The sequence below is a fragment of the Celeribacter naphthalenivorans genome (assembly GCF_020524585.1).
GTDB lineage: Bacteria > Pseudomonadota > Alphaproteobacteria > Rhodobacterales > Rhodobacteraceae > Celeribacter > Celeribacter naphthalenivorans.
Genome location: NZ_JAIVLK010000006.1, coordinates 228,380 through 284,458, shown reverse-complemented (window position 1 = coordinate 284,458; position 56,079 = coordinate 228,380). Strand labels below are relative to the sequence as shown.

At 58.9% G+C, this 56,079-nt stretch carries 55 protein-coding genes, 1 tRNA gene and 2 pseudogenes (2 of these 58 only partly in view); 28 read left to right on the top strand and 30 right to left on the bottom strand.

Features of this window, described 5'->3' with window-relative positions; all coding sequences use genetic code 11:
• A protein-coding gene (locus LC094_RS14775) for a hypothetical protein (protein WP_226553556.1) crosses the window boundary here: on the top strand, window positions 1-223 show its 3' portion. 8 nt of this gene lie to the left of the window's left edge; the window shows 223 of its 231 coding nt (coding positions 9-231); its start codon lies off the left edge, out of view; the stop codon is at window positions 221-223.
• 190 nt (window positions 224-413) lie between these two features.
• Window positions 414-1,043, top strand: a complete 630-nt coding sequence (locus tag LC094_RS14770) for a helix-turn-helix domain-containing protein (RefSeq protein ID WP_226553555.1) — start codon at window positions 414-416, stop codon at window positions 1,041-1,043.
• Here the strand turns inward: LC094_RS14770 and LC094_RS21605 are convergent.
• Genes LC094_RS21605 through LC094_RS14765 form a run of 3 tightly spaced genes read right to left on the bottom strand, consistent with a single transcriptional unit; the run spans window position 1,036 to window position 3,158 of the window.
• Window positions 1,036-1,158 (bottom strand): hypothetical protein, encoded by a 123-nt coding sequence (locus LC094_RS21605; RefSeq protein WP_264186510.1) that lies wholly within the window; start codon window positions 1,156-1,158, stop codon window positions 1,036-1,038. The two genes, LC094_RS14770 and LC094_RS21605, sit on opposite strands and share 8 nt — an antisense overlap.
• Before the next feature lie 3 nt (window positions 1,159-1,161).
• On the bottom strand, window positions 1,162-1,290 hold the full coding sequence (locus LC094_RS21600) for an ECN family pore-forming entericidin (protein ID WP_167600358.1): 129 nt from the start codon (window positions 1,288-1,290) through the stop codon (window positions 1,162-1,164).
• Window positions 1,291-1,340: 50 nt separating this feature from the next.
• On the bottom strand, window positions 1,341-3,158 hold the full coding sequence (locus tag LC094_RS14765; protein ID WP_226553554.1) for an extracellular solute-binding protein: 1,818 nt from the start codon (window positions 3,156-3,158) through the stop codon (window positions 1,341-1,343).
• A 377-nt stretch (window positions 3,159-3,535) separates the two neighbouring features.
• Between LC094_RS14765 and LC094_RS14760 the strand changes: the two genes are divergently transcribed.
• On the top strand, window positions 3,536-4,309 hold the full coding sequence (locus LC094_RS14760; protein ID WP_226553553.1) for a 3-hydroxybutyrate dehydrogenase: 774 nt from the start codon (window positions 3,536-3,538) through the stop codon (window positions 4,307-4,309).
• Window positions 4,309-5,364, top strand: a complete 1,056-nt coding sequence (locus tag LC094_RS14755; protein ID WP_226553552.1) for a patatin-like phospholipase family protein — start codon at window positions 4,309-4,311, stop codon at window positions 5,362-5,364. The genes LC094_RS14760 and LC094_RS14755 overlap by 1 nt, the downstream gene beginning before the upstream one ends.
• A gap of 15 nt (window positions 5,365-5,379) precedes the next feature.
• On the opposite strand, the gene LC094_RS14750 is transcribed toward LC094_RS14755, so the two are convergent.
• The 3 genes from LC094_RS14750 to LC094_RS14740 form a co-directional block, all read right to left on the bottom strand.
• Entirely contained in the window at window positions 5,380-6,132 is a 753-nt protein-coding gene (locus LC094_RS14750; protein WP_226553551.1) for a DUF502 domain-containing protein, read from the bottom strand.
• Between the two features lie 120 nt (window positions 6,133-6,252).
• Window positions 6,253-7,164: a pseudouridine-5'-phosphate glycosidase gene (locus LC094_RS14745; RefSeq protein WP_226553550.1), complete on the bottom strand. Its 912-nt coding sequence runs from the start codon at window positions 7,162-7,164 to the stop codon at window positions 6,253-6,255.
• Complete coding sequence (locus LC094_RS14740; RefSeq protein ID WP_226553549.1) at window positions 7,161-8,057, bottom strand: PfkB family carbohydrate kinase; 897 nt, start codon at window positions 8,055-8,057, stop codon at window positions 7,161-7,163. The genes LC094_RS14745 and LC094_RS14740 overlap by 4 nt, the downstream gene beginning before the upstream one ends.
• A 265-nt stretch (window positions 8,058-8,322) precedes the next feature.
• On the opposite strand from LC094_RS14740, the gene rpsB reads away from it, so the two are divergent.
• Both rpsB and tsf read left to right on the top strand, forming a co-directional pair.
• Entirely contained in the window at window positions 8,323-9,093 is a 771-nt protein-coding gene (rpsB, locus tag LC094_RS14735) for a 30S ribosomal protein S2 (protein WP_226553548.1), read from the top strand.
• Between the two features lie 108 nt (window positions 9,094-9,201).
• Window positions 9,202-10,077 (top strand): translation elongation factor Ts, encoded by an 876-nt coding sequence (gene tsf, locus LC094_RS14730; protein WP_226553547.1) that lies wholly within the window; start codon window positions 9,202-9,204, stop codon window positions 10,075-10,077.
• 390 nt (window positions 10,078-10,467) lie between these two features.
• On the opposite strand, the gene LC094_RS14725 is transcribed toward tsf, so the two are convergent.
• Both LC094_RS14725 and LC094_RS14720 read right to left on the bottom strand, forming a co-directional pair.
• A complete protein-coding gene (locus tag LC094_RS14725; RefSeq protein ID WP_226553546.1) occupies window positions 10,468-11,202 on the bottom strand; it encodes a helix-turn-helix transcriptional regulator in 735 nt (244 codons plus the stop codon).
• 132 nt (window positions 11,203-11,334) lie between these two features.
• Entirely contained in the window at window positions 11,335-11,769 is a 435-nt protein-coding gene (locus tag LC094_RS14720) for an Lrp/AsnC family transcriptional regulator (protein WP_226553545.1), read from the bottom strand.
• Window positions 11,770-11,906: 137 nt separating this feature from the next.
• On the opposite strand from LC094_RS14720, the gene rocF reads away from it, so the two are divergent.
• Window positions 11,907-12,836 carry an arginase gene (gene rocF, locus LC094_RS14715; RefSeq protein ID WP_226553544.1) on the top strand — a complete coding sequence of 310 codons (930 nt, stop codon included), beginning with the start codon at window positions 11,907-11,909 and terminating at the stop codon, window positions 12,834-12,836.
• A complete protein-coding gene (locus tag LC094_RS14710; protein ID WP_319003299.1) occupies window positions 12,833-13,885 on the top strand; it encodes an ornithine cyclodeaminase in 1,053 nt (350 codons plus the stop codon). The genes rocF and LC094_RS14710 overlap by 4 nt, the downstream gene beginning before the upstream one ends.
• 48 nt (window positions 13,886-13,933) lie before the next feature.
• On the opposite strand, the gene LC094_RS14705 is transcribed toward LC094_RS14710, so the two are convergent.
• Both LC094_RS14705 and LC094_RS14700 read right to left on the bottom strand, forming a co-directional pair.
• Window positions 13,934-15,388, bottom strand: a complete 1,455-nt coding sequence (locus tag LC094_RS14705; RefSeq protein ID WP_319003298.1) for an NAD-dependent succinate-semialdehyde dehydrogenase — start codon at window positions 15,386-15,388, stop codon at window positions 13,934-13,936.
• A gap of 1 nt (window position 15,389) precedes the next feature.
• Window positions 15,390-16,664 (bottom strand): 4-aminobutyrate--2-oxoglutarate transaminase, encoded by a 1,275-nt coding sequence (locus LC094_RS14700; protein ID WP_226553543.1) that lies wholly within the window; start codon window positions 16,662-16,664, stop codon window positions 15,390-15,392.
• Window positions 16,665-16,808: 144 nt separating this feature from the next.
• On the opposite strand from LC094_RS14700, the gene LC094_RS14695 reads away from it, so the two are divergent.
• Window positions 16,809-17,390 carry a cupin domain-containing protein gene (locus LC094_RS14695; protein WP_226553542.1) on the top strand — a complete coding sequence of 194 codons (582 nt, stop codon included), beginning with the start codon at window positions 16,809-16,811 and terminating at the stop codon, window positions 17,388-17,390.
• 102 nt (window positions 17,391-17,492) lie between these two features.
• Here the strand turns inward: LC094_RS14695 and LC094_RS14690 are convergent, their stop codons facing one another.
• From LC094_RS14690 to LC094_RS14680, 3 genes are all read right to left on the bottom strand, one after another.
• Window positions 17,493-18,302 carry a capsular polysaccharide synthesis protein gene (locus tag LC094_RS14690; protein WP_264186507.1) on the bottom strand — a complete coding sequence of 270 codons (810 nt, stop codon included), beginning with the start codon at window positions 18,300-18,302 and terminating at the stop codon, window positions 17,493-17,495.
• Window positions 18,299-18,958 carry a hypothetical protein gene (locus LC094_RS14685; protein WP_404815018.1) on the bottom strand — a complete coding sequence of 220 codons (660 nt, stop codon included), beginning with the start codon at window positions 18,956-18,958 and terminating at the stop codon, window positions 18,299-18,301. The genes LC094_RS14690 and LC094_RS14685 overlap by 4 nt, the downstream gene beginning before the upstream one ends.
• Before the next feature lie 94 nt (window positions 18,959-19,052).
• Window positions 19,053-20,195, bottom strand: coding sequence for a hypothetical protein (locus LC094_RS14680; RefSeq protein WP_226553539.1), 1,143 nt, complete (start codon window positions 20,193-20,195; stop codon window positions 19,053-19,055).
• A 462-nt stretch (window positions 20,196-20,657) separates the two neighbouring features.
• Between LC094_RS14680 and LC094_RS14675 the strand changes: the two genes are divergently transcribed.
• The 3 genes from LC094_RS14675 to LC094_RS14665 are packed head-to-tail and all read left to right on the top strand — an operon-like array spanning window position 20,658 to window position 24,807.
• The gene (locus tag LC094_RS14675) at window positions 20,658-22,040 is read left to right on the top strand and encodes an aspartate aminotransferase family protein (protein WP_226553538.1); all 1,383 of its coding nucleotides are present in this window, start codon (window positions 20,658-20,660) and stop codon (window positions 22,038-22,040) included.
• A 4-nt stretch (window positions 22,041-22,044) separates the two neighbouring features.
• Window positions 22,045-23,346, top strand: coding sequence for an NAD(P)/FAD-dependent oxidoreductase (locus tag LC094_RS14670; RefSeq protein ID WP_226553537.1), 1,302 nt, complete (start codon window positions 22,045-22,047; stop codon window positions 23,344-23,346).
• 21 nt (window positions 23,347-23,367) lie between these two features.
• Window positions 23,368-24,807, top strand: a complete 1,440-nt coding sequence (locus LC094_RS14665) for an aldehyde dehydrogenase family protein (RefSeq protein WP_226553536.1) — start codon at window positions 23,368-23,370, stop codon at window positions 24,805-24,807.
• Between the two features lie 2 nt (window positions 24,808-24,809).
• Here the strand turns inward: LC094_RS14665 and LC094_RS14660 are convergent, their stop codons facing one another.
• The 8 genes from LC094_RS14660 to LC094_RS14625 all read right to left on the bottom strand — a co-directional run bounded on the left by LC094_RS14660 (window position 24,810) and on the right by LC094_RS14625 (window position 33,267).
• On the bottom strand, window positions 24,810-25,487 hold the full coding sequence (locus LC094_RS14660) for a GntR family transcriptional regulator (protein WP_226553652.1): 678 nt from the start codon (window positions 25,485-25,487) through the stop codon (window positions 24,810-24,812).
• 163 nt (window positions 25,488-25,650) lie between these two features.
• Window positions 25,651-26,340 (bottom strand): phosphate regulon transcriptional regulator PhoB, encoded by a 690-nt coding sequence (gene phoB / locus LC094_RS14655; protein ID WP_226553535.1) that lies wholly within the window; start codon window positions 26,338-26,340, stop codon window positions 25,651-25,653.
• On the bottom strand, window positions 26,340-27,065 hold the full coding sequence (gene phoU, locus LC094_RS14650) for a phosphate signaling complex protein PhoU (protein ID WP_226553534.1): 726 nt from the start codon (window positions 27,063-27,065) through the stop codon (window positions 26,340-26,342). The genes phoB and phoU overlap by 1 nt, the downstream gene beginning before the upstream one ends.
• A gap of 11 nt (window positions 27,066-27,076) precedes the next feature.
• On the bottom strand, window positions 27,077-27,874 hold the full coding sequence (gene pstB, locus LC094_RS14645) for a phosphate ABC transporter ATP-binding protein PstB (RefSeq protein WP_226553533.1): 798 nt from the start codon (window positions 27,872-27,874) through the stop codon (window positions 27,077-27,079).
• A 17-nt stretch (window positions 27,875-27,891) separates the two neighbouring features.
• Complete coding sequence (pstA, locus tag LC094_RS14640) at window positions 27,892-29,250, bottom strand: phosphate ABC transporter permease PstA (protein ID WP_226553532.1); 1,359 nt, start codon at window positions 29,248-29,250, stop codon at window positions 27,892-27,894.
• On the bottom strand, window positions 29,250-30,716 hold the full coding sequence (pstC, locus tag LC094_RS14635) for a phosphate ABC transporter permease subunit PstC (RefSeq protein ID WP_226553531.1): 1,467 nt from the start codon (window positions 30,714-30,716) through the stop codon (window positions 29,250-29,252). Before pstC ends, pstA begins: the two co-directional genes overlap by 1 nt.
• Window positions 30,717-30,848: 132 nt before the next feature.
• On the bottom strand, window positions 30,849-31,880 hold the full coding sequence (locus LC094_RS14630) for a substrate-binding domain-containing protein (RefSeq protein ID WP_226553530.1): 1,032 nt from the start codon (window positions 31,878-31,880) through the stop codon (window positions 30,849-30,851).
• A 319-nt stretch (window positions 31,881-32,199) separates the two neighbouring features.
• Entirely contained in the window at window positions 32,200-33,267 is a 1,068-nt protein-coding gene (locus tag LC094_RS14625) for an ATP-binding protein (RefSeq protein ID WP_226553529.1), read from the bottom strand.
• Window positions 33,268-33,620: 353 nt separating this feature from the next.
• Between LC094_RS14625 and LC094_RS14620 the strand changes: the two genes are divergently transcribed.
• The gene (locus LC094_RS14620; RefSeq protein WP_226553528.1) at window positions 33,621-33,893 is read left to right on the top strand and encodes a hypothetical protein; all 273 of its coding nucleotides are present in this window, start codon (window positions 33,621-33,623) and stop codon (window positions 33,891-33,893) included.
• 41 nt (window positions 33,894-33,934) lie between these two features.
• Here the strand turns inward: LC094_RS14620 and LC094_RS14615 are convergent, their stop codons facing one another.
• Complete coding sequence (locus LC094_RS14615; RefSeq protein ID WP_226553527.1) at window positions 33,935-34,465, bottom strand: gamma carbonic anhydrase family protein; 531 nt, start codon at window positions 34,463-34,465, stop codon at window positions 33,935-33,937.
• Window positions 34,462-35,124 carry a guanylate kinase gene (gene gmk / locus LC094_RS14610; RefSeq protein ID WP_226553526.1) on the bottom strand — a complete coding sequence of 221 codons (663 nt, stop codon included), beginning with the start codon at window positions 35,122-35,124 and terminating at the stop codon, window positions 34,462-34,464. Before gmk ends, LC094_RS14615 begins: the two co-directional genes overlap by 4 nt.
• A 602-nt stretch (window positions 35,125-35,726) precedes the next feature.
• On the opposite strand from gmk, the gene LC094_RS14605 reads away from it, so the two are divergent.
• Entirely contained in the window at window positions 35,727-36,452 is a 726-nt protein-coding gene (locus LC094_RS14605) for a PAS domain-containing protein (protein ID WP_226553525.1), read from the top strand.
• Between the two features lie 145 nt (window positions 36,453-36,597).
• Window positions 36,598-37,002 (top strand): GNAT family N-acetyltransferase, encoded by a 405-nt coding sequence (locus LC094_RS14600; protein WP_226553524.1) that lies wholly within the window; start codon window positions 36,598-36,600, stop codon window positions 37,000-37,002.
• A gap of 65 nt (window positions 37,003-37,067) precedes the next feature.
• On the opposite strand, the gene LC094_RS14595 is transcribed toward LC094_RS14600, so the two are convergent.
• Both LC094_RS14595 and LC094_RS14590 read right to left on the bottom strand, forming a co-directional pair.
• The gene (locus LC094_RS14595; RefSeq protein WP_226553523.1) at window positions 37,068-38,438 is read right to left on the bottom strand and encodes a class II 3-deoxy-7-phosphoheptulonate synthase; all 1,371 of its coding nucleotides are present in this window, start codon (window positions 38,436-38,438) and stop codon (window positions 37,068-37,070) included.
• A gap of 180 nt (window positions 38,439-38,618) precedes the next feature.
• Complete coding sequence (locus LC094_RS14590; protein WP_226553522.1) at window positions 38,619-39,722, bottom strand: PQQ-dependent sugar dehydrogenase; 1,104 nt, start codon at window positions 39,720-39,722, stop codon at window positions 38,619-38,621.
• 312 nt (window positions 39,723-40,034) lie between these two features.
• On the opposite strand from LC094_RS14590, the gene LC094_RS14585 reads away from it, so the two are divergent.
• The 7 genes from LC094_RS14585 to LC094_RS14555 all read left to right on the top strand — a co-directional run bounded on the left by LC094_RS14585 (window position 40,035) and on the right by LC094_RS14555 (window position 46,289).
• Window positions 40,035-41,207, top strand: a complete 1,173-nt coding sequence (locus LC094_RS14585) for an ABC transporter substrate-binding protein (RefSeq protein ID WP_226553521.1) — start codon at window positions 40,035-40,037, stop codon at window positions 41,205-41,207.
• A 100-nt stretch (window positions 41,208-41,307) separates the two neighbouring features.
• The gene (locus tag LC094_RS14580) at window positions 41,308-42,096 is read left to right on the top strand and encodes an ABC transporter ATP-binding protein (RefSeq protein ID WP_226553520.1); all 789 of its coding nucleotides are present in this window, start codon (window positions 41,308-41,310) and stop codon (window positions 42,094-42,096) included.
• Window positions 42,093-42,800 (top strand): ABC transporter ATP-binding protein, encoded by a 708-nt coding sequence (locus tag LC094_RS14575; RefSeq protein ID WP_226553519.1) that lies wholly within the window; start codon window positions 42,093-42,095, stop codon window positions 42,798-42,800. The genes LC094_RS14580 and LC094_RS14575 overlap by 4 nt, the downstream gene beginning before the upstream one ends.
• 4 nt (window positions 42,801-42,804) lie before the next feature.
• On the top strand, window positions 42,805-43,179 hold the full coding sequence (locus LC094_RS14570; protein WP_226553518.1) for a hypothetical protein: 375 nt from the start codon (window positions 42,805-42,807) through the stop codon (window positions 43,177-43,179).
• Window positions 43,179-44,189: a branched-chain amino acid ABC transporter permease gene (locus LC094_RS14565; RefSeq protein ID WP_226553517.1), complete on the top strand. Its 1,011-nt coding sequence runs from the start codon at window positions 43,179-43,181 to the stop codon at window positions 44,187-44,189. Before LC094_RS14570 ends, LC094_RS14565 begins: the two co-directional genes overlap by 1 nt.
• A complete protein-coding gene (locus LC094_RS14560; RefSeq protein ID WP_226553516.1) occupies window positions 44,186-45,514 on the top strand; it encodes a branched-chain amino acid ABC transporter permease in 1,329 nt (442 codons plus the stop codon). Before LC094_RS14565 ends, LC094_RS14560 begins: the two co-directional genes overlap by 4 nt.
• A gap of 187 nt (window positions 45,515-45,701) precedes the next feature.
• Window positions 45,702-46,289, top strand: a complete 588-nt coding sequence (locus tag LC094_RS14555; protein WP_226553515.1) for a nucleotidyltransferase family protein — start codon at window positions 45,702-45,704, stop codon at window positions 46,287-46,289.
• Window positions 46,290-46,473: 184 nt separating this feature from the next.
• Here the strand turns inward: LC094_RS14555 and LC094_RS14550 are convergent, their stop codons facing one another.
• Window positions 46,474-49,254: a Hint domain-containing protein gene (locus LC094_RS14550; protein ID WP_226553514.1), complete on the bottom strand. Its 2,781-nt coding sequence runs from the start codon at window positions 49,252-49,254 to the stop codon at window positions 46,474-46,476.
• A 954-nt stretch (window positions 49,255-50,208) separates the two neighbouring features.
• Between LC094_RS14550 and LC094_RS14545 the strand changes: the two genes are divergently transcribed.
• Together LC094_RS14545 and LC094_RS14540 are read left to right on the top strand one after the other, a co-directional pair.
• Window positions 50,209-51,558: a hypothetical protein gene (locus tag LC094_RS14545; RefSeq protein WP_226553513.1), complete on the top strand. Its 1,350-nt coding sequence runs from the start codon at window positions 50,209-50,211 to the stop codon at window positions 51,556-51,558.
• Between the two features lie 42 nt (window positions 51,559-51,600).
• Window positions 51,601-51,913 (top strand): annotated as a pseudogene (locus tag LC094_RS14540) (transposase); the annotation flags it as partial.
• On the opposite strand, the pseudogene LC094_RS14535 reads toward LC094_RS14540, so the two are convergent.
• The 3 genes and pseudogenes from LC094_RS14535 to ypfJ form a co-directional block, all read right to left on the bottom strand.
• Window positions 51,912-52,214, bottom strand: a pseudogene (locus LC094_RS14535) (IS481 family transposase); the annotation flags it as partial. The pseudogenes LC094_RS14540 and LC094_RS14535 sit on opposite strands and share 2 nt — an antisense overlap.
• A gap of 290 nt (window positions 52,215-52,504) precedes the next feature.
• A tRNA-Leu gene (locus tag LC094_RS14530) sits at window positions 52,505-52,591 on the bottom strand.
• 141 nt (window positions 52,592-52,732) lie between these two features.
• Window positions 52,733-53,596: a KPN_02809 family neutral zinc metallopeptidase gene (gene ypfJ, locus LC094_RS14525; protein ID WP_226553512.1), complete on the bottom strand. Its 864-nt coding sequence runs from the start codon at window positions 53,594-53,596 to the stop codon at window positions 52,733-52,735.
• Between the two features lie 156 nt (window positions 53,597-53,752).
• Here ypfJ and LC094_RS14520 point away from each other — a divergent pair, with 156 nt between their 5' ends.
• From LC094_RS14520 to LC094_RS14510, 3 genes are read left to right on the top strand one after another with little or no spacing between them, the layout of a single operon-like run.
• Window positions 53,753-54,331, top strand: a complete 579-nt coding sequence (locus tag LC094_RS14520; RefSeq protein WP_226553511.1) for a YqaA family protein — start codon at window positions 53,753-53,755, stop codon at window positions 54,329-54,331.
• Complete coding sequence (locus tag LC094_RS14515; protein ID WP_226553510.1) at window positions 54,328-54,831, top strand: disulfide bond formation protein B; 504 nt, start codon at window positions 54,328-54,330, stop codon at window positions 54,829-54,831. Before LC094_RS14520 ends, LC094_RS14515 begins: the two co-directional genes overlap by 4 nt.
• Window positions 54,832-54,873: 42 nt before the next feature.
• Window positions 54,874-55,059, top strand: coding sequence for a hypothetical protein (locus tag LC094_RS14510; RefSeq protein WP_226553509.1), 186 nt, complete (start codon window positions 54,874-54,876; stop codon window positions 55,057-55,059).
• 6 nt (window positions 55,060-55,065) lie between these two features.
• Here LC094_RS14510 and LC094_RS14505 read toward each other — a convergent pair whose 3' ends face one another.
• Window positions 55,066-55,353 (bottom strand): usg protein, encoded by a 288-nt coding sequence (locus LC094_RS14505; RefSeq protein ID WP_226553508.1) that lies wholly within the window; start codon window positions 55,351-55,353, stop codon window positions 55,066-55,068.
• A gap of 232 nt (window positions 55,354-55,585) precedes the next feature.
• On the opposite strand from LC094_RS14505, the gene gyrA reads away from it, so the two are divergent.
• Window positions 55,586-56,079 carry the beginning of a DNA gyrase subunit A gene (gene gyrA, locus LC094_RS14500; RefSeq protein ID WP_226553507.1) on the top strand. 2,248 nt of this gene lie beyond the right edge of the window, so only the first 494 of its 2,742 coding nucleotides appear in the window; its start codon is at window positions 55,586-55,588; its stop codon lies off the right edge, out of view.

Below are 56,079 nucleotides of genomic sequence, written 5' to 3'. Positions count from 1 at the left end.
GCAGGACACCAATCACTTCACCACATTCCAGGGCCGTTCGCTTCAGGCGACGCTCTCCGCGAAACATCGTCGATTTCAGGTGCCGGTGGCCACGCTGGTGCTGGGCTTTATCGCCGCGGTTGCGATTGCCGCTGGCGCTCTTGATACGCTGGTCGCGCATCAGGTGACGGGCGGTTTGACGGATGTCGAGTTCCTCATCGCCCCCCTGCCGGATCTCGAGTGATCCTTTCAGATTAGGGCAGGTAAAAAACCTCACGAGCAGTCCCCCCAACTGACCCTGCCCAAAGCGTCTCATCTCATGGCCCATGAAGGTTTGAGTGGGGCGTTTAAAGAGCCCCCGAAGATGCGGTAACAGCATCCGGGGGCTTTCTTTTGCCTTTTCCTTTTTCTCTTTGGCGCGCTAAAAGACCGCCATGCAAGACGATCATACACCCAGCCTCATCCGTTTGGCCCGCGAGGGCGTCGAAGGCGCCCCCGATGAGGCGCGGCCTTTGGATTTGGGATTGCGGGTGCGCGATCTGCGCAAAGCGCGTGGCTGGACTTTAGAGCAGGCGGCAACGCAGGCGGGTCTCGCGCGATCTACGCTGTCGAAGATCGAAAACGGCCAGATGTCCCCCACTTATGACGCGCTCAAAAAGCTCGCCGTGGGGCTGGAGATTTCCGTGCCGCAGCTTTTCACCCCGCCGCAGAAGGCGCAGATTTCGGGCCGGATGGCGGTGACGAAATCGGGCGAGGGTGCCGCCCATCCGACGGCGACTTATGAGCACGAAATGCTGGCAGGCGCGCTGACCAAGAAGTCCATGCTGCCCTATCGCGCCACCATTCGCGCACGCAGTTTCGAGGAATTCGACGGCTGGGTGCGCCACGACGGCGAGGAATTCCTCTACGTGCTGACGGGCGTCATCAAGCTGATCACTGAGTTCTATGAGCCGGTCGAAATGCGCCGCGGCGACAGCGCCTATTACGACGCCTCGATGGGGCACAATGTGATTTCGGTCAGCCCGGAAGATGCGACGATCCTCTGGGTGACATCGCTCAGCTGATCACGCGGGCAGTTGTCTTGACCGTCGCTTTCGTGGCTTTGGCGCCGACGCGGGCGACCGCACAGCCGGAGAGGCTGGCGATCACCAGAACCGTGACAGTCCAACGTAAAATCACCGATCAGAACCAGCCCTGAACCGTGCGCGAGGCGCCTGTGATGTCTTCGCCGACACCTGCGACGGTGCCGCAGGCGGTCAACGTGGAGGTGAGCGTGAGGGTGAGGAGGAGGGCGACTGCTGCTTTTTTCATGTTCATTCTTCCCATGTCTCTAAAGGGTTATTTTCTTCGGGCCTGAAGGATTATTCTTCCCAGTACCACGTCATTTCCCGCCACATGATCCAATCGCCGTACAAAGGCAAGGGCTCAGGATAGTGCAACTCCTTCACATGTGCGTTGAAGCTTTCGTTCCAGGCGTAGAGCGGGATGGCGTAGCGCCCTGCGGTCAAGAGGCGGTCGAGCGCGCGGGTGGCGGCGAGGCTGTCTTCGCGGTCGCTGGCGTCGAGCATCTTGGCGATCATCGCGTCCACCACCGGGTCCTTGACGCCCGCGATGTTGCGCGAGCCGGATTGATCGGCGGCGGCCTGACCGAAATAGGCATATTGTTCGTTGCCAGGGCTGAGCGACGTGCCGTAGCGCACCGGCGTCATGCCGAAATCGAAGTTGCCCGTGCGCTGGATATATTGCGGTTTATCAACCACGGAAATTTTCGGCTGAATACCCAACTGGTTGAGCATCTGCGTGTAGGTGTCGATGATCGATTGGTTTTCATCGTCGCCCACCATGAGCAAGATTTCAAAGGTGAAGAGATCACCATTGGCGTTCTTCATCTGGCCATTGTCGATGGTCCAGCCCGCCTCTTCCATCAGTCCAAGCGCGCGGCGCATCGCGCCCCGGTCGATCTCGCGGCCCGAGGTCTCGGGCAGGGTGTAGCCCTCCATCACGCCCGGCAAAAGATCGTCCTGATAGGGCTCCAACAGCTCTTTGACACGTCCCTCGGCAGGCCCCGGCCGCATGCCCAGAGGCGAGTTGGAGAAGTAAGAGGTGATGCGGGTCTGCTGGTTCTCGGTCTGGGCCTCGTTGATATAGTTAAAGTTGAAGGCCTCGATCATCGCTTGCCGGACGCGCCAATCGGCAAATTGCGGCAGGCGGGTGTTCATCGCAAATCCGGTCATGCCGGTGGGGCGTTGGTGCGGAATTTCTGATTTGATCACATCGCCGCGGGTCACGGCGGGGAAGTCGTATTGATCCTGCCAGGTCTGCACATTGAATTCGCGGTGCGCGTTCAGCTCTCCGGCTTTGAAGGCCTCGATCACCAGCGAGGGATCGGCGAAAAACTCAAACCGGATGGTGTTGAAATTTGCCTGACCCTGCATCACCGGCAGGTCCTTGCCCCAATAGTCCGGGTTGCGGGTCATCTCGATGAACATGCCGGGATTGGCGTTGGTCACCACATAGGGCGCGGAGGTCACCGGGATCTGGTCCATGCCGGATTTGGTGAACTCCTTGTCGTCCCAATAGGCCTTTTTCAGGATCGGACGGGTGGCGACCAAAAGCGCCAATTCGCGGTTTTCCGTGTTGAAGGTGAATTTCACGGATCTGTCGCCGGTCTGCTCGACGCTGTCGATCTGATTCCAGAGCAAGCCGTAGCGGTCATGGCCAACGGTGCCCAGCGTCTCAAAAGACCACATCACATCCTCGACCGTTACCGGCGTGCCGTCGGAGAACTTCGCCTCGGGCCGGAGCGTAAACTCGACCCAGGTGCGATCTTCATCCGTATCGACCGTCTCACAGAGCAGACAGTAGAGCGAGAAAGGTTCGGAATAGGCCTGAATCATCAGGCTTTCGGCCATCATGTAGCGCAGCTGCCAGGGCACATTGCCTTTGTCGATAAAGGGATTGAGGCTATCAAATGTGCCGCCTTCGCCGGTGACGATCTTGCCGCCCTTGGGTGCGTCGGCACGGACATAGGGCAGGGCGGTGAAGTCGGCGGGAAGCTCAGGGGCGCCATACATGGCCAGCCCATGCGAGGGCTCCGCCAGCGCCGTGGTGCTGAGCATGGGGATCAGGGTCAATGCGGCTGCGCCGGTCTTGACCAGATGAAGATACTGCTGTGCCATGGGTGCCTTCGCTCGTTTTGTCGTTGTGCACCAAACTATGCCGCCGCGAATGTGTTTTCAAACTTTTAGCTTGGAGTACGGCGTGGAACCGCGTATAAAGAAGTCACTGCTCGATAGGTTTCTTGCCTGTATGAAACCTGCCTCAATAACTCAGCGCCCGCCTCGTGCGGGCGTTTTTTTTGGTTCAAAATTGGCTGTATTTCCAAGCGGGCTTGGTCAAAAGCGCCTTTTGAACAGGCAGATAAAAATCTTATCCGTCAGCATCTTCCCGCAAATCTGTCGCCGAATTTACCGATTCTCATACGGTTACGGCGATTCTCCCCTTTGATTTGCAGATGCAGCATCTAAAGTCGTGAGCAAAGACATGGGAGAGATAAATGACTGTTCAAGGTAAAACCGCTGTGATCACCGGGTCGAATTCGGGAATCGGGCTTGGTGTGGCGCGCGAATTGGCGAAAGCGGGCGCGCATGTGGTGCTCAATTCCTTCACCGATCGCGACGAGGATCACGCGCTGGCCGAGGAGATCGGCAAAGAGTTCGGCGTCACCGCGCGCTATATCAAGGCGGATATGTCGAAGGGCGACGAATGTCGGGCACTCATTGAGAAGGCCGGGACCTGCGATATTCTCGTCAACAATGCGGGCATTCAACACGTCGCGGGGATCGACGAATTTCCGGCGGCGAAATGGGATGCGATCATCGCGATCAACCTCAGTTCCGCCTTTCACACCACGGCGGCGGCTCTGCCGATGATGCGCGCGGCGGGCTGGGGCCGGGTGATCAACATCGCCTCCGCGCATGGCCTGACCGCCTCGCCCTATAAATCCGCTTACGTGGCCGCGAAACATGGCGTGGTGGGGCTGACCAAGGTGACCGCACTTGAGACCGCTGAGGAACCGATCACCTGCAATGCGATCTGTCCGGGCTATGTTCTGACCCCGCTGGTGGAGGCGCAAATCCCGGATACGATGGAGAAATACGGCATGGACCGCGAGACGGTGATCCGCGAGGTTCTGCTCGACCGTCAGCCGTCGAAACAATTCGCCACGGTCGAAGAACTGGGCGGCACCTGCGTCTTCCTCGCCTCTTCGGCGGCCAATCAGATCACCGGCACGACGATCTCCGTGGATGGCGGCTGGACCGCGCTCTGATGGCAAAGAAGGCGCCCAAAACTGTCAAAAAGATCAACCTCGCGCTTCAGGGCGGAGGCGCGCATGGCGCCTTCACCTGGGGCGTGTTGGATCGCATGCTGGAGCATGAGGAGGTGGAAATCGCCGCGATTTCCGGCACCTCGGCGGGGGCCTTGAACGGCGCGGCATTGAAATCCGGCCTCGTGCAGGGCGGGCGTGCGGGCGCCAAGGCGGCGCTCGACGGCGTCTGGGCGCAGATGGGCGCGGTGTCGGACATGCGGCTCAACGCCTGGATGTCGCAATTCGGTCCCACGACCGAGCTCTTCACCAAGATGATGCAATACACCGTGCCTTTTGCCTTTCTCGATTCCATTGCCACGGTGACCAGCCCCTATGTCTACGGCGCCTTTTATCAGAACCCTTTGAACGATGTGGTCGAAGAGCTGAATTGCAGTGTTTTGGGCGCCGAAGACGGCCCGGCGCTGTTCATCTCCACCACCAATGTGCGTACCGGAAAAATCCGGGTGTTTTCCGGCGATGAGGTGAACACGGATGTGATCCTTGCCTCTGCATGTCTGCCAGAGCTGTTCCAAGCGGTGCAGATCACTGACCCGGTGACCGGCGTGACAGATCCTTACTGGGACGGCGGCTATACCGGCAACCCGGCGCTGTTTCCGTTGTTCGAAAAAGATTTTCCGTCGGATGTGGTGATCGTCAACATCAACCCTCTGGAGCGCCCCGGCACGCCGAAAACACCCGAGGAGATTCAGAACCGGATCAACGAGATTTCGTTTAATTCCTCGCTGTTGCGCGAGCTGCGCGCGGTGCAATTCGTGCGCGAATTGATTGCCGCCGAACGCCTGCCACATGGCACGATGAAGGATGTTCTGGTGCATATGATCGCCGATGACACGCTGATGCAGGAGCTGTCGGCGCGCACCAAACTGGTGCCATCGCCTCTGATCCTGTCACGGTTGAAAGCGGCGGGCAGGGCGGCCTGCGATACGTTTCTGGCGGAGCATTTCGACGATCTGGGCGAACGCGCCAGCGTCGATTTGCATGAGATGTTCGCCTGAAACCTTACGGATACCTTACTGGGGCGTATCCGGGAGCTGCTCAGCCGGCGGCTGCGTCGGGTCCTTTGGGTTCGGGTAGACCAGTCCGGCAGAGATCACCAGTTTCGCGGCATCCTCGACCGTCATGTCGAGCAGGATCACATCGCTCTCCGGGAAGAACAGCAAAAAGCCCGAGGTCGGGTTCGGCGTGGTCGGCACAAAGACCGACAGGTATTTCTCATCCTCGGGCGTGCGCCGCGCCACTTCGCCCTTGGCTTTGGTGGACACGAACCCGATGGCCCAAATCCCGCGACGGGGATATTCGATCAGACAGGCCTTGTCGAAAGAGGTGCCGGATTGCGAAAACACGGTTTCCGCGATCTGTTTCACGCCATTGTAGATCGACCGCACCACGGGCGTGCGGTCCACAAGGTTCTCCGCCCAGCGAATGAGCGAGCGGCCCACGAGGCCCTTGGCGATCCAGCCGACCACCACGGTGAAGATCAGGAAAATCACCACACCCGCGCCGCGCAGGTTGATGTGAATTTGCTCGCCCGGCTCGGTGTAGCCCAGGAAGCGGTTGATCAGCGCATCCGGGTGGTAGCTCGAGGGCACAAAGGTCAAAACCCAGCCATCGACCCAGCCGATCACGGTCCAGATCACATAGGCCGTCAGCCCGATGGGCGCGACCACGACAAGCCCCGTGAGAAACGCCGCACGCAAATGCGCGAAAAGCCCCGGCTTGCGCGGTTGGGGCGGGTGGGTTTCGTCTTCGAAGGGGTTGTTCATTCTAGGGGACTGACCGTGTAAGAGGCGCGATTGAGAGGGAACTTAGGGGGGCATGTGTTAAGACACAATAAGCCGCTGGTCGATTTTCCGTTCTCAATCGCGATTTGCATGTCTCTTCGGTTATTTGGCGGTCAATTCAGAGGCTATTTGGGCCGCAAGCCGCGCGTTGTTGCGCACCAATGCGATATTGGCGACCAGAGATTTGCCCTCGGTCAGCTCGAACATGCGCTGCAACAGGAAGGGCGTGACCTCTTTCGCGGCAATGCCCTTGTCCTCGGCCTCTTTGAGGGCGGTTTCGACATAGGGCATGATCACCTCGCGCGGAATCTCATCCGCTTCGGGGATCGGGTTGGCCACCAGTTGACCGCCCTTAAGCCCCATCGCGGCGCGCATCTCCATGGCGCGCGCGATCTCACCGGCGCTGTCCATGCGCAACGGCGCGGGCAGGCCAGAGGCCCGCGACCAAAACGCCGGGATCTCGTCTTGTCCATAGGCGATCACCGGCACGCCATGGGTTTCCAGAACTTCGAGCGTCTTCGGAATGTCGAGGATGGCTTTCGGCCCGGCAGCCACAACGGTGACGGCGGTTTCGCCCAGCTCCAAAAGGTCGGCGGAGATGTCAAAGGTCTCTTCGGCACCGCGATGCACGCCGCCGATGCCGCCGGTGGCAAAGACTTTGATCCCGGCAATCTCAGCCGCAATCATAGTGGCGGCCACGGTGGTCGCACCTGTCGCGCCGCGCGCAATACAGACCGGAAGGTCAGCGCGGGACACTTTCATCACGCCCGTCGCCTGACCAAGCGCTTTGAGCTGTGTCTCGGTCAGGCCGATATGGAGCACACCGTCGAGCACCGCGATGGTCGCAGGAACGGCGCCTGCGGCCCGGATGTCTTCTTCGACCGTCTGGGCGGTTTCGACGTTTTGCGGGTAGGGCATGCCATGGGTGATGATCGTGGACTCGAGCGCCACGACGGGACGGCCCGCCTCCAGCGCGTCGGCAACTTCGGGGGCATACATCATCGGCAGGGTCATAGGGGGGTATCTCCGGAAACATAGTGAGCGGCCGCTTCTAGCGCCGCAGTCAAAGCGTCGGCGGCATTCGCGCCACGCATTTCGGCGGCAATATGCGCCGCCATGAAGGTATCGCCCGCGCCGGTCACACGTGCGACCAGAACTTCGGGCGGGGTTTGGGTCAGGACCTCTCCATTGCAGGCCATCGAGGCATCTTTGCCACCATTGGTGACCAAGACCCGATGCGCACCACGGTCTTCGACAAGAACCTTCGCAGCCTCCGCCGAGGTCTCGAACTGGGTCTGGGCCAAAAGCCCGGCCTCTTCGAGATTGACATAAAGCGTTGCCCGCGGGTGATCCAACAGCGGCACCAACCGCTCGGCCTTGCCCGGCGAGGCGGGCGCGACGCGCAGATCGGCTCTGGCAAACAAGGGCGACTGCGCAATCTCCCGCAACAACTGGGTGGTCAGATTGCCATCGAGCGCCACCGGGCCCTCGTAAGGTGCGTTGACCGTGCCCAGACGCCCATCGGCCAGAGGCCGCAGGATTTTATCGCCCGCGCGCTCCAAGGAGTGCGCATCGGCGATGGCGGCGATCAACCCGTTGGCGCCTTCGACAGCCATATAGATGTCTGTCGGCAGGTCCTCAGAGAGATAGACGTGATCCGTGCCAATGCCGCGCACACGGGCCGCCTCGATCAACTCGGCGCCTGCCGGATCGCGTCCGATGGCGGTCAAGAGATCGGGCACCATGCCGAACCGCGCCAGAGCCATGGCGATGTTCATCGCCACACCGCCCGGCACCCGCACGATGCGTCCCGGTACGTCAGAGCCCACACGCATCGAACGATCCGTGCGGCCGATCACGTCCCAAAGCACCGAGCCGATGCAAAGAATGTCATGTGATTTGTCCATAGGACTATTGCGCCTGTTTTTGACCAAATGGCAAGAGATGCTATGCGGGGTCGACTGGGCTTTGCGTCTCCTTTGCTGTAAAAAATACTCAAGGCCGACCCTGATCAAGGCGCAGGGGTTGCCAAGCCCCACATTCCTCTCTATATGCGCGAACACTTCACAGGCGGAGGCGGGTCCTCGGGGGAGACATCCCTGAAAGATCCACCGGTTGGGGCATATGCCCTGAGACCCTCCGCTCAGGCGTTAAACCGGAAAGGAAACACGAATGGCGCTTCCCGATTTCTCCATTCGTCAGCTCTTGGAAGCTGGCGTCCACTATGGCCACCAAACTCAGCGTTGGAACCCGCGTATGCAGGAGTTCATCTACGGTGAGCGCAACGGCATCCACATTTTCGACCTGACCCAGACCGTCCCGATGCTGGACCAGGCTCTGCAGGTCGTGCGCGACGTTGCTGCCAAAGGCGGCCGTATTCTCTTCGTCGGCACCAAACGTCAGGCTGCTGGCGCGATCGCTGAATCCGCTGAGAAATGTGCGCAGTACTACATGAACCACCGTTGGCTCGGCGGCACGCTGACCAACTGGAAAACCGTGTCCCAGTCGATCCAGCGTCTGAACGCCATTGATGAGACCCTCGCCTCCGGCGCAGAAGGCCTCACCAAGAAAGAGCGTCTGAACATGGAACGCGACCAGCAGAAGCTTCAGGCTTCTTTGGGCGGCATCCGTGAAATGGGCGGCGTGCCGGATCTTCTCTTCGTCATCGACGTGAAAAAAGAAGACCTCGCCATCCTCGAAGCCAAGAAACTGGGCATCCCGGTTGTGGCTGTTGTGGACTCCAACTGCTCCCCGGCGGGCGTGGACTACATCATTCCGGGCAACGACGACGCGTCCCGCGCGATCTCGCTCTACACCGATCTCGTCGCACGTGCGGCGCTTGACGGCATGACCGCTCAAATGGGCGCAGCCGGCGTGGACATCGGTGCCTTCGAAGAAGCGATCGCTGAAGAAGCCGTCGCAGAAGAGTCCGCTGAGGCCTGATTTTTTCGACCGTGACGGGCTAAACCCGACGCGGTCGTTACAAAATTGATACGGGGGCAGGGTATCCCGCCCCCGATACGTGTATCTTAGAATTCGAGGAGAGCCGACATGGCAATCACTGCTGCTCAGGTGAAAGAACTGCGCGAATCCACTGGCGCGGGCATGATGGACGCGAAAAAAGCGTTGGTCGAAACCGATGGCGACATGGAAGCCGCCGTTGACTGGCTGCGCACCAAAGGTCTGGCGAAAGCCGCCAAGAAATCCGGCCGTACCGCCGCAGAAGGCCTCGTGGCCGTTGCTGTGAACGGTGGCGTGGGGGTCGCTGTCGAAGTGAACTCCGAAACCGACTTCGTTGCGAAAAACGCCGAATTCCAGACCATGGTGAACGACATCGCCGCGGCCGCTCTGGGCGTGTCCGACGTCGAAGCCCTCAAAGACGCCAAAGTCGGCTCCAAGCCGGTCTCCGAGCTGATCACCGACAAGATCGCCACCATCGGCGAGAACATGTCCGTGCGTCGCATGGCGAAAATCGAAGCTGAAACCGTTGTGACCTATGTCCACAACGCAGCGGCTGACGGTCTCGGCAAAATCGGTGTGCTCGTTGGCCTCAAAGGCGACAACGAAGCTTTCGGCAAGCAGGTTGCGATGCACATCGCAGCGGCCAACCCGCAGGGTCTTGGCGAAGCTGATCTCGACCCGGCTGTGGTTGAGAAAGAAAAGCAGATCCAGATGGACATCGCCCGCGAGTCCGGCAAACCGGAAAACATCATCGAGAACATGATCAAAGGCCGGATGGCGAAATTCATCGCCGAATCCACCCTTCTGGGTCAGGCTTTCGTGGTGAACCCCGATCTGACCGTCGAGAAAGCCGCAGCAGAAGCAGGTGTTGAAATCACCGGTTTCGTGCGTCTCGAAGTTGGCGAAGGCATCGAAAAAGAGACCGAAGATTTCGCTGCTGAAGTCGCGAAAGCGATGCAGGGCTGATCTGTTTCAGGTCTGATGAGTTTGAGGGGGCTGCCTTTGGGCGGCCCTTTTTTGTTGCCTGAGAGCTCTGTGCTGAAAGGCCGCGCGATCCAGAAAGGGCCAGCCCGCGAAGGTGTGTAAGCTGTTGAAAGAGAAGAATTAAGGGCCGCAAAGTTGACTATAAACCCGCGACCCTCATGAAGTATCGGTAAGCCCAATGACTCTGGCGATCCCGTCACCCCTGTCCCAAAAGGCCAAGCCTCAGAAAGCCGGAACGGGCCCAATGTCTCGTCCTGATCGTATTTGTGCAACTACGCACATCCTTACCTTTGGCTAAAAATTAACCAATGTTACCTATGGGTTACGTAAGGTCATCTTGGGCGCGCGCTCAGAAAGGGCCGTGTGACCGGATCAGAATGTGAAAATTTGATTGTGCATCGCCGCTTTCAGCACAGCCTGAGCGGTGGTTTCCACGCCCAGAGATTCGCGTGCGAGCCGCAGGTGCTTTTCCACGGTGGCCTTGTTCAGCCCCATGATCTGCGCCGTGTCCGCCACGGTTTTTCCGTCGCCGATCCATTCCAACACCTCGCGCTGGCGCTTGGTCAAAATGCGTTTCGGCAAAGGAAGGCTGATCAATTTGAGATGCGCAACACCGCAGATCACTTCAAGCTCACTGCCGTGACGCGCCCAAATCTCATCAGCCTCAGCCTGTGTGCCCACATGCGGCTCGAGAGACAAGCCAATCGCACCCTTGGCGCGTTTCAGCGAGTGTGGAAAGGCGATGGTGTAGCCGCTGGTGACGCCAGAGGCCTGATTGAAGGCCACGACGTCGCGCTCTTCTTCGGTGAGGTTTTCGAGGTTGTCTCTGATCCAACTCCAAGGGCAGGCGCCGGTATTTTCGACAGACCAACGCACCATGGGACCATGGCGATAGCGGCCTTCGAGGAAATAGCCCTGCATGTACTCCGCGTTGAAATTGGTCAGGAACAAATGGTCCTTGTCGTCGCCAAAGCCGGAGGAGGTGTGAAAACGGGTGAACCCGTAGAGGGCGTGGTTAAAGCCGACCTCCATCAGGCAGGAGAGCAAATGGTCCCAGACCTCCGCAACGGTCGTGGCGGAGAGAATGTCTTGAATTTTATCTTTCAAGTGTGTGTCCCCCATAAGTTGAACGTAAAAAGAACGACCCCGCAACGCAAGATGTCCCATCGATTAACCGGGCAGCGCGTTTTTGCATAGCTCAAGAGTCTGTGCCTGTTTTGGCAGCTTGGTACGGGTGTATCACCCCACGACATGGGCCAAAAGCAGACAGCTTTCCGAGTTCACCACCCCCGGAACTTCGCGAATTTCCCGTAAAATTCGATCAAATTGCACCAGACTGTCGGTGCGGATGTCGACCACGAGATCCCAGGCGCCATTGGTGGCATAGATGGTGCTGATCCCTGGAATGCGATTGAGCGCGCGGATCACCTGCCGCGACATTTTGCCTTGTAACGCGATCAGAGTGATGGCGCGTACCTCGCCTTCGACATCCACATCGGTCTCGATGGTGAAGCGTCTGATTCTGCCGTCGGCCACCAGCGCATCAAGCCGCGCCCGCGCGGTGTTGCGCGACAGCCCGGTGTGCTGCGCCAGCTCGGTGATCGACATGCGGGCATTGTCGCGCAGGGCGGCGAGAATGGCGTGGTCGCTTTGGTTCAACTCTGTGTGGGCCATGAATTCTCTATCGTTTTGATCAATCATATTACCATTTTGCGCAAATTTAATGTCGAAATGCGCAATTTAAAAGCATGAAAGCCGCTGAAAGCCCGTGCATACTTAAGGCAACGCAGTTTCTTCAGGGACTCATCCATATGCGCAAATCCTGCCACATCCTTGGTGCCGCGATTGAGACCGGCGCGTCTCAGCGCGGCTGTCTTATGGGGCCCGCGAGCCTTCGCACCGCGGGGCTTATGGAAGTGCTGATGAGCCTCGGATGGCAGGTCGCGGATCTGGGCGATGTCCAGATCGCGCCACAGGCCGAGACGCCCCATGCCAATCCGGCGGTGCACAATCTGGCGGAGACACGCGCTTGGATTGAGGCGCTGGAGCCCATGGCCTATGAGGCGGCCCGGACCAGCGATTTGCCGATTTTCATGGGCGGCGATCATTCGATGTCTGCGGGCACCGTGCCCGGTGTCGCGCGCGTCGCCGCCGAAGAGGGGCGTCCGCTCTTTGTCCTCTGGCTCGACGCGCATCCGGATTTGCACACGCTGGCGACGACAGAAAGCGGCAACCTGCATGGCACGCCGGTCGCATATTTCACGGGACAGGGCGAGTGCGAGGCCTATCCCGCGCTCGCGCAGGCGGTCGATCCGGCGCATGTTTGTTTCATGGGCATTCGCTCCGTCGATCCGGCGGAACATGCGCGGATCAAGGATTTGAACATGGAGGTCCATGACATGCGCGCGCTCGATGAAACCGGCGTTCTGGCGCCGCTTCGGGCGTTTTTGGAGCGGGTGAAGGCCGCCAACGGGCGTTTGCATGTCAGTTTCGATGTCGATTTCCTCGATCCCGGCATCGCGCCCGCCGTGGGCACCACCGTTCCGGGAGGAGCCACCTTCCGCGAGGCGCATCTGATCATGGAAACGCTCTGTGACAGCGGGCTGGTTGGCTCGCTCGATCTTGTGGAACTCAATCCCTTTCTCGACGAACGCGGCCGCACGGCGAAGCTCTTGTGCGACCTGACGGCCAGCCTCTTTGGCCGTCGCGTGCTCGACCGTATGACCCGGAGTTTCGGATGATGGACCTTTCGCCCTCGAAACTGGCCTTCGTGCCCTTTGTCTCCGTGCACAACATGATGCGGCTGGTGAATTCCATGGGGGCGGAGGCTTTCATGACAGAACTCGCGGGCTATATCGAGGCGGATTTCAAACGCTGGCCGGAGTTCGACAAGACCCCGCGCGTCGCCTCGCATTCCCATGAGGGGGTGATTGAGCTGATGCCCACGGCGGATGCGGAGCTTTATGGTTTCAAATACGTCAACGGCCATCCGAAGAACATGAAAGAGGGCTACCAGACCGTCACGGCCTTTGGCGTTTTGTCCGCTGTTTCAAATGGCTATCCGGTGTTGTTGACGGAAATGACGGTGCTGACCGCGCTCCGCACGGCGGCGACCTCGGCACTCGTTGGAACATATCTCGCGCCGAAAGGGGCCGAGGTCATGGCGATGATCGGCAATGGCGCGCAATGCGAGTTTCAGGCGCTGGCGTTCCGGGCGCTCTGCGGCATCAACACTCTGCGCCTCTATGACATCGACCCGGCGGCGACGGAAAAGGCCAAACGCAACTTGGAGGCGCAAGGCTTTGACATCACGACCTGTTCTTCGGCGCAAGAGGCCGTCGAAGGCGCGCAGATCGTCACCACCTGCACCGCCGACAAGCAATATGCCACGATCCTGACCGACAATATGATCGGCCGCGGCCAGCATATCAACGCTATCGGCGGCGACTGTCCGGGTAAGACGGAGCTACACAAAGACATCCTTTTGCGTGCCGATATTTTCGTCGAATACCCGGAGCAAACCCGCATCGAGGGCGAGATTCAACAACTCGCCGAAGACCATCCGGTCACTGAGCTTTGGCAGGTGATGCGCGGCGAGGTGTCGGGGCGGCGGGACGCGGCGCAGATCACGCTGTTTGATAGCGTCGGGTTCGCGATCGAGGATTTCTCCGCCCTGCGCTTTGTGCATGACAAGGTGGCTGGGACCGACTTTTGCGAGCCGCTCGATATGCTGGCCGATCCGGACGATCCGCGCGATCTTTTCGGGATGGTGGAGCGGGCCAAAGGATAAAAAAGCCTCCCATTTCGGGAGGCTTTTCCATGTTATCCGTGAAAAAGATCAGTTCAACCCGCCGAAGCAGAGGTTCTTGATCTCGAGATAGTCGTCACAGCCGTATTTCGAACCTTCGCGGCCCATACCGGACTGTTTGACCCCGCCAAAGGGTGCCATTTCCGTCGAGATTGCGCCGGTGTTGATGCCGACCATGCCGGTTTCCAAGGCTTCGCCCACACGCCAAGCGCGTTTCAGATCGTTGGTGTAGAAATACGACGCCAGACCGAATTCCGTGGCATTGGCAAACTCCAGCGCCTCGTCTTCGGTGTCGAATTTCACCAGCGGCGCGAGCGGGCCAAAGGTTTCCTCACTGGCGACTTTCATCGCCTGCGTCACGCCCTTGAGCACGGTCGGCTCAAAGAAGGTCTGCCCAAGGTTCGAGCGCGTGCCGCCGACAACCACTTCGGCGCCTTTTTCGACCGCATCCTTGATGTGATCCTCGACCTTGGCCACGGCGGCTGCGTTGATCAGCGGGCCGGTGTTGACGCCCTCGGCAAAGCCGTCGCCCAGTTTGAGCGATCCCAAAGCCGTGGCGAGTTTCTCGGAGAACTCTTCATAAACGCCCGCTTGCACATAAATCCGGTTCGCGCAGACACAGGTCTGGCCGTTGTTGCGGAATTTGGCGAGCATGGCGCCCTCGACTGCGGCATCCACATCGGCGTCGTCAAAGACGATGAATGGCGCGTTGCCGCCCAGCTCCATCGACATTTTCTTGACCGTCTCGGCGCCCTGCGACAACAGGATTTTGCCCACCCGGGTCGAGCCGGTAAAGGTGATCTTGGCCACTTTCGGGTTGGCACACATCTCGACGCCCATGCCAGCGGCATCAAGCCCCGTGAGCACGTTGAACACACCCGCCGGAATGCCCGCACGTTCGGCCAGAACCGCCAGAGCCAGCGCGGACAAGGGTGTGAACTCGGAGGGCCGCGCCACCATGGAACAGCCAACGGCAAGGGCAGGGGCCATCTTGCGCGCCAGCATGGCGTTGGGGAAGTTCCACGGCGTGATCGCGCCGACGACACCTACGGCTTGCTTGACGATGACCATGCGCTTGTCGTTTTGCGGACCGGGGATCATATCGCCGTAGACGCGTTTGGCCTCTTCCGCGAACCATTCGATGTAGGACGCGCCATAGAGGATTTCACCGCGCGCCTCAGCCCAGGGTTTGCCCATTTCAGCGGTCAGGATGGTCGCCAGATCATCGGCATTTTCCACCATGAGATCAAAGAGTTTGCGCAGGGTGTTCGCGCGGGTTTTCACATCCGCGCGCGCCCAGGCCCGTTGCGCCACATAGGCCGCATCAATCGCCATGGCGACATCTTCGGCAGAGAGATCGGCGACATGGGCGATTACCTCGCCCGTGGCCGGATTCTCCACCGGAAATGTCTTTCTCCCCTCAACCCAAACGCCATTCACATAGGCGCGTGTTTCCATCAGGCTGGGATCGTTCAAAGCCCGCATGTTAGCTCTCCCGCGCGGCATTCACCGCATCTTTCAGAATGTCCATCGCCTCATTGAACACCGGCTCGTCGATGGTCAGAGGCGCGAGGAACCGGATCACATTGCCATAGACGCCGCAAGTCAAAAGCACGAGACCGCGTTTGAGCGCTTCGACGCGGATTTTGCCGGTCAGCTCGGCGTTGGGTTTGCCCTCCGTGGTCATGAACTCGGCGGCGACCATGAAGCCGGGTCCGCGAATGTCGGCAAGCTCCGGCGTGGTCGATTGAATGTCGCTCAACACGGCTTTGAGTTTGTTGCCAAATTCCTCGGCGCGTGCACAGAGGTCTTCCTCTTCGATCACGTCCAGAACGGCGTTGCCCGCCGCAATCCCCAGAGGGTTGCCGCCATAAGTGCCGCCCAGACCGCCCGGTGCCGCCGCATCCATGATCTCGGCCTTGCCGGTGACCGCAGAGATCGGCAGACCGCCCCCCAGACCTTTGGCCATGGTGGTGATGTCAGCGGCCACGTCGTAATGCTCCATGGCAAAGAGTTTGCCGGTGCGGCCAAAGCCGGTTTGCACCTCATCGGCGATCATCACCATGCCGTGGGCGTCGCAAAGCGCGCGAAGACGGGTGACGAAGTCGGCGGGCGCCGGGTAGAAACCGCCTTCGCCTTGCACGGGTTCGAAAATCACGGCTGCGACGCGGGCCGGATCGACATCGGCTTTGAACAGCGCGTCCAAGGCGGCAAAGCTGTCGTCGACAGAGACGCCATGCAGCGCACAGGGGTAGGGGACGTGGAACACATCGGGCATCATGGCGCCGAAACCGACCTTGTAAGGCACGACCTTGCCGGTCAAGGACATGCCCATAAAGGTCCGGCCATGGAAACCGCCGCCAAAGGCGATCACCGCCGGACGTCCAGTATAGGCGCGCGCGCATTTCACAGCGTTTTCAACGGCTTCTGCGCCGGTTGTAACAAAGACGGTTTTCTTGTCAAAGGCGCCCGGAACCTTGGCGTTCAGCCGTTCGGCGAGCATCACATAGGGCGCATAGGGCAAAACTTGGTGGCAGGTGTGGGTAAAACCGTCGAGCTGGGCTTTGACAGCGGCCATGACTTTCGGGTGACGGTGGCCGGTGTTGACCACGGCGATGCCTGCGGCGAAGTCGATCAGGCGATTGCCGTCTTCGTCCCAAACTTCGGCATTTTCGGCGCGGGTGATGAAGTGGTCGGTCATGACGCCGACGCCACGGGCCATGGCATCTACGCGGCGGGCGGCGAGATCTGCGTTGGTCATTTTTGCTATCCTGTCAGATGAAGTGCGAGAGTGCAGTTCGTGATTGAGGTGACGCTACGCGGTTTCCCGATCTTTAAAAACTCTGTTTCTTATTCTTTGTAATGCATTATAATTATGTAAAAATTATCTAGGGTTTGGTGAATAATGAACGGATCAAACACTCCGAAGGATGACTTCGATGATTTGGCTCTGGGTCAAAGGCTGCGCGCTGTGCGGGAGCGCGCCGGGCATTCTCAGCGCGCTTTGGCCAAGAAAGTTGGCATTCCGAACTCTACGATTTCTCTCATTGAATCCGGCAAGATGAATCCATCCGTCGGCGCGCTCCACAAAATTCTCGCGGGCGTTCCGATCAGCCTGTCGGAGTTCTTTGCCTTCGAGCCGGTGACCGAACAACAGGTGTTTTACGCCGCCGAGGAACTCACAGAGATCGGCAAAGGCAAGTTGTCGTTGAAACAGGTCGGCAAGTCGCTCTTTGGGCGTGCCTTGATGATGCTGCGCGAGCGCTATGAGATCGGCGCCGACACGGGGCGCGTGATGTATGGTCACGAAGGCGAAGAAGCCGGAATCGTGATTTCCGGGCGCATTGAGGTCACTGTGGGTGAACAACGTAAGATCCTTGGTCCGGGAGACGCGTATTATTTCGAGAGCCGCACACCGCATCGCTTTCGACAGATCGGGCCAGAACCGAGTGAGGTGGTCAGCGCTTCAACGCCGCCGAGTTTCTAAATGTGAGTTAAAACAGAGCTTTATCTATGTCTTTTGCAGTTATGCTAGTCATTAATTATACATAAGACAGATTATCGGATATTTAAAATGCCTCGACACAGCCTAGATCTCGCGTTCTGACAGCCCTCGTTCGATCTGCGTGAGGACATTGTCGTAAAGCTCCGCGTTCTTCTTCCATCGGATTTTATGGACCGGAGCTGTGCGGAGCAACGCGTCAAGTGTCGGATCATCCAACTGTCCCTGCTGCGCCTCAACCACCGGCCGCAGTCGCAATGCCTCTGTGGCTGGATGGTTCGGGACACGCGCCCAAAGTGCTGCCAATTCCGGTTGGGTTTGGATCAGCCATGCAAAGTGGTAATGCATTATGAAATACGGATAGTATTTTGTTTTTCGGGCCATTTCAGGACTTGCGAAAGACGCCGGATCGCGCCGGATGCGTCGACGGTTTTTAAAGCGCACCCAATATGGCGCCTCTCTGGCGACGGTACGATCAGTTCTGAAATAGCTGACATAGGCCTCGCGCCACGCCGCCATCAATGGATGTCCCGCCTCTGAGGCCAGAAACCAGTTCGACAATATCCGATCCTCGCCGGGGTTCCGGAAGGCAAAGAACGCTTCTTGGTCAAGCGCCTGCGGCAACCAGTCCGCCAAAGGCACGGCCGGGATCAGGGAGACATCGCGCCACACACCGCCACGGTCGGCCAAAAGGACGGCGCGCACAATGTTCGCTCGGACCTGCATGGTGAGTTTGCCGGGCTCAATGCCTTCGGCAAAGAGCAACTCATCGGCCTCTTCGCCCCCGATCACATGCGCAACGTGGTCCGGGTTCAATTGACACCAGATCTCATGAATGCGTTTCACAAAATCAGGAGCGTTCTCAAACCCTTGATACCACATGGAATATATCGTCATGGGCTGCTCGCTTTGCGTGTTGTGCCCCCTGTGTCGTCGAGAACCCCGGGGTGCAAGCGTTGCTCCAACTGCTGGCATAGGCGATAAAGCTCATATTCTTCAGGCAGTTGCGCGGCCAGAATGTCACGCCCTTCAGCGGTAAGCGGCGTGCGGAAGTTTGCGGAGGAATGGCTGCGGGCGGTTTTTGTTTGTTTGAAGGCTGGCAAACGGTAGGCTTTGGCGACTTCCTCAAGATGTGAGGACAGGTTTGACGTGTTCAGACACATGACGATCTGGTGTGAGGCGTCAGACAGGCGCTCAACACTGCCGAAATAATGCACGTAGCCACGATAGAAATGCCGCACGGTTTTGAGTGCCAGAGCCGCCTCCTCTGCCCGTTGCGGATCACCTCCGTCAAAGGCTCGGGCAAAGGTGTCGAAGGTCTCGAATGTGGAAAAACACCGAACTTCCGCCTCGCGCCAAGGGATGTAACGCGTTGGCTGGCTGCAATTGCGGCGACTGTCGAAGGCGGAATGCAGCCGCGCGACGGGATCGCGGAACACAAATCCAAATCGGGTCTCGGGGCCGAATTGCGCATCGATCTCGTCCAGCGTGTAGTCATGGCTAAGGCGCCGGAGACGCAACTTGCGCAGCACGGGGTTTTGCGTGCGGATCATATCATTGAGCCACGTGCCCCCGGTTTTGGGGATATGCAACAATAGAGGGCGTTTGGGAGGCAAGAAAAGTGTCATTTCAACTGTGTTTGTCGGTTCAGATGTTCGTAGCAGATATGTTTGGCGGTGCATATCCATGCTGGATTTGATCTTTCAACCACATGCGACGACGGCGGGATTTTGGGTCCAGTCCAAAGGCCAGCCGGGATTCCAGTCGCGCAGAATTCGCCCAGCCCTGTGCCAGCAATTTCTGAGCCAAAGCACGATAGGCCTCGGGCTCGATGTCGATCAATTCACGCAGGTCAGACGGGGTTTCTAACGCCTCTGCGGTCTTTTCCAGATGGCTGTAATCGACATCAGGGGCGACAAAAGACAAATGATCGCGCACCCATAAGAGCGCCTCTATGTCGAGGTCGATATATTTCGCAATATTTTGTTTCAATTGAATTTTTGTCGTTTCCGTTTCTGTCTCAAGTCGCGTCAGCGCCCCCCCGAGACTGCGGCTATCCGAGGTGTAGCGGTCCTGTTGTTCTCGCAGAAAGGCAAAACGATAGCTTTGCATGAGTGCGATGGATTCCGCGCTTAGGCTTTGATTGACCTTCGGCCTCCCTGCCCTGTTTTGTGCCAAATCCTCGCGCCCGAGAACCTCGCGGAAAAAATCCTGAACCGTGTCGTCTCCTTGAGGCCAGACCTCAGGGTACAGACGCAATTGCACGGCCTTTTCTCCGAACACCTTGAGATAGGGCGTGAAAATCTCCTCATAAGGCGGCGGTGCGATTTTCGGGGGCAGGAAAGACGCCTTGAGCACTTGTTGCAGCCACGAAACATAAAAGGCCGACGGACGACGCAGGTAGGCAATGAAAGAAAAAGAGCTGATGCCGGCATCCATGAGTTCTTGTTTGAACGTTGAAAGCCCCTGCTCCGGGATTGGCGTGAAGAATTCCTCGGAGGACAGCAAAAGCGTGGCCTCAGGCGATCTCTGCGCCAAATTGCGCAGCACCTCCAAGGCCCGTGTCTTGCGCGCTTTGCGTTGATCTTCACTGCCCGAAAATCGGACGATGCGCGGCAGCTCGTCTTCCGGCATCAACCCGGACAACAAGATGGAATGTGGCGGCATTTCCGTTTTAGGCCGCGGATATAGAATGCCCGTTTCGGAAAGCTGTGGCGCAATCTCGCTCAGATAGTTCTGCAGAGATGTCGTGCCGGTTTTATGGCTTCCCATATGGAAAAGCAGTTTCATGATGTCCCCCCGTGGACCAAACATTTTCAGCCATGTTCAGCCGCATCAATCGGCCCACACCGATTTTTGCCTTCTTGGTTTATCATGGCTTTCGCAGTTTCATATGCCAGAGCGCCAAAAGACTTCGCGCGTATGTTGAAATTCCATAGAAAACTGCGTGCGGATCGCCCTATTGGTGAAAATAGAGGCAGGTTTTGACTGATGTCGCCTTATCGTTGCGAGGTTTTGGGGCTCGCATGGACCTGATCTTGTCTGCATTTGCGAAAACGTCAGGCCCCTCTTGCCGTCCTGTTACAGGGCGCTCACTTGACGCTTTAAAAATTTGATCATATTTTTCGAGACAACAGATACTTCCCGGAGGCCCGCCTCCGTCCTCACAACTTCGACCATCGCATCCCCCTTTTCTGCACTGCGTTTTATTGCAGGGCGCCTGGCGGTCAGATGGCACAAAGGACCAAACGCATGAGCGACAACCACCTGCCCACCGCCGAACTGCAAGCGCTCGACGCCGCCCATCACATGCACCCGTTCACCGACGGCGATGAATTGGCGAAAAAAGGCGCGCGGATCATCACCAAGGCAAATGGCGTCTGGCTGACCGACAGCGAGGGCGAGGAAATTCTCGACGCCATGGCCGGTCTGTGGTGTGTGAATGTCGGCTACGGGCGCGAAGAACTGGCCGATGTGGCCGCGCGGCAGATGAAGCAACTGCCCTATTACAATACGTTTTTCCAGACCTCGCATGTGCCTGCGATCATGCTGGCCAAAAAACTCGCCGAGATCGCGCCGGGGGATCTGAACCATGTGTTTTTCAACGGCTCCGGCTCGGATTCCAATGACACCAACCTGCGGATGGTGCGGCATTACTGGGAGCTGAAAGGCCAGCCGGAACGTTTCAATGTGATCTCGCGCTGGAACGGCTATCACGGCTCGACCATGGGCGGCGGTTCCCTTGGCGGGATGAAGGGCATCCACGCGCAAGGCGGCCTGCCCATCCCCGGCATTCATCACATCGACCAGCCCGACTGGTGGTCCGAAGGCGGGAATTTGACCCCCGAAGAGTTCGGCCTCAAACGTGCGCAGGAGCTTGAGGCGAAAATCCTCGAACTTGGCCCGGAAACGGTCGCCGCCTTTATCGCCGAGCCGGTGCAAGGCGCCGGTGGCGTGATCGTCCCGCCGGAAACCTACTGGCCGGAAATCAACCTCATCATCGAGAAATACGGCATTCTTTTGATTGTCGACGAGGTCATCACCGGCTTTGGCCGCACCGGCAACTGGTTTGGGTCCGAGACCATGGGCATCACGCCCGACATCATGACCTGCGCCAAGGGTATCACCTCGGGCTACATCCCGCTCGGCGCCTCCATCGTCTCGGACGAGATCGCCTCCGTGATCAACGGCAGCGAATTTGCCCATGGCTACACCTACGCGGGTCATCCGGTGGCCTGTGCGGTGGCTTTGGAGAACATCCGCCTGCTCGAAGAGGAAGGCATCGTTGAGCGCGCCGGCAAAGAGATCGCACCCTATCTCAAGGAAAAATGGGAGGCGCTGGTCGATCATCCCATGGTCGGCGAGGCCAAGATCGTCGGCCTCATGGGCTCCATTGCGCTCACGCCGAACAAGGCCACGCGCGCCAAGTTCAAGGCCCCCGGTGGCACCGTCGGCTACATCTGTCGTGAGCGCTGTTTTGCCAACAATCTTGTGATGCGCCATGTGGGCGACCGGATGATCATCTCCCCGCCGCTGACCATCACCAAAGCAGAGGTCGACATCCTGATCGAGCGCGCCCGCAAATCTCTCGACGAGGCGCTGGAGCGGATCGAGGCGGAGGGGCTAAACGTCTGATCTTATGGACATCCTGACCATCAACGACCGGCCCGGCGACCACGCGCAATCGTGGTACGCCGCGACAGCGCAAACCCCCGGTCCCTACCCGACTGCCACCGGCACGCTCAAGGCCGATGTCTGCGTCGTCGGCGGCGGCTATGCGGGCCTCTCGGCGGCGCTTCATATGGCGCGGCGCGGATTGGACGTGGTGCTTTTGGAGGCCTCCCGCGTCGGCTCTGGCGCCTCCGGGCGCAATGGCGGTCAGGTGTCGATGGGGCAACGGCTCGAACAGGACGAGTTGGAAACCCATGTCAGCATGGATGATGCGCGGATGCTTTGGGATCTGGGTGCCGAGGCCGTGGGTCTGGTCAAGGCGATCCTGTCCGAGAGCGGGGATGACTGCGACTGGCGCGATGGCGTGATCCACGCCAATCACCGCGCGCGGTTTTCCGACCATTCGCAAAAGCATGTGGATCACATGCATACGGTCTACGGTTACGACAAAATCCGCTACCTCGACCGCGACGCGGTGCGCCATGAGACCGGCTCCGAGGATTACCACTCCGGCACTTTGGACATGGGCTCCGGCCACCTGCACCCGCTGCGCTATGCCTTCGCGATTGCACGTCTGGCCGAGGCCGCTGGCGTGCGCATCCATGAGCTGTCGCGCGTGACCAAAATCGAGACCAAAGCCAAACCGCGTGTCCACACCGACCAAGCCGTGGTGGAGACCGATCACCTGATCCTCGCGCTCAATGGCTATCACAACAATCTCGACCACGACGTCGCGCATCACGTCATGCCGATCAACAATTTCATCGCGGTGACAGAGCCCCTGCCCTCCGATCTCGCGGCGCGACTGATCCCGAACCGCCATGCCGTCGCGGACAGTCGTTTTGTGATAAATTACTATCGCATGTCGCCCGACAATCGGATGATTTTCGGCGGTGGCGAGAGTTACGGCTATAAGTTCCCAAGTGACCTGCGCGCCAAGGTGCGCGGGCCGATGCTGGGCGTTTACCCGGAGTTGAAAGACGCCAAACTCGACTACGCTTGGGGCGGCACCTTGGGCATCACCATGTCCCGCCTGCCGCATTTCGCGCGGCTTGGGCCGAACGCCATGTCCATCGCTGGATTCTCCGGCCAAGGCGTGGCTTTGGCCACACTGGCAGGCCAGATCGCGGCGGAGGCGGTCGAGGGCCACGCCAGCCGTTTCGATCTCATGCAATCGCTGCCAAGCCCGCGCTTTCCCGGCGGCCCAAAGCTTCGGACGCCGCTTCTGGCGCTTGCGATGACGTGGTATGCTTTGCGTGACAAATTATAAAGTTTCAAAAGGATAAGAGGCATGACGGAGTTGAAAACCGACCGGTTCTATATCAACGGCGAGTGGGTCAAACCGCTTGGCGATGCCATGATGGACGTGATCAACCCGGCGACTGAAGAAGTCTTTGCCCAGGTCGCCATGGGCACGGCCAAAGATGTCGATGCCGCTGTCGCCGCCGCCAAAGCTGCCTTCCCGTCATTTTCCCGCACAACCAAACCCGAGCGTCTCGATCTTTTGGCGTCGATCCGCGAGGTCTATCAGAGCCGCTATGACGAAATGTCCGCGCTGATCACCGAGGAAATGGGCGCGCCGATTTCTCTGTCCGACCGGGCGCAGGCCGCCGTGGGGATCGGGCATCTGGACGGTGTGGTGAAGGCGCTTGAGGCCTTTGATTTCGAACATAAAAACGGCCCCGGCGATCTGATCGTGCATGAGGCCATCGGCGTTTGCGGGTTCATCACGCCCTGGAACTGGCCGATCAACCAGATCGCGTTGAAGGTCATTCCAGCGCTGGCCGCAGGCTGCACCATGGTGTTGAAACCCTCGGAACTGACCCCGATGAACGCGCTTTTATATGCCGAGATTCTGCATGAGGCGGGCGTGCCGAAGGGCGTGTTCAACCTCGTGAACGGTGACGGTCCCGGCGTGGGCGCTGCAATCTCGTCTCACCCCGACGTCGCCATGGTCTCCTTCACCGGCTCCACCCGCGCAGGGGTCGAGATTTCCAAAGCCGCAGCTCCCACGGTGAAACGCGTGACGCTGGAGCTGGGCGGGAAATCCCCGAATGTGCTGTTGGACGATTGCGATTTCGAGGAGGCGGTGAAACGCGGTGTGCGCCATTGCTTCCAAAACACCGGGCAAAGCTGTAACGCGCCGACGCGAATGTTGATCCCGGAGAGCCATTACGAGACCGCGATGGAGATCGCCAAGGAAGTGGCCGAAGCCACCGAAGTTGGCCTGCCCTCGCAGACCGGCAACCACATCGGCCCGTTGGTGTCGCAGATGCAATACGACCGGGTGCAGAGCCTCATTCAGGCCGGGATCGAAGATGGTGCGCGGCTGGTGGCCGGTGGTCTCGGGCGGCCCGAAGGCTTCAATCGCGGCTATTTCGTGCGACCGACCGTGTTTGGCGATGTGACCAACGACATGCGCATCGCGCAAGAAGAGGTCTTTGGTCCGGTTCTGGTGATGATCTCCTATCAGGACGACGAAAACGCGGTGCAGATCGCCAATGATACGCCCTACGGCCTCGCCGCTTACATCCAGACCGGGGCCTCAGAGGAAAGCCAAGACCGCGGCCTCGCCATGGCGCGGGACATCCGCGCGGGCATGGTGCATTTGAACGGTTCGGATATTTCCTATGGCTCGCCGTTTGGCGGCTATAAGCTTTCGGGAAATGGCCGCGAGGGCGGCCAATACGGCATAGAAGATTTCTGCGAAATCAAGGCGATATCGGTTTAAGCTCACGCGTTTTCCGCAGTCTCTTCCGCGCTCTCGGCCACGATGGCGCGGATGTTTTCCATCCCTTGCAGGATGTCGCGACGGATGGCCTCGGCCACGCCGTCACCGTCACCCGCCCGCAGCGCCTTGATTGCGACCTGATGCATGTCGGGCAGGTTTTGCGATCCGAACCGCGTGCACATCACCCGAAGCGCAGGCCCCGAGCGCAGCCAAAGCGTATCGACCATGGGGCCAATTACCTCTGTGTGCGCCGCACGGTAGAGCAGCATGTGAAAGCGGTGGTTGTGGATCATGTAGCCGCGCATGTCGCCTTTGCGCATGGCCTCGTCGATCTCATTGTCCACCAGCGTGAGCGCTGCGATTTCCGCCTCGCTCATCTGCTCCGCTCCACGCTTGGCCAGCTCAGGCTCCAAAGCCAGACGGGCAAAGATCAGCTCATCCACCTCCGAGAGGCTCAGGACCGGCACCGTCACCCGCCGGTTGCCGTGAAACACCAAAGCGCCCTCAGACGTCAGTCGCCGGATCGCCTCGCGCACCGGGGTCATGCCAGCGTTCAGCCGATCCGTGAGGCCCTGGATCGTCACCGGCTCCCCCGGCACCAGATCGCCCGACAGGATCAGATCCCGGATGCCGCGATAGGTCCGCAGATGCGCCGGTTCTTTGGTGAAAATCTCTGACATCGGGGACACGGCACGACCTCTGGCACAACGGGAATTTGCTCAAATGATTTGAGCATATATTCCAAGAGTTGGGCAAGCCGTGGTGCGTCCCTCTATGACAGAAATGCGAAAATGCGCCGAAAGCGAAGAGGCTTGGCGCATTTTCTGATCTTTTGTTCGAGGGTTAGCCCAGAGCGTAGCCCGCGCCGCGCACCGTGCGCACCGGGTCCTCGCCGCCATGCTGACACAGCGCCTTGCGCAGACGACCGATGTGGACATCGACGGTGCGGGTGTCGACATAGATGTCGCGGCCCCAGACGCGGTCGAGCAATTGCTCGCGCGACCAGACCCGGCCCGGCTTTTCCATGAAGGTGGACAAAAGACGGAATTCCGTCGGCCCGAGTTTCAGGGAGTCGTCGCCACGGGTCACGCGGTGGGTTTCGCTGTCGAGACGAATGTCTTCGAATTCAAGCACTTGCCCCGTCGAGGCCGGACGCACGCGGCGCAATTGCGTGCGCACACGGGCCATCAGTTCGATGACGGAGTAAGGTTTCACCACATAGTCATCCGCGCCGGTCTCGAGGCCGCGCACCCGATCCACCTCTTCGGAACGGGCCGAGAGCATGATGATCGGGATCTCGCGGGTGTCGGGCCGGGTTTTCAGGCGACGACAAATCTCGATGCCGGAGACGCCGGGCAGCATCCAATCGAGGACGATGATGTCCGGGCTGTCCTCGTCGACATACAACAGCGCGTCGTCGCCGTTTTCCGCCTTGGAGACGGCAAAGCCTTCGGCTTCGAGATTGTAGGCGAGGACTTCCCGCTGGGCGGGTTCATCCTCGACAACAAGAACACGGGGTTGGTCGGCAGCCATCAGAGGTCCTCCGCTCCCAGAGCGGTTTGCGAGGTGACATCGCCTTTCGGACGCGCATCTTCGGGCATTTCGCCGGTGGTCAGGTAGATCACCTGCTCGGCAATCGAGGTGGCGTGATCGCCCATGCGCTCGATGTTCTTGGCGATGAAATGCAGGTGCATGCAGGCGGTGATGTTGCGCGGGTCTTCCATCATATAGGTCAGGAATTCGCGGAACAGCGCATTATACATCTGATCGACGTCAAGATCGCGGTGACGCACCTCATTGGCGAGCCCGGTGTCGCGCTGGATATAGGCATCGAGTGCCAGACGCAGCATTTCCTCGACCTCGCGCGCCATGCGACGGATCGAGGGCGCAGCACCTTCGATCGGCGACATGTTGACCAGAACGCCGGTGCGTTTCGCGAGGTTTTTCGCGTAATCGCCACAGCGTTCGAGGTTGGTGGAGATCTTCATCACGGTCAGAACCGTGCGCAGATCGGAGGCGGTCGGCGAGCGCAGCGCGATGAGGCGGGCGGCCTCCTCGTTGACGCTTTCTTCGAGCTGGTCGATGGCCTTGTCGGACAGACGAACCTTTTCCGACAGCTCAACATCCCGCTCTTCGAGCGCTTGGGCGGCGTCTTTGATGGCGACCTCGACGAGGCCCCCCATCTTCATGATCATTGCCTGAATGGCTTCGAGATCACGATCAAACGCCGAGGCGATATGTTTGGAATCGTTGTGCATCAATTTGCTCCTTAGCCAATCCGACCGGTGATGTAGCTCTCGGTGCGCTCATCTTGCGGGTTGGTGAAAATCTGTTCCGTATCGCCATATTCCACCAGGTTGCCGAGGTGGAAGAACGCGGTTTTCTGGCTGACACGGGCGGCCTGTTGCATCGAGTGGGTGACGATGACGACGGAGAAATTCTCGCGCAACTCGTCAATCAATTCCTCGACTTGCAGCGTGGCAATCGGGTCGAGCGCGGAACACGGCTCGTCCATCAACAACACTTCCGGCTCGGTCGCCACGGCGCGGGCGATACAGAGACGCTGTTGCTGACCACCGGAAAGACCGGTGCCCGGCGCATCGAGACGGTCTTTGACCTCGTCCCAGATCGCCCCACGGCGCAGGGCCTTCTCGACGATCTCGTCCAGATCGGCTTTGTTTTTCGCGAGGCCATGAATCCGCGGGCCATAAGCGATGTTGTCGTAGATCGACTTCGGGAAGGGGTTCGGACGCTGGAACACCATGCCGACTTTCGCCCGCAACTGCACCGGATCGACGCGTTTGTCGTAGATGTCTTCGCCGTCCAAGAGGATGTTCCCCTCGACGCGGCAGATATCAATCGTGTCGTTCATGCGGTTCAGACAGCGCAGGAAGGTCGACTTGCCACAGCCCGACGGGCCGATGAAGGCAGTGACGGTCTTGTCTTTGATCTCGACATCCACGTCCTTGATGGCATGGGTGTCGCCGTAGAAAACCTGCACTTTTTTGGCGGAGATTTTGGTGTCGTTCATGTCCACGTCTTTTCTCACAATTCGCATATCGTTCATAGGTCTAACCTCAACTCTTACCAACGCCGCTCAAAGCGGCGGCGCAGGAGGACGGCGATGATGTTCATCGTCATCAGGAAAACAAGAAGAATGATGATCCCGCCCCAGGCGCGCTCATAGTACGCCGGATCGGCCCGTTTTGCCCATTCGTAAATCTGCGCAGGCATGGCGGAGTTCGGGTCGATAAAGCCGGAGGCGATCCCATCGGGCATGTTGGAGGCGATAAAGCCCACCATACCGATCAGAAGAAGCGGTGCGGTTTCGCCCAGAGCCTGCGCCAGACCGATGATGGTCCCGGTCAGGATGCCCGGCATGGCCAAGGGCAGCACATGGTGGAACACCGACTGCATCTTGGAGGCGCCAACCCCCAGAGCGGCGTCACGGATCGAGGGCGGCACAGCCTTGAGAGAGGCCCGCGTCGAGATGATGATCGTCGGAAGCGTCATCAGCGTCAGCACGAGACCACCCACCAGCGGCGCAGATTGCGGCAGATGCGCGATCTGGATAAACACCGCCAGGCCCAAAATACCGAAGACGATGGAGGGCACAGCGGCGAGGTTCGAGATGTTCACCTCGATGAGATCGGTCCATTTGTTCTGTGGCGCGAATTCTTCGAGGTAGATCGAGGCGGCCACACCGATCGGCAGCGCCAGAGCCAGCACCACGATCATCATGAACAGCGAGCCCACCATCGACACACCGATCCCGGCTTGTTCCGGACGGCTCTCGGAGGCGTCGGCGCCAAAGATGAAATCAGCGTTGAAGGTGGTTTTCATCAGGCCCGCAGCCACCATGGCATCGGCGATGTCGAGGTGTTCGGCATCGAGGTTCTTATCGCGCGCCAGTGCCTCACGGGTCACGCGGCCTTTGAAATAGCCATCCACACGCGACGAGGCCAGAAGGCGGAAGTCAACCGTCTCCCCGATCAGCTCGGGGTTGGCCAGAACCGTGTCACGCACTTGTGCGGCGACAGAGGCCGAGAGAATGTCCTCGACGTCTTTCTCCTTGGCAAAGGGAATTTCGATGCTCTCGGCCTTGAGCGCGGCGACCAGCGCATCGGTGACCACCGGCTTGTAGCCAAAGGTCGAGACCTTCGCGAGATCTTCAGGGTTGCGGTTGCCGTTCTTGTCGAGTTTCGCCTCGGTCAGTTCCACCGGAATGGTGACAAAGGTCTGTTTGAAGGCCGGCAAGCCGTTGCCCAGAATGGCCACCAGAAGCGCGACCAGAAAGAACAGGCCCGTGGCGATGGCTGCGATGCCATAGGCTTTGAACCGGGCCTCGGCGGCGTTGCGGCGTTTGGTGCGGGTGGTCTCATGGAAGAGAGACGACTTGGCATCCCCCTTAGCGGGGCCGTTATCAGCGGTAAAATCGGACATCAGTCATACTGCTCCCGGTATTTGCGCACGATCACGAGCGCGAAGATGTTGAGGCAGAGGGTGATCACGAAAAGCGTCATCCCCAAGGCAAAGGCGACAAGCGCTTCGGCGGAGGCGAAATCGGCGTCCCCGGTAAGCTGCGAGACGATCCGCGTGGTCACGGTGGTCATCGCTTCGAAGGGGTTGAGGTTCAGCTTGGCCGCGGCCCCTGCCCCCAACACCACGATCATGGTCTCACCGATGGCGCGCGAGGCGGCCAAGAGGATGGCGCCCACAATACCCGGCAAAGCGGCGGGCAGCACGACCTGACGCACGGTTTCGGATTTGGTGGCGCCGAGGCCCAGAGAGCCATCCCGCATCGCTTGCGGCACTGCGTTGATGATGTCGTCAGACAGCGAGGACACGAAGGGAATGAGCATCACGCCCATCACCAGACCTGCGGTCATCACAGAGCGACCGCCCTGCATCCAGCCAAGGCCCCCGTCTGAGCCAAACACCGTCATAAGCATCGGGCCGACGGTCAGCAAAGCGAAGAGACCGTAGACGATGGTCGGGATGCCGGCCAAGACTTCGAGGAGCGGTTTGGCAATCGCGCGCACCTTCGGCCCGGCGTATTCCGACAGGTAGATCGCGGCGAACAGCCCGATCGGCACAGCCACCAGAAGCGCAATGATCGAGACGTAGAGCGTACCCCAAAAGAGCGGCAGAATGCCAAGCTCCGAACCCCCGCCAAAGGACGGCGACCATGTGGTGCCGAAAAAGAAATCCAGCGCCGGGTAGAGTTTGAAGAACTCGATGGTGTTGAAGATCAGCGACAAGACGATGCCCAGCGTCGTCAGGATCGCGATGGAGGCGGCCCCGATCAAAAGCCCGAGGATCACTTTCTCCACGGAATTGCGCGCGCGCATGTCCTTGTTGGTGCGCAGCATGGAGACGGCAAAGCCCGCCAGAGCCGCGCCCAGAACGGCGACGGTCATCATCCAGTTGCCCACCGCATTCATCGTGCGATATTTCTGAGCGGCCTTGAGCACATAGCTTTCCACATTGGAGCCAAGCGCCACACCGACAGCGCCGAGACGGGCGCGAATGTCCGTCAGTTCCGTGCGGATGTCGCGGGCCTGTTCGCGGGTCAACGAGCCCTGCTCGACGGCGATATCAAGCCCTTCGGCAACGCGGCGCACATCCGACATCACGAGGTTCAGAGAACCTTTGTCGGTATAGGCCGTGTTCGGGATCATTGAGGAGACCTGCCCCTGGATCAGCATCGGCTGAAGGATCAGCCAGAGCAACAGGACGGCAAGCCCCGGGATCAGCACCGCCAAAAGGACGTTGGAGCCATAGTAGTTCGGAAGCGAATGCAACAGGCGGATGTCGCCATGCGCATCCTTGAGCGCGCGGGTGCGCCCCAGAATGAAACCGAGAAGGCCAAGGGCCAGAATAAGAATGAAAAGCCACAACAGAGGCATGGGCCGCTCCTTTGCGGGACACCTGTGATCAGGGTCCGGAGGCTGGAAATTTCAGATCGCGGGACGGCGTCCCGGCGAGAGAGGCGGCGCGAGATCGCCCGCGCCGCCTCAATATGTCGCAAGCCTTAAGGCTTACTGCATGGTGTCTTCAGCAGACACGCCAGCTTGCGTCGCAGCCAGTTCCGGGTCGGACACGAGGCCGTACTCGGAGAGCGGGCCGTCCGGGCCAGCCATGTCGTCGGAGATGAAGAACTCAGCATATTCTTTCAGACCCGGGATCACGCCGATGTGGGCTTTCTTCACGTAGAAGTAGAGCGGACGGGAGACCGGGTAGTCGCCGGAAGCGATGCTGTCGGTGGTGGCTTCAACGCCGGACATGGTCGCGGTTTTCAGCTTGTCGGTGTTGTTTTCGTAGAAAGCGAGACCGAACACGCCGATGCCGTTCGGGTTGGCGTCGATGGAGGCGAGCGTCTCGGTGTAGTCACCGTCGATGTCGACAGACTTACCATCCGTGCGAACCGCCATACAGGCGTCTTCGGCGTCGTCTTCGGACATGCCGGAGGCGATCATGGCTTCCATGGCGCCGGTGGCTTCACAGCCAGCCATCATAACTTTTTCTTCGAAGACTTCACGGGTGCCGTGCTTGGTGCCCGGGATGAAGGCCATGATGTCAGCCGCCGGGAGATCGGCGTTGAATTCGGACCACTGAGCGTAGGTGTTGTCGACCAGCTCGCCGTCTTTCAGGACTTTGGCGCCCAGAGCGTTGAAGATGTCAGCCGGCTCGAACGCGGTGAAGGCCGGGCCGTTGAGCTGGGAGGCGAAGACGATGCCATCGTAGCCAATGCGGACTTCGATGATGTCGGTCACGCCAGCGGCAGCACAGGCTTCGATTTCGGAGGATTTGATGGCGCGCGAAGCGTTGGCCACGTCGATGGTGTTTTCGCCAACACCTTCGCAGAAGCGCTTGAGGCCAGCGGAGGAGCCGCCGGATTCCACGACCGGGGTCGGGAAGTCAAAGTTTTCACCGAAGGCTTCAGCGACGATGGAGGCGTAGGGAAGAACGGTCGAAGACCCGGCAACCTGCACCTGATCACGGGCAGAGGCGGCAGTGGCAGAGACGGCAGCGATCGCGATCGCGGAAGCGGTCAGTTTCACAAAGGACATGAGTTGCTCCTGAATTTGCTTATGTCCGAGAGCGGTATTGCTCTCTTGGGGGCGGTTTAGGGGGCAGCTGCAATGCTTTTGTGAAAGTAATGTAACGGTTTCATGACAGATGGGGTGAAAACCCTAGACATCTTGCCGATTTGACCATGTTTTTCCGTCATATTCCTGTGGTTTTCGCGCGAAAGCCGTTCCAAAACGGGTTTTTCGACGTTCATTTGTGACAAGAAATTAAGAACTGTGACGGCAAATTAAGGACTGTGACAGTGCGTTAACCTTTGGGGGGCCTCGAAAGAGGGGCACTATAAGCCGTCACTGGTTCTTATTCATATGGCAATATGACAGAAAAACAGCTGCCCTGCCCCGTGTGGCTTTCGACTCGCAGACGTCCGCGGTGGCGGTTGAGAATATGCTTCACAATCGCCAGCCCAAGTCCCGTTCCCCCCATCTCGCGAGAGCGATGCGAATCCACGCGGTAGAATCGCTCGGTGAGGCGCGGAATATGCTGCGTGGCGATTCCCTCGCCCTGATCCGAAACATCGACCCGGATCGCCGAACTGCGCATCGTCGGTTCGACCGTGTGCGAGGTCAGACAGATTCGCACCTCTTTCTCACGCCCACCGTATTTGATCGCATTCTCGATCAGATTGGTGAAAACTTGGGTGAGTTGGTCGTGATCGCCGGGCACCTCTTCGGTGCCTTCGGCGCCTTCGAGGATCAGTTTCACCTTCTGCGCTCCGGCCACCGGTTGGAGGCTGCTGACGACAGAGCGCAAAATGGCGGGAATATCGACCCGGTCGGTCGGACGCACCCGGCGTTCCGCTTCGACGCGCGACAGCGACAGAAGATCGCCGACGATGCGGTTCATCCGCTGCGCCTCGCGGTTCATGATTTCGAGAAACCGCTTGCGGGCGACGCCGTCATCGGCGGCCGGTCCCAAAAGCGTTTCGATAAAGCCCAGCACAGCGGTCAGAGGCGTGCGCAATTCGTGGCTGACGTTGGCGACGAAATCGCGGCGCATCTGGCCCGCTTCGTGCAGCTCCGTCTTGTCCTCGAAGGCGACCGAGACACAGGCGAAATCCTCGACGATCACCGGGCGCAGCGCCACATTATAGACCAGATCGCGCTGGCTTTCGGTGATACGATAGATCGCCTCGGCGGGCTCCGAGAGCCGCAACACATTCTCGATCGCGTCCAACAACATGGGTTGACGCAGCACCGTAATGTAATGCCGCCCCACCATCGCCTCGTTGAACAGATGCCGCGCGGGGGCATTGGCGGCCATGATACGCTCGTCTCGTCCGATCACGACGACGGGCAAAGGCATGGCATCCGCCATCGCCCCCATCATCTCTTCGCCGTATCTGACCCGTTTCAAACTTTTCTGCATGGCTTATCCAAACTTCGCGGCTGTGTACTGGCGCGGTGTAACTTTCTCATGACAAGGGGGCGGCACGTTGACAAGGGCGCTGCAAAACCCATCGAAAGATTTTCATTTTGCAAATTTTTTCGTTTTCGGCAAAAATATTATTGCATTTTCGATACTTTACCCGTTTCCTCGAAAGTGGAATGAGGAAAGAGATGGGAACCCGCCCCACCATGGGAACCATAAGTCAAAATATATTCGGTGATCTCCTTGCGCATCTCGACGGAGCGCAGAGCAAACCCAAGGGTATGATCCTGATGGTGGGTGAACCTCAGCGCATGCAAACGCTGAAGCGACACTTTCCGGAGCGTACCGGTGTGTTTTTCATAGAATTTTCCGATCTCACCGCAGATATCCTGCACAGCATCAACCCCGACAGTGTCGTGTCCCCCGTGATGTCAGCGCATTTCGATTGCCTCGATCTGGCGGCGTTTTTGCATCAGGCCGGGTTCAAAGGCACGTTTCGGGCAATCACCAAGGGTCTGCCGCGTCCGGAGATCGTTCGCAATGAGGTGCGCGGCCAGTTCCCGGAGCTTGATTTCGACATGCTGAGCCCGGAGCCGGTGCGGCTTCAGGCGGTGTTGCACTGAGCGCCGCCAGAACGGCTTTCTGATGCCTGTCGCGACAGGCGTCAGTCGAGCGCTTTCAACCCATCCCGGAACCGTTGCGCATTCTGTTGATAGTGCAGCGCGGAGGCTTTGAGCCCTTTGATCTGCGCTTCGGTCAGCTCGCGCACCACACGACCGGGGCTGCCCATCACCAGTGAGCCGTCCGGGATTTCCTTGCCTTCGGTGATCAGCGCGCCTGCCCCGATCAAACAGTTCTTGCCAATCTTGGCGCCGTTCAAAACCGTCGCATCCATGCCGATCAGGGAATTCTCCCCGACAGTACAGCCGTGCAGCATCGCCTTATGCCCGATGGTACAGCCCGCGCCGATGCTCAGCGGATAACCCATATCGGTGTGCAGCACCGCGTTTTCCTGAATATTCGTGCCCTCGCCCACGACAATCGCCTCGTTGTCGCCGCGCAGCGTGGCGCCGAACCAGATGTTGGCGCCCTCCTCCAGGATCACCTTGCCAATGACATGCGCCCCCGGCGCGACCCAATAGTCGCCATTCTCCGGCAAAACCGGCGCGTGATCGTTCAATGAATAAAGCGTCATCCTTCCACCTCCTCGAATTCCGACTGAAGTCCGCGCACGAACCCCATAAGACCGGGCTGTTGCACCCGACGCAGGCGTTCGGCGGCGATGATCGTCTTGAGGCGCTCGAAACTGACCTCAAGATCGTCATTCACCAGCACGTAATCATAGCCATCCCAATGGCTGATCTCGTCCCAGCTTTTCTCCATCCGCTTGCCGATGGTCTCGGCACTGTCCTGACCGCGGGTTTCCAACCGACGCCGCAGCTCCTTGATCGAGGGCGGCAGCACGAAGATCGACAACACGTGATCGCGCAGCACGGAATTGGCGATTTGCTGCGCGCCCTGCCAATCGACATCAAAGAGCACATCGCGCCCCTCTTCTATGGCCTTGCGCACTGGTGCGGCGGGAGAGCCGTAGAAATTGCCGAACACATGGGCGTGCTCCAGCATTTCGCCCTCGGCGACCATCTGTTTGAAACGCGGCTCGTCGACGAAATGGTAATGCACGCCGTCCTCTTCGCCCGCGCGCGGCGCGCGTGTGGTGGCGGAGACCGAAAAGCTCAGCGTCTCGTCCCAATCCATCAAACGCCGCGCCAGCGTCGATTTTCCGGCGCCCGAGGGCGACGACAGGATGATGAGAAGACCGCGTCGCTCGGCTGACGTGTTTGCACTGCGCATAGTGAACCCTTCGCATGTTTGGTGCCTGCCATGGCTCTATGGCGGCGCTCTTGTCTCGTCTATAGCCGCCCGTTGGCGGCATGACCAGCATCGGCACGGGCGGCAAATGTGGCAACGTTGGATTTTAGACCGCCGCAAAGAGACTCACTTTGCAGATGCAGCGTCACATTTCTGCCTTTTTTGCGGCAGGCTTTCTTATTTTGTCAGCTTTGTGAGAGTTCTATAAAATTTTAGAAAACTGCATCACGTTAAAACTCTGATAACGATCTTTTCTGACGTAAAAATCTTAATGCATTGATATGTAATGATAATGTATCGCGTCAGAGGTGTTACCCTTTACAGTTTCCTAAGATTTACCCCCGTATTGTCGAGGCTTTGTTGCGAGATGTTAACCAATGGTTAGGATTTTCCACCAATTTAGGCAATCTCGTGGCATATTCAGGTCAAGCCAGCGATGAGAGATCGTCGCACAAAACAACGTCGGGAGCCAAAGCGGTCCAGTGCCCCTTTCGCCAGCGGCAGAACGCCCGCCCGACCCCATAATAAGACCCGCTTGAGGACCCGGCACGGGCCCCGGATCGCACAGTTGAATAGGTGTTGAGATGAAAATTGAATATATCAGTGGCTCCAACGTCGTCTCCCTCATGCCCCGCCGCAATGAGATGCATTTCCCGGCGTTGAAAACCGTCGAGGCCTATTGGGAAGGTCTGCGTAACGGGCGTCCGGTTCCGGCGCGTTCCGAAGTGGACCCGCGCGGCATGCAATCGGCGCTGGAATTCGCTTTCATCCTCGAACGCATTGCCCCCGGCGTGGCCCGGTTCCGCCTTGCTGGCATGCATTTGACCGATCTCATGGGGATGGAAGTGCGCGGCATGCCGTTGACGGCGATGTTCGTGCCGGAAAGCCGCGCGAAACTCTCCGAGGCGCTTGAAGCCGTGTTCGAGACCCCGCAAATCACCGTTATCACGCTTAAGGCTGAACGCGGCATCGGGCGCGGCGCGATGGATGCGCAGCTTTTGCTCTGCCCGCTGAAATCCGATTTGGGCGATGTGAACCGCGTGTTGGGGTGCTTGCAGTCCAAAGGTGAGATTGGCCGTCAGCCGCGCCGTTTTGAAGTGGTGGACATCCAGCCTCGCCCGCTCTTGGGCAATCCGGCGGATCAGAGCTTTGACACCACGCCGAAAGGCACGCCGGTGCCTGCCGGTTTCGCCGAGGCCAAAAAAGCCTATGAGGACAGCAAATCCACCACCTCTGAGACGCAGGACAAGGTGGAAGAGACCCCGCGCCCCGCAAAGCCGGTGCTGCGTCTGGTCAAAACGGACGAGTAAGCAACAGGATTTCATATGACCTGCCCCGTGAGGGCAACGGTCATCTGGCGCGGCACACTCCGACAATTGGGGGGCGGAGAGCCGCGCCTTTTTGCTTTTCAATTCGCCGGGCACATGCTCCTCTCGGGGACATAAAGGAGCGCCCATGATCACCTACGCCATCGAGCCCGACCTCTCCGCCTCTGAATTTCTCTCGCTGCTGGCCGCCTCAACATTGGCCGAACGCCGTCCGGTCGATCAGCCGCAGTGGATTGCCAAGATGTTGGCGAACTCCGACCTGATCGTCACCGCACGCGATACGGCGGGGCATTTGGTGGGCGTGGCACGCTCTGTCACCGATTTCTCCTATTGCCTCTATTGCTCCGACCTCGCGGTGGACGCGCGGGTTCAGGGGCGCGGCATCGGCAAGGCTTTGTTGCGCGAAACCGTCAAAGCGGCGCCGGAGGTCAAAACGCATCTGCTGCTCTCCGCGCCCGGCGCGATGTCGTTCTATGAGGCGGCGGGATATGAGTTGGTTGAGAATTGCTTCATCTTCCATCGCGGCGACTGACAGCGCGGAAAATAAAAAAAGCCGGACATAAAGCCCGGCTTTCAACATCTTGATTTTGCAAGACCTTAGGCGGTTGCCGCCACCGTCTCCGGGGTCTGACCTTTTTGCAGCTCTTCGGCCACAAGGAACGCCAGTTCCAGCGACTGAGAGGCGTTCAAACGCGGATCGCAAGCGGTGTGGTAACGGTCGGCGAGGTTCTCGTCGGTCACCGCGCGCAGGCCGCCGGTGCATTCGGTCACATCTTTGCCGGTCATCTCGAAATGCACGCCACCCGGGATGGTGCCCTGATCGCGGTGCACGGCGAAGAATTCCTGCACCTCGGAAAGCACCTGTTCGAAGGGGCGGGTTTTATAGCCGCTCTCGGATTTGATCGTGTTGCCATGCATCGGGTCACAGGACCAGACGACATTGGCGCCTTCCGCTTTCACCGTCTCAATGAGACGCGGCAGGTGATCGGCCACTTTGCCCGCACCGAAACGCGCGATGAGCGTCAGACGCCCGGCCTCGTTTTCGGGGTTGAGTTTGCCCATCAGCACCTTGAGGTCTTCGGCCGTGGTCGAGGGACCGCATTTTAGGCCGATCGGGTTCTGAACGCCGCGGCAGAATTCGACATGCGCGCCGTCCGGCTGACGCGTGCGGTCGCCGATCCAGATCATGTGACCGGAGCCCGCAATCGTAGCGCCGGTGGTGCTGTCCACACGGGTCAGCGCCTCTTCGTATTCCAGCAAAAGCGCCTCATGCGAGGTGTAGAAATCCACGGTTTGCAGATCGGGGTTGTGTTCCGCCGTCATGCCCGCCGCTTTCATGAAGTCGAGCGCATCTTGAATGCGGTTCGCCATGTCGCGGTATTTCTCGGCCTCATCGGATTCGGTGAAGCCCAGCGTCCAGGAGTGCACCCGGTGAATGTCGGCAAAACCACCTTTGGAGAAGGCGCGCAGCAGGTTCAGCGAGGCCGCCGCCTGTGTGTAGGCCTGCAGCATACGGTTCGGATCGGGGATGCGCGAGGCCTCATCGAATTCGAATCCATTGATGATGTCGCCCCGGTAAGACGGCAGTTCCACGCCTCCCACGGTCTCGGTCGGCGCCGAGCGCGGTTTGGCGAATTGGCCGGCCATGCGACCCACCTTGATCACCGGCACTTTCGCGCCAAAGGTCAAAACCATCGCCATTTGCAGCATGACTTTGAAGGTGTCGCGGATCTGATCGCCACCGAATTCGGCAAAGCTTTCGGCGCAATCGCCGCCTTGCAAAAGGAAGGCCTCGCCACGCGACGCTTTCGCCAGATCCCGCTTGAGGGTGCGCGCCTCGCCTGCAAAGACGAGCGGCGGATATTTGGCAAGCTGCGCCTCAACAGCGTTCAGCGCGGCCTCGTCCGTATAGTCGGGCATTTGCACACGCGGTTTGTTGCGCCATGCGGTTTTCACCCAATCCGTCATCGTCTTTTCTCCAAAACGGTTATTTATTCTCCTCCCTCATGTGCCCAAATCCGCCAGTGTTAGCGGTAGCGCGCACGAAGTCTGAAGACTTATAGAGGCGAGACGCCTGCGAGAAAACCCAAAACAATCGGGAGTGGGCGTAGAAATCCCATGCAAACGCCTAATTCCTGCGCGGAAACGTCAATCGCGCGGTGCAATCCGGTAGGCGGCACCCTCCCCGACCGAGAGAAACCAGATCGCCCCATCCGGCGCCAAGGCGATGTCGCGCACGCGGCCTGTTTCGGGCCAGGACCATTGCTCCTCTTGCCAGCTGGCCGGGTCCATCACCGAAATATAGTCGAATTTCAGCGACCCGATCAGATGCTTGCCTTTGAGCTCCGGGAAAAGATCGCCCTCGTAGATCGCATAGCCCGAGGGCGCGATGGAGGGGGTCCATTGATGGGCGGGCGGCTCTGTGCCGTCAAGCGTCTGAGGCGCGAAACGCCCGCCGCCGTAATTCTCGCCGTAGCTCGTCAGAGGCCAGCCATAGTTGGCACCTTTGGCGACCAGATTGATCTCGTCACCGCCCTGTGGCCCGTGTTCGTTGACCCAAAGCTGGCCCTGCCCGTCAAGCGCCGCGCCTTGCGGGTTGCGGTGGCCGTAGGACCAGAGCGCGGGGAGGACGTCATCGCCCAGAAACGGATTGTCCGCCGGAATGGTGCCGTCACGATTGATCCGCAGCACCGATCCATTGGCGCGGCTCTTGTCCTGCGCCGCCTCACGCTCGCCACGTTCGCCGACAGTGAGGTAGATCGTGCCATCCGTCGCCTCGACAATGCGGGAGCCGAAATGCTGGCCTTTACGGCTGCCCTCCGCCATCACAAAGAGATCCTGAAAATCAACAAGCCGGTCGTCTTCGAGCCGCCCGACACCAAGCGCGGTGCCTGCACCGCCGCGCATCGGTTTGGAATAGCTGAGAAACACCTCACGGCTCTCAGAGAAATCACGCGGGATCATGATGTCCAAAAGACCACCCTGCCCACTTTCCCAGACCTCCGGCGTGCCTTTGACCACGGTGACCGCGCCGTTTTGGACATGCAAAAGCCGCCCATCGATCTCGCTGATCAACACGCCGCCTTCAGGCAGGAACGCAATCGCCCAAGGCTCGTCCAGACCGCTCACAACCTCGGTGACGGCAACGGGCGTGGTCCCGGCCATGCGATCTGCGGCCAATGACGACGTGGGAAGAACGAGAGACACACTGGCAATAAGCGGCGTGACAAGACGGGAGAGGATGAGAGACATCGAAAAAGGCCTTTCTCAGGTCGGGGGGAAGGTCTCAGTGTTTGGTTTTCGGTGTTTTGTCTGACGTAATACGAATTTTGCCGGTTTCAAATGAAAGGTGCGGTGGCGAGGCCTGCCCGAGTCGGTCAGGGCCCCAAGCCCTTCGAACGGCAAAAACCCGCAGCAACGGCACCCACCAGACCCGCAGGCCCGGAAGAATTTGAGCAAATGCCCCAAATCCGAGCGCGAAACGCCGCGGCATATCTTTCCATCCGATCAAAGCCCGTCTAGTCTCCGCCCTAGGACAAGATCCAAAACAGGGAGTATTTCCATATGAAAAAGCTGCTTCTGGCTTCCACCGCTGCGACCCTCATGGCGGGCGCGGGCTCTGCCGAAGATGTCAAGATTGGTATCCTGCTCGGGTTCACCGGGCCTCTTGAAACCATCATGCCGCATATGGCGGACAGCGCCGAATTGGCCTTCAAGGAAATTTCCGAGACGGGCAAATTCCTCGATGGCTCGACCATCACCTCCGTGCGCGCGGACAGCACCTGTGTGGATGCCTCTGCGGCCACGGCGGCGGCGGAGCGTTTGGTGACCTCCGATGGCGTACTCGCGATTGTCGGCGCGGATTGTTCCGGCGTGACGGGGGCTGTGCTGTCCAATGTGGCCGTGCCGAACGGCGTGGTCATGGTGTCCCCCTCCGCAACTTCGCCGGGCCTGAGCTCGATCGAAGACAACGGTCTGTTCTTCCGCACCTCGCCCTCTGACGCGCGTCAGGGCGAAATTCTGGCCGATGTGCTGGAAGAAAAAGGCATCACCTCCGTGGCCGTGACCTACAACAACTCCGACTACGGCAAAGGCCTCGCCGATGCTTTCGCCGCCAATTACGATGGTGAAATCACGCTGAGCGCCTCGCATGAAGATGGCAAGGCAGATTATTCCGCAGAGGTGGCTGCACTGGCCTCCGCAGGCGGTGAAATGCTTGTGGTGCTGGGCTACATCGATCAGGGCGGCAAGAACATTCTGCAATCTTCGATCGACACCGGCGCGTTTGACACCTTCCTCGTGGGCGACGGTATGTATGGTCAGAGCCTTCTGGGGCTTGCCGATATGGTTGAAGGTTCGCTGGGCGTCGTTCCCTGGGCCGAGGGCGAAGGCACTGATCGTTTCACCGAGCTGGGCACCGAAGCCGGCATTCTGGTCGACAGCACCTACACGCGCGAAAGCTATGACGCGGGCGCTCTGATCGCTCTTGCGATGGCCAAAGGCGGCGAAGCGACCAAAGAGGCCGTGGCGGCCAACCTTCTCGATGTGGCCAATGCGCCGGGCGAAAAAATCCTTCCGGGTGACTTCGAGAAAGCGCTCGATATTCTCGCCGCAGGCGGTGACATCGACTATGTCGGCGCCACCAATGTGGAACTGATCGGGCCGGGTGAAGCTGCGGGATCTTACCGCTACTACACGATCACCGATGGGGCCTATGAGACCATCGACATCCGCTAAGCCGGAGGTCACATGATATGGCCCGGGGGGTAACAGGCTCCCCGGGCTGACTTTTTCGGCCAGCTTGCACTTTGGCCGAAACATCTAGGGGACAGATAAAATGATCGAAGTGCGTGATTTGCACATGCATTTCGGCGGTTTTCGCGCGGTTGACGGCGCCTCGCTCACGCTTGAGCAAGGCTCGATCACGGGGCTCATCGGGCCCAATGGCGCGGGGAAAACGTCGCTTTTCAACTGTATCGCGGGGGTCTTGACACCGACCTCGGGGCAAGTGCTGTTCGACGGTGAGGACATCACGGGGCTCAAACCGCATGAGCTGTTTCACAAGGGCATTCTGCGCACCTTTCAGATCGCGCATGAATTCGGCTCTATGACATGTCGCGAGAACCTGATGATGGTGCCGTCGGGCCAATCGGGCGAGACGTTGTGGAACACATGGTTCGGGCGCAAGCGCATCGCCAATGAGGAGCGGGCTCTGCGGGCCAAAGCCGACGAAGTGCTTGAGTTCCTGACGATTTCCCATATCGCGGATTTGAAAGCGGGCGAGATTTCCGGCGGCCAGAAAAAGCTTTTGGAACTGGGCCGTACGATGATGGTCGATGCCAAAATGGTGTTTCTCGACGAGGTCGGCGCAGGTGTGAACCGCACGCTTTTGTACACGATTGGCGACGCGATCAAACGCCTGAACGTCGAGCGCGGCTACACATTCTGCATGATCGAGCACGACATGGAGTTCATCAAACAGCTTTGCGATCCGGTGATCGTCATGGCGCAGGGTCAGGTCATGGCGACCGGCACCGCTGACGAAATCATGCAAAACGAAGCGGTGATCGAGGCCTATCTCGGCACTGGTGTGAAGAACAAGAAAACCGAGGAGGCGAGCGAATGAGTTTCCTCCATGCCAATGAAATGCGCGGCGGCTACGGCTCAGGCGCGGATATTCTGCACGGCTGTACGCTGACCGTGCAAAAGGGCGAGATTGCCGTGATTGTCGGGCCGAATGGTGCGGGGAAATCGACCGCGATGAAGGCGGTCTTCGGCATGCTGAACCTGCGCGAGGGGCATGTGCATCTCGATGGTGAGGACATCACCCGCCTCAGCCCACAGGAACGTGTCTACAAGGGCATGGGCTTTGTGCCGCAGACCCACAATATTTTCCCGACCATGACGGTGCGCGAGAACCTTGAGATGGGGGCGTTTATCCGCAAGGACGACATCGAACCCACGATTGAACAGGTCTACGAGCTTTTCCCGGCGGTCTATGAGAAACGCAACCAGAATGCGGGCGAGCTGTCCGGCGGGCAACGCCAACAGGTCGCCGTAGGGCGCGCGCTGATGACCAAGCCGAAGTTGTTGATGCTCGATGAGCCGACCGCGGGCGTGTCGCCCATCGTGATGGACGAGCTGTTCGACCGCATCATCGAGGTCGCCAAGACCGGCATTTCGATCCTCATGGTGGAACAGAACGCCCGCCAAGCGCTTGAGATTGCAGACAAAGGCTATGTTCTGGTTCAGGGCGCCAATGCCTATACCGACACCGGCGCGAACCTTTTGGCGAACCCGGACGTGCGCCGGACGTTCTTGGGGGGATGAGGGCATGAGTATTTTTCCCAAGAAAAAGACATGCGCCGCGCTCGTGATCGCCGCCCTGCCCGCGACCGCAATGGCCGCAGAGCAATGTACCGTCATAGTCCAAGGCGGCGGCGCGCCTTGGCGGTTTTCCTTTGAGGAAGGCAACGGCGTGAGCTGCGCGAAATATCTGCGCGAAGAAGGCGCTCAGGAGGCCACCTGTCTCGTCGAGACAACGGCCGAGGCCCCCGCCACCCACCGTTATCAACATATCGACAGCAAGGGGTTCTGGGACCTGCGCGAAGACGGTCTGATGACCGGCTATGTCGATGTTGTCATCCAAGATCCGACGCCGGGGGTAGAAATGCTGCCCTTTGGTGGCATCTGTCAGGAGGTTGTCTGATGGATATTCTCAACGCATTGGTTGCGTTCACAAATTTCGTCGTGGTTCCGGCCACGACCTATGGCGCGCAGCTCGCGCTTGGCGCGTTGGGCGTCACGCTGATCTACGGCGTGTTGCGGTTCTCGAACTTTGCTCACGGTGAAACCATGTCCTTCGGGGCCATGGTTGTGGTGCTGGTCACGGGGCTGTTCCAAAGCTGGGGGATTTCGCTGGGCGTCCTGCCCACCGCGCTTTTGGCCCTGCCCTTTGGTATCTTGGTGACGGCGCTTTTGCTCTTGGCGACCGACAAGGTGGTCTACAAGTTCTACCGCAAAGTCAAAGCCGCGCCGGTGATGCTCGTGATCGTTTCCACCGGCGTGATGTTCGTGCTCAACGGCGTGGTGCGGATGATCGTCGGCACCGACGACCGTCGCTTTGCCGATGGCGCGCGGTTCGTGGTCAATGCCCGCGATTTCAAGGAATGGTCGGGCCTCTCCGAAGGGCTCGCGATCCGCACGACGCAGGTCATCACCGTGGTCGTCGCGATGATCACCGTGGCCGCGCTGTTTTGGTTCCTGAACAAAACCCGCACCGGCAAGTCGATGCGGGCCTATTCCGACAACGAGGATCTCGCGCTACTCTCGGGCATCAACCCGGAGCGCGTCGTGACGATCACCTGGCTTTTGGTGGCGGCTTTGGCGACCATCGCAGGCGCTCTTTATGGCCTCGACAAATCGTTCAAACCTTTCATTTTCCAGCAGCTTCTCCTGCCGGTCTTCGCCGCGGCCATCGTCGGTGGCATCGGCAATCCGCTGGGCGCCATCGCGGGCGGCTTTGTCATTGCCTTCTCGGAAGTGACCCTGACCTACGCCTTCAAAAAAGTCGTGACCTATCTCGGCCCTGACAGCTGGGTGCCGGACGGGTTGGTGCAGCTTCTGTCGACGGATTACAAATTCGCCGTCTCCTTCGCCATCCTGATCATCGTCCTGCTGTTCAAACCGACAGGTCTCTTCAAGGGGCAAAACATATGACCCATACATCGACACATTCCGCCAAACCCCTACCCCGCGCACCTCTTTATTTTGCGGCCATGGCGGCGCTCATCATTGCGGTCGGGGTTTTGCAATCGTGGAACTCGGCGCTTGCCATTCTCAACATGGGGCTGATCTCGGCCATCATGGCCTTGGGCGTGAACCTGCAATGGGGCTATGCGGGTCTGTTCAACGTCGGCATCATGGGCTTTACCGCGCTGGGTGGTTTGGCCGTGGTCTTGACCTCCATGCCGCCTGTGCCAGCCGCTTGGGCTGCCGGTGGCGGCCGCATGATCGTTGCGCTGCTCGTCGGGCTTGGCACCATCATCGGTGCGGTTCTGATCTATCCGCGTCTTCCGAAAACCCGTGTGCGCGGGCTGTTTCTCACCGCGTTTCTTGTCGTGGGATTTTTCATCTACCGCACGCTCTTTGATCCGGCGGTTGCTGCGATCGAGGCGGTGGATGCCTCCACGGCGGGCTATCTCGGTGGGTTGGGGCTTCCGGTTATGCTGGCATGGCCGGTCGGTGCGCTTTTGGCTGCGGGAGCGGCGTGGATCGTGGCCAAGACGGCTCTGGGCCTGCGTTCAGATTATCTTGCCATCGCCACTTTGGGCATCGCGGAAATCATCCTCGCTGTGCTCAAAAACGAGGATTGGCTGTCGCGCGGCGTGAAGAACGTCAACGGCCTGCCGCGTCCGGTGCCCTATGAGATCGACCTTCAGCAGAGCGAGTGGTTCCTGTCCCTGATGGCCAAGATCGGCGCTGATCCGGTCATTGGCTCATCGATTTTCGTGAAACTGCTCTATGCCGGGTTCTTTTTGGCGGTCATCGGGATCATCGTTCTGGCGATGGAGCTGGCGCTCAAAAGCCCCTGGGGCCGGATGATGCGCGCGATCCGCGACAATGAAGTGGCCTCCGAGGCCATGGGCAAGGATGTTACCGGGCGGCACCTTCAGATTTTCGTTCTGGGGGCGGCGATCATCGGCTTTGCCGGCGCGATGATGACCACGCTCGACGGCCAGTTGACGCCCACCACCTACCAGCCATTGCGGTACACGTTTCTGGTCTGGGTCATGGTGATCGTTGGCGGCTCCGGCAACAACTGGGGTGCGGTTCTGGGGGGGATGTTGATCTGGTTCCTTTGGGTCGAGGTCGAACCCATCGGCGCCTGGATCGTGAGTGTGCTGACCTCTGGTCTGGCCGATGACTCCGCGCTCAAGGCCGGGCTGATGGACCGCGTGGCCTATATGCGCTACCTGACCATGGGCGTGATTTTGTTGGTCGTGCTGCGGTTCTCGCCGCGTGGTTTGTTGCCCGAGAAATAAGCAAAAGACCCGCGCGTGCCCCCCCATGCGCGCGGGTCTTTTTTCCGTAATGGTGTGGGTGGTTGCCCGACGTTGCGCTGATGCGCGCAGATATGAAACGGCGTTGTGCTGAAAAACCTTTCGGCGTCCCCGTCTCTCTCTCCTACTCTACAGCGGCGCCCAAGCCGCACACCATGAGGCATTCGACATGAAACTTCTCGCAGGCATTTGTGCCGCTGGAAATTCGGCGCGGATGGGGTTCGATAAACTCTCGACCGCGCCCTCCTTGCATTCCCCGGACACGTTGTTGAGCCGGGCGGTGTCGGCGGCGCGGGGCCAGCCCTTTGTCGTCGCCCTGCCCGCCCAAAGCCATCCCTATCACCAGAACCGACGCGATGTGTTGCGGTCGCATGACGATTTCATCACGGTGGATCACAGCGATCTGGGGATGTCCGAAACGCTCAAAGCCCTCGCCCGCGAAGCCATGGCGCGACAAGCGGATGGGCTTGCGGTGATCATGGCCGATATGCCGTTTATCACCGCCAGCCATTTGGAAACCTTGGTCATTCTGTTCGAGACCTTCGGCGGCACACGGATCGTGCGTGCGCAATGTCAAAGCGGGCGCGAAGGTTATCCAGTGATTTTCCCGGCGTCGGTCTTGCCGGAATTCGAGGATTTGACGGGGGACGAGGGCGTGCAGGTCCTGGTCGAACGGCACGGCGCGAAACGGGTCGAGATGCCGTCGGAGGCGCCCTGTTGGCATGTGAATACGCCGGAGGATTGGCGCCAGATGTGAGCCCACTTTGGAAAGAAAAACACCGCCCAGGCCCCCCTGAGCGGTGTTTCTATGTTCTGAAAAGCAAACAACTCGTAACAATGCTCGAAACCGTCTCCCCCGGAAACTCCCGAGGGGGACGATCAGGATCGACGCTTTGTGCCCAAGCACCCCCACCGCGTCGATCAGAGCGAACCTTTGAGGATCAGGAGACCAAAAGCTCCGCCTCATGTTTGCGCAGGATGCGACGTGCGGCGGAGAACCCGCCACGGGTCGACACTTCGGCCAGTTCCGGGAAGATCGCGAAGAGTTCTTCGCGGGCCTCATCGCCGATGCCGGAGAGCGTGTAGTCGCCCGGCTGGAAGCTTTCCGACCAGGTGCCGTCCGACAGAACCACTTCGTGGCGGTCGAACATCACGTGGATGTAGGTCACGCCAGAGGCCTCGACCACATCCACACCTTCCATACGGGTCAGGTGTTTGGCGGCCACGAGAACTTCGTGCTCTTCGAACAAAAGCGCGGCTTTCTCGTTGGAGACCAGCATCCGGTGGTTCGGAGAGACGACCATGTCACGCTCCGGCAGACCGGCGCCAAGCGCGCCCTGACGGATCAGAACCGGCATCAATGCGCGGCGAGCGGCCAATTCGGCGCCGGTGAGCACCTTGTGACCGATCCAGCGGATTTCCTGAATGCCATTGTCACGGGTGATGACGCGATCGCCGATCTTCAGCTCCTCGACCTTCATCTCGCCTTTCGGCGTCGCAATCAAAGTGCCCGGCGTGAAGCAGGGAATGATCTCTTCGATGTTGGTGTAGTTGATGTTGGCATATTCATTGGTGTCAGCGTTGTAGAGCTGGATCTGGCCGTCATAGCCATTGCCATCGCTGTCCGGGTTCTGCACGTGGTGGGTGATCACCCAGCCGTTGGACAAAAGCTCGGAGAGGTTCAGCGTGTCCCAATCGACGCCACCCGAACCGCCGTGGACGGTGGTGTTATAGACGCCCGAGGTGACATCGCTGAAGGTGATATAGAACGTATCCTGATCGTCACCGCCATCCAAAACGTCGTTGTCGCCGCCACCATAGATGGTGTCATTGTCTTCACCGCCATAGACATAGTCGGTTCCGGCACCTGCATGGATGGTATCGTTGTCGATGCCACCGTAAATGATGTCGTTGCCGTCGCCGCCAAAGATCAGGTCGTCGTCGTCCTGACCATAGATGATGTCGTTGCCAGCGCCGCCGTAGATGATGTCCTTGCCGTTTTCGACCTCGAGATCGCCTTCGTCATCCGGCACGTTCAGCGCATCGGGATAATCCGGATGCAGGCCGCCGTAGATGATGTCGTCGCCGTCCCCACCGTAGATGGTGTCGGAGCCTTCGCCGCCGATGATCGTATCGTTGCCGCCGCCGCCGAAGATGGTGTCATCATCGAAGCCGCCGTCGATAAAGTCGTTACCCTCGCCGCCGTCGATGTAGTCATCGTCGTCGCCACCATAGATGGTGTCATTGCCCGCGCCGCCAAAGATCGTATCCTTGTCGTTCTCCGTGTCGGAATCGCCGGGGATATAGGGGCCATAGCCGCGATCCGGGCTGCCGATCGGCCCGCCGTAGATGACATCGTCGCCGTCACCGCCTTCGATATAATCCTGACCGTCACCGCCGTTGAGGTAGTCGTCACCGCCACCGCCGATGATGGTGTCGTCACCGCCCATGCCCCAGAATTCGTTGGTGTAGGTGTCATCCGGATGGGTGCCCTGATGGTCGAAGCCAATGAGCGTGTCGTCATATTCGGAACCGATCACACCGTCGATGCCGCTCTCAATGGTGTCATTGTCTGCATCACCGCCGGAAAGCTCACCGGTGGAGAGGTTGACGTTCACCGCAGAGTCAGAGGCAGAGTAGTCGATGTTGTCCTGACCTGTGCCACCGTTGAAGGTGTCCGCCCCCGCACCCCCGATGAAAGTGTCGTCGCCCGAACCGCCCGAAAGGTAGTTCGTGCCGGTGCCGCCGACCAAAGTGTCGTCGCCGCCTTCGCCGTAGAGCGTGTCATTGCCGGCGCCGCCATCGATGTAATCGTTGCCCTCGACAATCGGGGTCACGACCGCATCGTCGATCAGATCGCCATTCATGGAATAGCCGGAATTCACATCACGCGAGGTGAGCGTGAAGGTGATCGAGCTTTGACCTTCGAAAGAGGCGGAGAACCAGGCGTCCTGGTCGCTTGGGCTGTTGGGTTCGGTGCCGGTCGCAGAGACCGTGCCGTCCTCATTTGTAACGATCAGCGAGCTGTCGCCGCTCACGCCGAAGTTGGTGAAGGAGGACCCATCCACGGTGACGGATTCGGGATCGAGCCCATCGCTGCGGGTGCTGTCGATGTCGTTGAAAGTCGCCGTGGAGTTGATCGTGACCGGCTCGCCGGTTTCGGCGTTGTAGAATTCCATGCGGAAGGTCGCGGTCATGCCGCCCTGGCTGGAATAGTTGTAGCCATTCAACAGGATCTCGGAGCCATTGCCGCCGGAAAGATCAACATCGAGGTTCGGATCAGAGGTCTCGACCAAGACCAGACGCGCGTTGACCACGGTGCCGTCTTCGAGCGTGGTGACATTCTTATAGATGGCGCTGTCACCCGGCTTGGCATTGTTATTGCCCCAAGAGGTGTCGCTGCCGTAGAGGTAGTTGTTGTAAGACAGAACCAGCGGATCAGCGTCTTGTGCCTCATAAGAGGACCCCGCGCCGCCGTCGCCATAGACAATATCGTCACCGTTGCCTGCAAAAACAGTATCATCTCCGCCGCCTGCAATCACGACGTCGTCGTCATTGCCAGCCGCATTGTCGCCCGCGTCGATCATGTCGCCTTCGGGATCACCCGTATAGGCGGTGTCGATCAGATCGTCGCCGGATGTCCCCGAAACGACCCCGTCCAGCGCCGAATCGGTCGGATCGGAAGGATCGCAACCATCATGATCATGGTGATTATATGTCATCGTCTCTCTCCTTCACACCTCGTTAACGCGGGCATACATCCCCCCGTGCAACGGTAACCATTTGCCCGGGATACGCCCGAACGGCTCAACCCTTTTGAGGCCAAACAAACGTCCGCACAGACCGAATATGTGAGGGAAAGAAACGACCTAAGAGGCCAGTGGCAACACTCGCAATCGTCTCAATATGCAGCAGCAGACAGACCCGCAGCAGGTCAATCCATTTCCACAACGGACGCACAAGTCGGCTCCTTCCCGGAACTCGATTCACGCGGCCGCCCCCGTGGCCTTTTAAATGCCCCCCAGTGGGCTCCTACTGGATAAGTCAAAATTGCGACCAAACAACAGGAAAAAAGGCGGGATTGTGATCAAATATGGCAATGAAGTGTCCTTCATCACAGGAAAATACTGTGATCTTACAGCTTTCAGGGCAATTTTCAGCGTCATTATTTTAACAAAAAATACATTAATAACAAAACCTTAATGTCTCTTTTGAGGGTCATTAGAGTGGCTGTTTACCATGGGTTAAGTTTCCGCCGCGCGCGCCTTAAGGAACCGTCCTAAAATGTGGCAAAATGAAGGCACTCCCTGTGAGGTGGAACCAATCGGGGCTTTTCGGGCAAATTTTGGAAGTTTTACGAACAATCTAAATTGCTGAGCCGAATCGAGACTTTAACCGTTTGCGCTCGCACATTTTTAGTCGTTTTCAGACAGGATGGCGGCACAGGCCCCCATCAGCCCTTTGTTGTCCGGTCGAGCGCAACAGAAGGCGCTCAAGATAATGATCTGGTTTGCGTACTCATGCATCGAAGGCCTTTGTTCCTTCGCATTAACTGATCCTCGCCGCGACCAGCATCAGAGCCATTTGACACCAATGCCCAAAGTTGAATTCTGATCAGCCCTGCCTTAGGACGAAAGATATCAATTCATTTCTAGTCTCATTCATTTCCCCCAATTATGCCCGTCATCACGCCCGATCAACCCGTCGAACAGCTCTTGCGCAAGGTTGCCACCACTCACAGGCTGGCAACGTTGGAGGAAGTCGTTTATCTGCGCCGTTTCAACCGGATCAGGCTGCTAAGCTATGCGATGTTCTGGTTTTATCAGGTGGTTCTTACTGTTGCCTTTGTGGCCCCCGTCGGGCTCCTGGTGGGTATTTCGCTAGACGATAGCCAGGATCTGGGGCTTCGCTTGTTCATGGGCTCGATCGCCGCATTTATGATTTTTGTAACCGGCCTCTGGCTGAGGCAGGTATTCCCACAATTTCTGAAAGTCAGGCCGATTCTGCGGGTCCCCGACGAGATTGAGGTTTTTGGCGTATCCGACACTCTTGCAATGCAGCATCTGCACTGGTCCCTGAACAACGATATATATACATTCTACGGACACCCGATTTATGTCGATCTGCCAGACCATTGGATGAAGTCTTTTCGCGAGGATGTTGAGCGCGCGGAAAGCAAGCAAGATTTCGAAATCGCCTACATTCCGGGTGCGACGGACGCTATCTACTGGCAGAAGACAGCCCACAAGAATACCGGCGATATGCTTTCGCGAGCCGATGCTGTCATCACGGATTTCGGCAGCCATATCGTGCGATTGGGAGACTATTCCGTCACCGCAGACGTCAAAGCACGGCTGCCCATTTTGCGAGCCCATTCCCGCGTCTTTAAACTGGCGGCCAACGGCGTTTATTTGCTGGGACTTGGGGTGCTCTTCAGCGGCGCCTTTATCGTCGTCTATAAGGACTATCTGAAATCTCTGAATTACGAGATCAAAGAGATTTTTGATATCCAAGGCGAATTGCCGGTATCAATGTTCGAGGGCTGCGGCATGAGGGGCCTCCATCCTGATCCGGCCCCCATCGTGTGCGGAATATCTACGTCAGAGGCCAGCATGGACTTCCAGACTTTGCAATATTGCCGTGCGATCGCGTCCTATCTCGACAGAAATTGGTCCGAAGTCCCCATGTTTCGTACTGACAGGAAATGGAACGACACAGTCGCTCTTCTCGGCAGGGATTGGTATTTCAGCGCTGACTGCGTGCCGCTCGACGCCCAGTTTGTTGCGCCCGAGAGCCACGCGAGATTTCAGCAGCTCGCCTTCTTCAGATATGCCAACAAAATCCAGATTGCCACGACCGAGCAGGTCGCGGAATTCCGCGTAAGATACGATAAATTGAAGCGCGCAGAATCGGTGATTTGGCCGTATTTCCCGATCGTAATATGTTTCGTTGGCGTAATGTTGATGCTGTGGCTCTGGCGTGTGCATGATGAGGCAAACGCCCGCGTACAACGTCACTTTCATTGAGAAGCTGCGAGGATCGTTTTGCTTCTGCTTCGATCCGAGCTCGACTATTCGACATTGTGTCGGCGTCAGGCGTGTATCTCGGTGCATATCCCGTTTCGGCGCTCTGGTGCGCCGCTGAAACTGCTGATCGACAGCACCGGCATCTGCTTTCGTGGCACCGGGCGAATGTCTCGCCCGTAAACATGGCACGACGCGCCAACGTGACTGGCACAAGGTGCATCTTGCGATGGACAGAACCACTGGAGATATCCGCACGACCGAATTCACTTCCAGCAGGCATGGTGACAGCCCGATCCTGCCGGAACTGCTGATGCAGATCCCTACCGGCGAAGAGATCGAGACGGTTACAGTCGATGACGGCGCAAAATGAGGGAAACCGTCACGTCAGACCTCTTAACGTTATGGTAACGCTCCATCTACCAAACGATCCGTATGGGCCCCAGATGATATTTGCGGCGTCAATAGAGAACCTTTTCCTCGCGCTCAGGCGACGTCCTGTTGGCGTGCCATTTGGGATCGGTGGCGCCATTGATTAGGCCAGCTTCGCGGTGTACAGCCTAGGCTTGGCGTCATCGGTAAGAGTTTGACCCGCCGATCTCTTCCGCGGATCGAATTATCCGAAATTTACGTTGGATTTCGCGTTGATCTTTGGTCATGGACATCTTCCGTTTCCTAAATCCGGGAGGTACAAGAAAATATCCTGCGAGTAATGGCATATCTACAGGCTTTGCGCGTTTCGCTCAGTGCGCGTCCGCAATCTGCACACTGCTGCCGTTTATTCAAGGCGCAGCGAATGTCCGCTCCCCGCCCTCAACTCAACCCCCAAGAAAATCATCAAGCAGAACAGACGGGAAATGAAACGGGAAAGTGTGAGTAAGGTGTGTGAGCAACTTTCACACACACCCTTCACAGATCAGGAGCTTGGTGGATAGCTCCTTGATTTAATTGGTACCCGTGGCCGGACTCGAACCGGCAAGGCCGCAAAGCCGGGGGATTTTGAATCCCCTGTGTCTACCAATTCCACCACACGGGCAGAGCGCCGCAAAAGCTGCGCAGTACAAGGCGTTTAGCGAAGCGCGCGGGCGACGTCCAGAGGGATCGTCACGGTTTTTGAAAAAATCCGCGCTTCTCCCACGCGCTTCCCCCTGCGTTACCCCTGTGCGCGTCTGCCGACTTAAAGCCTGTCGGCGGAAAACGTGTCGCAGGCCTCGACGGATCCCGTCTTATACCCTGTCGCAAACCAGCGTTGGCGCTGCTCGGCGGAGCCATGGGTAAAGGTGTGCGGCTGCGGTACGCGACCGGCGTTCTTTTGCAATGTGTCGTCGCCGATCTGTTTCGCCGCGTTCAGAGCCTCGCGAATATCGCCATGCTCGACGGAACCGAATTTCTCATCGGCCATTTTCGCCCAGATGCCAGAAAAGCAATCGGCCTGAAGCTCGATCATCACGGAGACGGCGTTGCTTTCGGCCTGAGAGGCCTTGGCGCGATAGGCGTTGGCTTGACCGAGGATGCCCAACTCGTTTTGCACATGGTGTGCGACCTCATGGGCCACGACATAGGCCTGCGCGAAATCGCCGCCTGCGCCCAACTGCCGGGACATGGTGGTGAAAAACGCGGTGTCGAGATAGACCTTTTGATCGCCGGGACAATAGAACGGCCCAGTGGCCCCCGAGGCCGAACCACAGGGGCTTTGCGTCACACCTTTATAGAGCACGAGAATGGGCGGGATATATTCGCCGCCCAATTGGGTGTCGAACACGTCGGTCCAGATCTCTTCGGTGTCCGCCAAGGTGACGGAGACGAATTGCGCCGCCTGCTCATCGGCCTGTGTGATTTCAACCGTTTGCGAGGAGCTGGAGATATCCCCCGCGCGTTCGAGCAAAGGTGTCACATCGATACCGAGGAAATAGCCGATCACGACAATGGCCAAAAGCCCGACGCCGCCGACACCGCCGACGGCCTTGCCGCCTCTCACACCGCCACCAGCGCGCCGCCGATCCTCGATATTGCGCGAGCCGCGCCGCCCTTGCCATTTCATCGCAACCACCCCATTCCAAAATAAACCTGTGCTCACAATATCGTCAGGAACCGACGGGACAAGGTCAAAGCGCCACGTCCGACCCGGGGTATGCTTGACCCCGCGACAGGAATGGGGCCTAAAGAGCCAAAGACGCGTCAGCACATAGGGACAGCGATGATCAGACGGCTTTACAACTGGACCATGTCCCTGGCCGAAAGCCCGCATGCGCTTTGGGCGCTGGCTCTGGTGGCCTTTATCGAAAGCTCCGTCTTTCCGATCCCGCCCGACATCCTGATGATCCCGCTGATCGTCGCCCGCCCGCGCGAGGCCTTCAAAATCGCGGGTATCGCCACCGTGGCCTCTGTTTTGGGCGGCATGTTGGGTTATTGGATCGGCGCAAGTGCCTTTGAAACGCTGGGCCGCCCGGTGTTGGAATTCTATGGCAAAGATGCCTATTTCGACGACTTCGCCGTGAAATATAACGAATATGGCGCCTGGGCCGTGTTGATCGCGGGGGTGACGCCCTTCCCCTATAAGGTGATCACCATCTTGTCGGGCACCACGGGCCTGTCTTTGCCGGTCTTCATCGTCGCCTCGATCACCGCACGCGCGCTTCGGTTCTTTGTTGTCGCGGCGCTTTTGTGGAAATTCGGCGACCCGATCCGCGACTTTATCGAGCGCCGTCTCGGCCTCGTCTTCACCCTTCTCATCGTCATCTTCCTGGGCGGCTTCTATGCCGTGAAATACCTATGACCAAAGATTCCTCCGATTTTGCCGCGCTCCAACCTGCCCTCGCCGCCTCTGTCGGGTCCTTGGCGATCCTCTCGGGCGCCTTCGTGTTTCAGGCCTTTGGCTTTGCGCCCTGCCCCATGTGCATATGGCAGCGCTGGCCCCATGCCATCGCCATTGCGATCGGGGTTCTGTTTGCGGTGGTGCGGCTCAGGGTTCTGACGCTTTTGGGGATGCTCACCATGCTGGTCTCCGCAGGCCTCGGCCTTTACCACGCGGGCGTCGAGCAAAAATGGTGGCCGGGTCCTACGTCTTGCACCGGCTCCGGTGACGCGCTGTCTGGCCTGTCCGGCATGGATCTTTTGCCCGGTGGCGCAGGCGATCCGGGCTTGGTGCTTTGCGATCAGATCGTTTGGGACACCTGGGGTCTTGGCATCACCATGGCGGGCTGGAACTTCGTGTTTTCGCTGGTTTTTGCAGCACTTTGGTTCATCGCCTGGAGAAAAGCTGCAAAACAGATGTGAGACAGGCTTGAGATTTGGGAAAATCCACCCCATCTTTTGTTCATGACACAGCGTAAAATCAAATCCGTCATCCCCTTTCCCACCGCGCGCCGCGCGCGCAAGCGGGTTGGCGGCACATTGGCAGACACCCGCGCGGAGGCGCTGCGCCAACGCTTTAAAAAAGTGTCGCAAGACAGCCAAACGGGCGATGCGACAACGCCGCTCAAAAAGCTGTTGAAGCGGTTTTAACTCTTCTCAATGCACCGTAAATTCGCCCACGCAATTGCGCCATTCACCCGGCGCGATCAGTTTGCGGTGGGTGAATCGGACATGGTGCAGCGGACCTTCGATGTTCTCCTGCCAGAATTCGATGAATTTAAAGAGCTTCGGGTAATCCGGGGCCAGATCGAACAGTTGCCATGAAAACGTGTTCAGCACACTTTGGTGATCCGGCATTCGATAGGTGAATTCCGCAAGTGTGAGCCCGTAACCCGAGAGCATCATCTCCATTTCGCTCATGTCCTGCGACGTGGTGTGTGTCATGTGCATGTCTCCTGTTGGTGGGGCCGTTTTTCGGCCTTTTTTGCGCCTCCCATAAAAATCCTGCCACAGATTGGTTAACTGTCAATAAAAACAGTATGTTGTCACTCTTGTCCGCTGGCTGCCACCGCGCGAGAGTATCCGCCATTGCACCCCATATCCGGTATGGGGTAGAGTGTGACACAACGAGATACGGGGGGCTTCCCCGTCACATGAAAGACAACAGGCGGACAACGTGAGCGATACACCCGAAACCCCTGAAAACGAACAAGAAAACCCGCGCCAACCGATGGCTTGGGATGGGCCGAAAATCTCCATCACACAGGAGATGAAAACCTCCTACCTCGATTACGCGATGTCCGTGATCGTGTCCCGCGCGATCCCCGATCTGCGCGACGGGCTCAAGCCGGTGCACCGCCGCATTCTCTTTGCGATGCAAGAAGGCGGCTACACCCACGACAAACCCTACCGCAAATCCGCGAAATCCGTGGGCGATGTGATGGGCAGCTATCACCCGCATGGCGATAGCGCGATCTATGACGCGCTTGTGCGGATGGCGCAGCCGTTTTCGATGTCTTTGATGCTGATCGACGGTCAGGGCAACTTTGGCTCGATGGATGGCGATCCGCCTGCGGCCATGCGTTATACGGAATCGCGTCTGGCCAAGGCGGCGCGCGCGCTTCTGGACGATCTCGACAAGGACACCGTCGATTTCCAGGACAACTACGA

Coding starts and splice junctions, on each gene's coding strand:
- LC094_RS14750 (WP_226553551.1), bottom strand. CDS start 6,132: ATGAACAACCCCTTCGAAGACGAAACCCACCCGCCCCAACCGCGCAAG.
- LC094_RS14625 (WP_226553529.1), bottom strand. CDS start 33,267: ATGCAGAAAAGTTTGAAACGGGTCAGATACGGCGAAGAGATGATGGGG.
- LC094_RS14700 (WP_226553543.1), bottom strand. CDS start 16,664: ATGACCAACGCAGATCTCGCCGCCCGCCGCGTAGATGCCATGGCCCGT.
- LC094_RS14580 (WP_226553520.1), top strand. CDS start 41,308: ATGATCGAAGTGCGTGATTTGCACATGCATTTCGGCGGTTTTCGCGCG.
- LC094_RS14505 (WP_226553508.1), bottom strand. CDS start 55,353: ATGACACACACCACGTCGCAGGACATGAGCGAAATGGAGATGATGCTC.
- LC094_RS14545 (WP_226553513.1), top strand. CDS start 50,209: ATGCCCGTCATCACGCCCGATCAACCCGTCGAACAGCTCTTGCGCAAG.
- rocF (WP_226553544.1), top strand. CDS start 11,907: ATGCGCAAATCCTGCCACATCCTTGGTGCCGCGATTGAGACCGGCGCG.
- LC094_RS14595 (WP_226553523.1), bottom strand. CDS start 38,438: ATGACGGATTGGGTGAAAACCGCATGGCGCAACAAACCGCGTGTGCAA.
- LC094_RS14600 (WP_226553524.1), top strand. CDS start 36,598: ATGATCACCTACGCCATCGAGCCCGACCTCTCCGCCTCTGAATTTCTC.
- LC094_RS14660 (WP_226553652.1), bottom strand. CDS start 25,487: ATGTCAGAGATTTTCACCAAAGAACCGGCGCATCTGCGGACCTATCGC.
- pstA (WP_226553532.1), bottom strand. CDS start 29,250: ATGTCCGATTTTACCGCTGATAACGGCCCCGCTAAGGGGGATGCCAAG.
- phoU (WP_226553534.1), bottom strand. CDS start 27,065: ATGCACAACGATTCCAAACATATCGCCTCGGCGTTTGATCGTGATCTC.
- LC094_RS14740 (WP_226553549.1), bottom strand. CDS start 8,057: ATGGACAAATCACATGACATTCTTTGCATCGGCTCGGTGCTTTGGGAC.
- LC094_RS14515 (WP_226553510.1), top strand. CDS start 54,328: ATGACCAAAGATTCCTCCGATTTTGCCGCGCTCCAACCTGCCCTCGCC.
- LC094_RS14755 (WP_226553552.1), top strand. CDS start 4,309: ATGGCAAAGAAGGCGCCCAAAACTGTCAAAAAGATCAACCTCGCGCTT.
- LC094_RS14615 (WP_226553527.1), bottom strand. CDS start 34,465: ATGACGCTTTATTCATTGAACGATCACGCGCCGGTTTTGCCGGAGAAT.
- LC094_RS14760 (WP_226553553.1), top strand. CDS start 3,536: ATGACTGTTCAAGGTAAAACCGCTGTGATCACCGGGTCGAATTCGGGA.
- LC094_RS14560 (WP_226553516.1), top strand. CDS start 44,186: ATGACCCATACATCGACACATTCCGCCAAACCCCTACCCCGCGCACCT.
- LC094_RS14665 (WP_226553536.1), top strand. CDS start 23,368: ATGACGGAGTTGAAAACCGACCGGTTCTATATCAACGGCGAGTGGGTC.
- LC094_RS14770 (WP_226553555.1), top strand. CDS start 414: ATGCAAGACGATCATACACCCAGCCTCATCCGTTTGGCCCGCGAGGGC.
- LC094_RS14745 (WP_226553550.1), bottom strand. CDS start 7,164: ATGACCCTGCCGATGATGTATGCCCCCGAAGTTGCCGACGCGCTGGAG.
- LC094_RS21600 (WP_167600358.1), bottom strand. CDS start 1,290: ATGAAAAAAGCAGCAGTCGCCCTCCTCCTCACCCTCACGCTCACCTCC.
- LC094_RS14765 (WP_226553554.1), bottom strand. CDS start 3,158: ATGGCACAGCAGTATCTTCATCTGGTCAAGACCGGCGCAGCCGCATTG.
- LC094_RS14575 (WP_226553519.1), top strand. CDS start 42,093: ATGAGTTTCCTCCATGCCAATGAAATGCGCGGCGGCTACGGCTCAGGC.
- LC094_RS14550 (WP_226553514.1), bottom strand. CDS start 49,254: ATGACATATAATCACCATGATCATGATGGTTGCGATCCTTCCGATCCG.
- LC094_RS14685 (WP_404815018.1), bottom strand. CDS start 18,958: ATGATCCGCACGCAAAACCCCGTGCTGCGCAAGTTGCGTCTCCGGCGC.
- LC094_RS14705 (WP_319003298.1), bottom strand. CDS start 15,388: ATGCGGGCTTTGAACGATCCCAGCCTGATGGAAACACGCGCCTATGTG.
- LC094_RS14670 (WP_226553537.1), top strand. CDS start 22,045: ATGGACATCCTGACCATCAACGACCGGCCCGGCGACCACGCGCAATCG.
- LC094_RS14605 (WP_226553525.1), top strand. CDS start 35,727: ATGAAAATTGAATATATCAGTGGCTCCAACGTCGTCTCCCTCATGCCC.
- tsf (WP_226553547.1), top strand. CDS start 9,202: ATGGCAATCACTGCTGCTCAGGTGAAAGAACTGCGCGAATCCACTGGC.
- LC094_RS14695 (WP_226553542.1), top strand. CDS start 16,809: ATGAACGGATCAAACACTCCGAAGGATGACTTCGATGATTTGGCTCTG.
- LC094_RS14680 (WP_226553539.1), bottom strand. CDS start 20,195: ATGAAACTGCTTTTCCATATGGGAAGCCATAAAACCGGCACGACATCT.
- pstB (WP_226553533.1), bottom strand. CDS start 27,874: ATGAACGATATGCGAATTGTGAGAAAAGACGTGGACATGAACGACACC.
- LC094_RS14690 (WP_264186507.1), bottom strand. CDS start 18,302: ATGACGATATATTCCATGTGGTATCAAGGGTTTGAGAACGCTCCTGAT.
- LC094_RS14520 (WP_226553511.1), top strand. CDS start 53,753: ATGATCAGACGGCTTTACAACTGGACCATGTCCCTGGCCGAAAGCCCG.
- rpsB (WP_226553548.1), top strand. CDS start 8,323: ATGGCGCTTCCCGATTTCTCCATTCGTCAGCTCTTGGAAGCTGGCGTC.
- LC094_RS14565 (WP_226553517.1), top strand. CDS start 43,179: ATGGATATTCTCAACGCATTGGTTGCGTTCACAAATTTCGTCGTGGTT.
- ypfJ (WP_226553512.1), bottom strand. CDS start 53,596: ATGAAATGGCAAGGGCGGCGCGGCTCGCGCAATATCGAGGATCGGCGG.
- LC094_RS14630 (WP_226553530.1), bottom strand. CDS start 31,880: ATGTCCTTTGTGAAACTGACCGCTTCCGCGATCGCGATCGCTGCCGTC.
- LC094_RS14710 (WP_319003299.1), top strand. CDS start 12,833: ATGATGGACCTTTCGCCCTCGAAACTGGCCTTCGTGCCCTTTGTCTCC.
- pstC (WP_226553531.1), bottom strand. CDS start 30,716: ATGCCTCTGTTGTGGCTTTTCATTCTTATTCTGGCCCTTGGCCTTCTC.
- LC094_RS14555 (WP_226553515.1), top strand. CDS start 45,702: ATGAAACTTCTCGCAGGCATTTGTGCCGCTGGAAATTCGGCGCGGATG.
- gmk (WP_226553526.1), bottom strand. CDS start 35,124: ATGCGCAGTGCAAACACGTCAGCCGAGCGACGCGGTCTTCTCATCATC.
- phoB (WP_226553535.1), bottom strand. CDS start 26,340: ATGGCTGCCGACCAACCCCGTGTTCTTGTTGTCGAGGATGAACCCGCC.
- LC094_RS14570 (WP_226553518.1), top strand. CDS start 42,805: ATGAGTATTTTTCCCAAGAAAAAGACATGCGCCGCGCTCGTGATCGCC.
- LC094_RS14590 (WP_226553522.1), bottom strand. CDS start 39,722: ATGTCTCTCATCCTCTCCCGTCTTGTCACGCCGCTTATTGCCAGTGTG.
- LC094_RS14510 (WP_226553509.1), top strand. CDS start 54,874: ATGACACAGCGTAAAATCAAATCCGTCATCCCCTTTCCCACCGCGCGC.
- LC094_RS14585 (WP_226553521.1), top strand. CDS start 40,035: ATGAAAAAGCTGCTTCTGGCTTCCACCGCTGCGACCCTCATGGCGGGC.
- LC094_RS14720 (WP_226553545.1), bottom strand. CDS start 11,769: ATGGCCCACACAGAGTTGAACCAAAGCGACCACGCCATTCTCGCCGCC.
- LC094_RS14675 (WP_226553538.1), top strand. CDS start 20,658: ATGAGCGACAACCACCTGCCCACCGCCGAACTGCAAGCGCTCGACGCC.